The organism is Pandoraea anhela, from assembly GCF_902459655.1.
In the GTDB taxonomy this organism is placed as follows: domain Bacteria; phylum Pseudomonadota; class Gammaproteobacteria; order Burkholderiales; family Burkholderiaceae; genus Pandoraea; species Pandoraea anhela.
In genome coordinates, this window is record NZ_CABPSB010000019.1 from 57,498 (window position 1) to 109,555 (window position 52,058).

Here is a 52,058-nt window from a genome sequence, read left to right on the forward strand (position 1 = left end):
CCGCTGTCGCCCGCACCGCGCCCTGGCGGCGCGGCCCGTGTGCACTGGCTGCGTCCCACGCAGGTCGCCGAAGTCCGCTTCGCCGAGTGGACGCGCGACGCCCACGTGCGGCACGCAGCGTTCATCGCCATGCGAGCCGATAAGCCGGCGAAGGACGTTCGCCGGGAAACCCGCCGCGACGGATCCGTCGACACGACTAAGGAGATATGTGCCATGCCGAAAACCGCGCAACGGACCGCCCCGGGTTTGCCCGCAACACCCACCACGCCCACCATGCCCATAAAAATTACCCACGGCGAGCGAGTGACGGACACGCATTCGGGCGTGACCAAGCGCGAGCTTGCCGAGTACTACAACGCCGTGAGCCCTTGGATGCTGCCGCATCTCGCCGATCGCCCGGTGGCGGTCTTGCGCGCACCGGAAGGCATTGGCGGTGAGATGTTCTTCCAGAAGCATGCGGCGAAGACGATCACCGGTGTGCGTATCCTGCCCCCGTCGCTCGATCCGGATCATGCGCCGTTGATGCAGATCGACGACGCCAAGGCACTCGTCGGCGCGACACAAATGGGGACGGTGGAATTCCATACGTGGAATGCGCGCAGCGATCTGATCGAGCGGCCGGACCGCGTGATCTTCGATCTGGACCCGGGCAATGGCGTGACGTTCGCGCAGGTCGTGGAAGGCGCATTGCTGATTCGTGAATTGCTCGATGCGCTCGGCCTGGCGGCGTTCGTGAAGACCAGCGGCGGTAAGGGATTGCACGTGGTGACGCCGTTGGCACGACGCCACGCATGGGAGATGGCGAAGGGTTTCGCGCAAGCCGTGGCGACCCACATGGCGCGCGTGTTCCCGGACCGATTCACCGCGACCATGGGGCCAAAGCACCGCGTGGGCAAATGCTTCATCGACTATCTGCGCAATTACCGGGGCGCAACGACTGTTTGCGCCTATTCCGCCCGCGCGCGCGAAGGCATGGCCGTTTCGATGCCATTGCGATGGGAGGAATTGTCCGATTTGCCGGGCGCCGACGCATGGAACGTGCGCAACGCCATCGATCGCCTCAAAGGGCTCGGAGCGCTCGGAGCGCTTGAACAAGACCCGTGGGCAGACTATGAAAAGGCCTCCCAACAGCGGGTGACAAAGGCGATGCTGGAACGATTGGGCGACGCCGCGCGCCATTCATAAGCCCGGTGCGGCCCGGGAACCCGCACATCGATACCACGCGCTACGCCCTCGTCACCCCCGCGTCTCCCTCCTGTCGCCACCGCCGTTTATCCCGCAAAGGCGCCTCGCCGAAGACACGGGCGTATTCCCTGCTGAATTGCGATGCGCTCTCGTAACCCACCGCCTGCGCCGCTGCTGCGACCGCGATATCCGCGACGAAAATCAGGCGGCGTGCTTCCTGCAATCGCAACTGCTTCTGATACTGCAACGGGCTCATCGCCGTCACCAGTTTGAAGTGGTGATGCAGCGACGACACGCTCATATGCACTTCCTGCGCCAACGATTCCACCCGTAACGGCTGGGCATAGTGATCGCGCAGCCAACGCACCGCATGCGCGATACGGTTCATCTGGCTGTCCTGCAACGCCATCTGGCGTAACAACACGCCTTGCCCGTTCATCAGCAGTCGATAAATGATCTCGCGCTTGATCATCGGCGCGAGAATCGGAATGTCACGTGGCGTCTCCAGCAATCGCAACAGGCGCAGCACCGCGTCGAGCAACGCCGCATCCAGTCGGTTGACGTACAGCCCCCGGCCACATGGCGCCGGGGCAGGTGGCGGCAGATGCTCGTCGCCAATCAGCGAGGTTATGTCGTCCGCCACCAGATTGAGTCGCATGCCGAGATACGGCGAGTGTTCGCTCGCGCCCGACACCTGCGCCACCACCGGCAAATGCACCGACGACACGAGATAGTGCATCGGATCGTAGGCGTAATGCGCCTCGCCGATCTGCAAGCGCTTGCCGCCCTGCGCAATCACCGCGAACGCGGGCTGCTGCAACGCCGGATGCGGGCCGCCAGGATGCAACACGCGATGCACGAGCAAGCCCTCGACCGCCGTGGGCGATGTGCCCTCCAGACCGTGCGTGGCCCGTTCGAGCAGTTGCACCAGTTCGGCGCGCGCCGCAGGCGACGGGTCATCCGAGAACACATGGGGTGGCGGCGCCTCACGCGGCGATGTTTTGACGAGATGCATGACGGTATCCTCGATCCGAACCGGGTTCCGACGCCGCGTCGCGGCATCCCCGGTCTCCGTGTACGACAGCATACGCCCGCCACAAAGCATTGCCTGATTCTCCGACATCGGATTGACAGGATCAGGCAGGAAATGTGCAGGAACAGGTACTGCTTGCCTGATGCTGCGCGACGCATAATGCCTCCCATCCCGTGCATGCCGTCGCCTCCCCCTGACGGCCCCATGCGACGGGCGGCAATTTCTACGGAGCAACGCCATGCGACAACGCAAACTTGGCAATACCGGCCTCTTCGTCTCGGAACTGTGTCTCGGCACGATGACCTTCGGCGGACAGGGCGACATGTGGAGCAAGATCGGCCAATTGCAGCAGAACGATGTCGACACACTCGTCGGCCGCGCGCTCGACGCGGGGATCAACTTCATCGACACCGCAGACGTCTATTCGGAAGGTCAGTCGGAGATGCTCACCGGTCAGGCGCTGCGCAACCTCAAGGTGCCGCGCGACAGCGTGGTGGTCGCAACGAAGGTCTTCGGCGTCACCGGCGCGCAGTCCAGCAACTCGCGCGGCCTGTCGCGCTATCACATCATGGACGGCGTCAAAGCCAGCCTCAAACGCCTGCAACTCGATCACATCGATCTGTATCAGGTGCACGGCTTCGACCCGGTCACGCCGATCGAAGAGACGCTCGGCGCACTCGACACGCTGGTGCGCCAGGGCCATGTGCGATATGTCGGCGTCTCGAACTGGGCGGCGTGGCAAATCGCCAAGGCACAGGGCATTGCGGCGCGCCTGAATCTCGCCGGCTTCGCCTCGCTTCAGGCGTACTACACCGTTGCGGGACGCGATCTCGAACGCGAGATCGTGCCGATGCTGCGCAGCGAGAACATCGGTCTGATGGTGTGGAGCCCGCTCGCGGGCGGCCTGCTCTCCGGCAAGTATACGCGTGAAGGTCAGGCCGAAGCGGGCGCGCGCCGTCAGCGCTTCGACTTCCCGCCGGTCAATGTGGAGCGCGCCTATGACGTGATCGACGTGATGCGCGGCATCGCGGCAGAAAAGGGCGTGTCCGTGGCGCAGATCGCGCTCGCCTGGTTGCTGGCGCAGCCGGTCGTCTCGACGGTCATCATCGGGGCCAAGCGCGCCGACCAGCTCGACGACAACATCGCGGCAACGCGTGTCACGCTGAGCGAGCGGGAATTGACGACGATCGATGCCGTCAGCGCGCTGCCGAGCGAGTATCCGGGCTGGATGCTCTCGCGTCAGGGCGACCCGCGTCGCGCACAACTCGCCGAAGCGGGTCTGCTGTAACCCACGTCATCGATTCAACGCAAGACGGCGCACCGACACCAAGGTGCGCTGTCTTCGTTGGCGCGGGTCGATGCGCGCCATGACGTAAGACGCCGCCAGTACGCGATACGGACTCGTGCGGTCCATCGCGAAGCCGATCGGCCGCCGACTGCGTGAGATTCAGTTCCTCTGCCGTGACGGTCGTGCTGCACGTGCGCAGCGGCGATTCGAACACGAGCAACAGATTCAGATCGAGCGAGCGTAAGTTCATCCCCAGCCGTGCAGTTCTGCCAAATGCGTCCCGCATTTTAGGCAACGACCTGCGGCGCGCGCGGTGCGGGAAACCCCGCCCATGCGCTGCGCCGCGTTCATGCTATGTGCGTGCGCACGTCCGGGCGCGCCGCCGCATGCAGACACGCGATCACTTCCAGAACCTCGGGCCGCTTCTCGCGCCTGGCCGTCACGACGTGGTATTGCAGCGGGCACGGGACTTCGACGTCCGACAATCGCACCAGACGACTGCGCGCGATCCAGTCGCGCGCGAGCGGCGACCGGGCCAGCGCAATGCCCAGCCCTGCCTCGGCGGCCCCGAGCACCACCGTGTAATCTTCGAAGCGCCGATCGCGCGCTCGCGGTCGCAGCGACACGCCCTGCGCGCCGCACCATGCACGCCAGCCCGTCAGATCGGAGTCGTGCAACAAGGGCATCGCCAGCATCTCCGACACGCTTGCGCCCGAGTCCTTGCCCTTGCTCGCGTGCCTGAGTTGCTGCGCGATCTCCGGCGACGCGACGGGGTAGAGCGTCTCGCCCAGCAGCGGCTCCGAATCGACGCTTGCCCAGCCACCGCGACCGTAGCGCAGCGCAATGTCGACCTCGCCCGCACTCACGTCGGCGTTGCGATGCTCGGTCGTCACCTGAATGTCGATGAACGGCTGCCCCGCCTCCAGCGATTGCAGCCGCTCCAGCAACCACAGTTTGGCGAAGGACGGCACGACGCTCAGCCGCACCGCCGGCGCTTTGCGCGCCTGATGCCACTGGTCGGCTGCGGCGTCGATCACGTCGAAGGCATGCTCGATGCGTCCGAGAAATCGCTGACCGTCGCAGGTCAGCCTGACGCCTCGTCCGTGGCGCTCGAAAAGCGCGCAACCGAGCCAGTTCTCGACCGCACCGACCCGCCGGCTGATGGCGCCGTGCGTGAGACCGGTGGCTTCGGCCGCGGCGGTAAACGAGCCGTGACGCGCCACGACACAGACGGTTTCCAGATTCGCCAGCGGGGGGCGGGCGCGGGGTTCTGACGTCATAGGGCGAGGGACATCGATGAAAAAAGATGGAAAAAGACAGGAAAAATAGGGGCGGAAGGCGGTAACGCGACGGCGCGTGAGGTGTGAGCAAAGATCACATCTTGCCATCGATTTGTGCAGTAGCTTATCACCGCGCGTGTGCGGCAAGATAGCCATCTGCGCGTGATTTCGCACCCGCATTTTCCCTACAGGAGTCCATCGTGTCAGCCGCCGCCCCCGCATCGTTCACGCTCTACGTCGACGCACAGTTCACCAGCCCTTACGCACTGTCGGTCTTCGTCACGCTGCGTGAGAAAGGTATTCCGTTCGCGCTGCGCACCGTCGATCTCGATCAGGGCGCCCATCACGAAAGCGGCTTCGCCGAGATGTCGATCACGCGCCGCGTGCCCACGCTCGTGCACGGCGATTTCACGTTATCCGAATCGTCGGCCATCGATGAGTATCTGGAGGCGATTTCGCCTGACGTTCCGGTGTATCCGTCGGAGGTTCGCGACCGGGCGCGCGCCCGTCAGGTGCAGGCATGGCTGCGCAGCGATCTGGGGGCTTTGCGCGAGGATCGTTCGACGCAGGTGATCTTCTACGGTCCGTCAGACCGGCCGCTGAGCGACGCCGGTTACGCTGCCGCGAGCAAGCTGATCGCCATCGCCCAAAGTCTGCTGCCGGATGGCCGCCTGTCGCTCTTCGACACCTGGTGCATTGCCGACGTCGACCTCGCCGTCATGATCAATCGTCTGGTGTACAACGACGATGTGGTGCCGCAAGCGCTCGCCGAATATGCCCGCCGTCAGTTTCTGCGCCCGGCGGTGCAGGAATGGATGGCGATGCCGCGTCCGCCCTTTGCCACGCAAGCGCTACCGCCGCAGCATGACGGCGCGCAGGCGGCGCAGGGCAACGTCGCCTGAGCGGCGCGCCGCCGCTTGCGCCCGCTGCCCTCAGACCGCGACCATCGTCAATTGCTGGCGATGGATGCGGATGTGGAGCAGGACCAGCAGCCGGTTGGGGCAATCGTCGCGCACGGCGACTTTGCCCCGTCGGCGGGAATCGCGTGAGCCGCGTGTATCGTTTGCGTCGTTCGTATCACTTGCGTCGGGCGTGGCGTGGAGCGTCGCATGCCGGCTGGCGAGCGCCGCCTCATAGGCGGCCGACGCCACCGAGCGCGCCGCGAGCACCAGCAACAGCAATGACCCCGCCATGGCGATCCGGAAGTCCCCGGAGGTGAAGATACGCTCCGGCACGTCGAACACGAGCATGGCGATCACCACGCACGCATCGATGCACACCGCGCCCAGCGAGGCCACAAGCAGGTAGGCGCGCAACATCCGAATCGTCGTCGATTTCATCCGTCTCCTCTCCCTTTGCTCCGAACGGTCGGCACGCGGCGCAAGCGTGAGCACCGGCGTCTTTCGGTCCGCCATGGCGGCGTCGCCGGCCGCGTTCCCGGCATCATCCGCTCCCGATGTTAAATGTCGAGTGCCGCAGTTCTGTGACCGGAAATGTTTTTTTACACTCTTTTTCGTCTCGTCCGCCGCCCGCCGGGACAGGGTCTCGACAGACGCCCGGCGCCGCAAATCCCGTCCAACCGCGCACATTTCTTGCGAAGATCGGCCAAATTCCAACAATTTTCGGCGTGATTAGGGGGAAAAGGCTGCCGTGACGGGAGACGCGGTGAATTCAGTCGACAGGCAGGCCCCGAAAGGAGGAAAATATCGCCACCTTGCCGTTTACGTTAACGGCACTGACGACTGAAGCCACCTCTGCCGAGACACTGAAGAAACATGAGCGCTGACAACCAATTGCGTTTTGTCGTGGAGCCGCACGCCAACCCGACCCCTGCCGACCAGATCACCGCCGCGCTGGCGAATCCGGTATTCGGCCGCGTATTCACGGATCACATGGTCACGATCCGCTGGACCGAAGGCAAGGGCTGGCACGACGCGAAGGTCGAAGCCCGGCGTCCGTTCCAGATCGACCCGGCATGTGCCGTGCTGCACTACGCGCAGGAAATCTTCGAAGGCATGAAGGCCTATCGCAGCGAAGATGGCAAGATCTCGTTGTTCCGCCCGCAAGCCAATGCCAGGCGTTTCCGTGAATCGGCACAGCGCATGTCGATGGCCGACCTGCCGGAGGCCGTGTTCCTCGAAGCCGTGGAAAAGCTGGTCGACATCGACCGCGCCTGGATCCCCGGCTCGGAAGGCAGCAGCCTCTACATCCGCCCGTTCATGTTCGCCTCGGAGAGCTTCCTTGGCGTGCGTGCCGCGCATGAATACATCTTCTGCGTGATCGCCTGCCCGGTCGGTCCGTACTTCAAGGCCGGCAAGTCGGCCGTGACGGTGTGGGTCTCGGATCAGTACACGCGCGCGGCGCCCGGCGGCACGGGTGCGGCCAAGTGCGGCGGCAATTACGCCGCCAGCCTGATCGCGCAAACGGAAGCGAGCGCCAAGGGCTGCGATCAGGTCGTGTTCCTCGACGCGGCGCAGCACCGCTGGATCGAAGAACTCGGCGGCATGAACGTTTTCTTCGTGATGGACGACGGCTCGCTCCAGACGCCGCCGCTCTCGGGCACGATCCTGCCGGGCATCACCCGCGCCTCGATCATCGAACTGGCCCGTCGCGAAGGCCTCACGGTCAATGAAACGCCGTACGAATTCGCCCAGTGGCAGGCCGATGCAGCCAGCGGCCGCGTGAAGGAAACGTTCGCATGCGGCACCGCGGCGGTCGTCACGGCCATCGGTCAGGTGCGCCATGCGAACGGCGAATTCAATATCGCCGATGGCGGCGAAGGCCCCGTCACCAAGCGCATTCGCGATCAACTCACGGGCATTCAGCGTGGCAAGGTCGCCGATCCGTTCGGCTGGGTGCACCATGTCGCGTAATGCGGGGTAGTGCAGCGCAATTGCACGTGATGGATGTAGTACCGACATAACAAGCTGTGAAGCTGCGCGTCGCCCGAGACAGCGACGCGGGAAATCACCGGCGGCGCGTCGCGACATGAGGAGAGTCGGGCGCGCCGTCTTGTCGTTCCTGACTGACAGATCATGAAACACGAAACGGGTACCGTATCCGGTGCCATCGCGGCAACCGACACAATCGGGGTTCCGCATTCCGTGCCCGAAGACATCTATGCGATGGTCATCGGCATGGCATTCGTGGTGGTCGGCCTGGTGCTGCTCAAGGCGGCCGGGCTGGTCACCGGCGGCGTGGCAGGCATCGCACTGCTCGCCTCGTACATCTTTCCGCTACCGGTAGGCACCATCTTCACGCTGGTGAACATACCGTTCTTCCTGTTCGCGTATTTCACGATGGGGGCGCGTTTCGCGCTCAAGTCGACGATCGCGAGCTTCGGCATCACCTTCGCGCTCGCGGCCATGCCGCAGACGTTCGACATCGCCTTCATCAACCCGCTGTTCGCGGCGTTCGTGGGCGGTACGCTGTGCGGCATGGGCATTCTGGCGCTCGCACGTCATGGCGCGGGTGTCGGCGGTACGGGCATCTTCACGCTGTGGCTGCAACGCCGGCGCGGCATCAACGCCGGTATCACGCAGGTGTGCATCGACACGATGCTTCTGCTCGCATCGCTCAGCACGATCCCGGTGGGACGCGTCGCGTGGTCCGCCGTGTCCGCCATCGCCATGAGCGCGATGGTCGTGGCCTGGCACAAGCCGGGACGCTACACGGGCCGGTAGGCGCGCCGGGCAACGGTATCGACGGGTGGACCGCGCCGATCTACCGTTTCACTGCCCCGCCTCGCCACGTCAGGCGTTCGGGCCTTCGGCCGGTCGAAAGTCTGGCCGGTCGTCTGGCCGGTCGTCTGGCCGGTCGTCTGGCCGGTCGTCTGGCCGATGGTCAGGGCGATAGTCGGGTCGATAGGCTTTCGCCTGATCCAGCAGCCACTCGCGAAACACACTGAGGGGCCGACCGTGGGTCAACTCCGTCGGGTAGACGAGGTAATAAGCCGACTCGGCCACGCTTTTCACGTCGAACGGGATCGTGAGGCCCAGCGTCGCCAACTGGCCTTCGACGAAGAACTTCGGCACCAGCGCAATGCCCAGCCCCGCCGCCGCGCCGGCGATCAGCATCGTGTGCAGTTCGTAGCGCACCCCCTGCAACGACCGGTGGTCTTCGATGTGCTGCTCGGCAAACCATTGCGTCCAGGCGCTCGGACGCGTCGTCGAGTGCAGCAACGGATACGTCAGCAAATCGGCCGCCGCGCGCACCGGCCCTTTCAGGATCGACGGCCGGCACACCGGCACCACCTCTTCCCCGAACAGATAATCCGACGATGTGCCCGGCCAAGTGGGCTGGCCGAAGTGGATGGCGGCCTCGAAGTGCGTCTCCTCGAACGTGAAGAGGTCGGTATGCACGCCCATGTTGACCCGAACGTCCGGATGCCGGTCGTCGAAGTCTTTCATTCTGGGAATCAACCATTCCGACGCGAAAGTCGGCAACACCGCCAATTCCAGTGAGCCGCCCCCGCTGCCGTGCGCCATGATGGCGAGCGTGTCGCGATCCAGTTGTTCGAGCGTGCGCCGCACCTGCGTGCCGTAGAGACGCCCGGCGCGCGTGAGGACCACCCGCTGCTTGGCCCGCACGAACAGACGCACGCCCAGTTGTGTCTCCAACGTAGCGATCTGGCGCGACACCGCGCTCTCGGTCAGAAACAGCTCGCGTGCCGCATGCGTGAAGCTTTCATGCCGGGCAGCGGCTTCGAAGGCCAGAAGCGCCGACGTGCCGGGGGTCTTGAACTTTCGCATGTTGATTCCGAAAACGCATCAAGTGGCAATATTATCTCGCTTTACGCGCGACGCATCCGTTTCAATAATGCAGTCATTGCAAGACGGCATGGCGCAAGGTGCTCCGTGCCACGCCCTGACACCCTGCGGCGCCGCCCCAGATGCCGCTCCCTCTGCGAGAGATATGATGCGCAATGCCAATGTAGAGTCGCTGCTGGTTTCCCTGATCGGGAAGACACGAACCGACGCACTTTTCGCCACCCTCAACACGCCGTCCATTCTGGCCGACTTCGAGCCCGGCCGTGTCACCCGCGCCGAACTGGCGCAGGCGATGAACATGGCCCTGTTCGAAGGGCTGCTCGAGCGTTCGCAGAACGGCCGCACCTACACCGAAGAGGCCATCGCCGCCGGTGGCGGCGTCTACTTCGATCACGGCGCACTGCGCACCGTGCGCTGGGACCAGAACGGCGCCCTGCCGCCGGGTGAAGCGGCGTTTACGCGCATTCTGCGTCCGCTGGGCTTCAAGCTCAACGGCCGTTACCCGCTCGACCGTCTCGGCATGACGGGCCGCGCCTACGCGCATGAAGATTGCCCCGACGAGATCTCGCAATTCTTCGTGAGCGAGCTGCATCCGGAGCGTTTCTCGGAGACGTTCCAGCAAACCGTGTCGCGCGTGGTCGGCACGTCCAAGGACCCGCTCACGCCGGCCGCCGTCGCTCAACTGTGGGAATTGGAGCGTGACGGTACACTACCGCTGGAGACCGCCCAGGCCTTGCTGCCGGTGATCGTGGGCGCATTCGCCTGTCAGCATGACGTACCGAGCGAAGCCGATTACGAACTGCTGCTGGCCGAATCGGCCGAAATGGCGTGGATCGCCACCGAAGGCAACGCCTTTAACCATGCAACGGACCGCGTGGAAGACGTCTTCGCGCTGTCGGACGCCGAGAAGGCCAAGGGCCGCCCGATGAAGCCCGAAGTCGAGCGCTCGCGCTCGGGCCGCGTGTTCCAGACGGCCTATCGCGCCGACACCGTGCGTCGCGAATTCCGCGGCAAGAACGGCGAGATCGTCACACGCGAAGTGCCGGGTTCGTTCTACGAATTCATCACGCGTTACCGCGAGTACGACACGGTCAAGCACTGCTGGAAGACCGATCTGCGTTTCGATGCCGGCAATGCGCAGGGCATTTTCAAGATGACGGCCAACGCCAAGTAACCAACACAGCATTCCATAAGGGTATCAACGTGAACGCAACTTCCATCCTCAACGAACTGGGCATTGCCAAACTGGCCGAGACGGGCGACATCGCCGTGCACTCGCCGATCAACGGCGAACTGATCGGCCGCGTGGCCAGCGCTTCGGTCGCCGACGCGCAAGCCGCGCTCGCCCGCGCGCAAACCGCCTTCACCGCATGGCGCAATGTGCCGGCCCCGCGCCGCGGCGAACTGGTTCGTCTGCTCGGTGAAAAGCTGCGCGAGCGCAAGCAGGCGCTCGGTGCGCTGGTCACGCTCGAAGCCGGCAAGATCCTCCAGGAAGGTCTGGGCGAAGTGCAGGAAATGATCGACATTTGCGACTTCGCCGTCGGCCTGTCGCGTCAGTTGTACGGTCTGACGATCGCGTCGGAGCGCCCGGGCCACCGCATGGCCGAGACGTGGCACCCGATGGGCGTTTGCACCGTCATCTCCGCGTTCAACTTCCCGGTCGCCGTGTGGTCGTGGAACGCCGCGCTGGCCCTCGTGTGCGGCAATGCCGTGGTGTGGAAGCCGTCGGAAAAGACGCCGCTGACCGCACTGGCCGTGAACAAGCTGATGGAAGAAGTCATCGCCGAATTCGGCGACGCACCGGAAGGCCTGACGGCGCTGGTCATCGGCGGGCGCGACGTGGGTGAGGCGCTCGTCGCCGATCCGCGCTCGGCCATCGTGAGCGCCACGGGCAGCACGGAAATGGGCCGCAAGGTCGGCGTGGAAGTCGCGCGTCGCTTCGGCCGCTCGATTCTCGAGCTCGGCGGCAACAACGCCGGTATCGTGACCGATAGCGCCAACCCGGAACTCGCCCTGCGCGGCATTCTGTTCTCGGCAGTCGGCACCGCCGGTCAGCGCTGCACCACGCTGCGCCGCCTGTTCGTGCACGAGAGCGTGTACGACAAGACCGTCGAGCGTCTCAAGACGCTGTACGGCAAGGTCGCCATCGGCAATCCGCTGGAGCGCGGCACGCTCATGGGCCCGCTGATCGACGAAGGTGCGTTCAAGCGCATGCAGGAAGCGCTCGAACAAGCGCGTGCGCAAGGCGGCAAGGTAACGGGCGGCGAGCGTCACATCGTGGCGGGCAGCGAAGGCGGTTTCTACGTGAAGCCTGCCATCGTCGAAATGCCGTCGCAGACGGAAGTCGTGCTGACGGAAACGTTCGCGCCGATTCTCTACGTGCTCAAGTACAGCGACTTCGCACAAGCCATCGACGCCAACAATGCGTCGTCGCACGGTCTGTCGTCGTGCGTGTTCACGAACGACCTGCGCGAAGCCGAGCGCTTCACGTCGTCGGCCGGTAGCGACTGCGGTATCGCCAACGTCAACATCGGCCCGAGCGGCGCGGAAATCGGCGGCGCGTTCGGTGGCGAGAAGGAAACCGGCGGTGGCCGCGAGTCGGGCTCCGACGCATGGAAGGGCTACATGCGCCGCGCGACCAACACCGTGAACTACTCCTCCGCCCTGCCGCTCGCGCAAGGCATCGACTTCTCGATCGAGTAAGTCGCGCTGACAGCGCTGCGGCGTCGGACATTGCGGTCACTGCGAACCTCGCGGCTACCGACCATGCACGACGCCCGGCGCTTGTCACATGTCACCGCGTCTGCCCGTGCCGGACACAGCAAGTGTCCGGCACCACCGCTTCCCCGATCGCATCCTCACGTCACGCGTTGAACAGCGAGGCCCTCATGTACGCATTCACTTCTCCGTTCGCCAATCCGGCCGGTTCACCGATTCGCGAACTGTTCAAATACCTGTCCGAGCCGGGCATGATTTCGTTCGCGGGCGGGTATCCGGCAAGCGACCTGTTCGACGTCGACGGGCTCGCCGCCGCGCAGGCGCGCGCCTTCGCGCTGCCCACGCGCTGCCTCCAATACGGTCCGACCGACGGGCTCGCAGAACTCAAGGCGCAACTCATCGCGCTGATGGCGCAACGCGGTTCGCCGAGCGCCTCGGAAGAACTCCTGGTGACGACCGGGTCGCAGCAAGGGCTCGACCTGCTGCTGCGCGTGATGGTCGCGCCGGGCGACGTCGTGGTGACGGAGCAACCCGCCTATCCCGCCACGTTACAGGCACTGCGTCTGCAACAGGCGAAGATCGTTACGGTGCCCGTCGATGCGAACGGCCTGAACGTCGACCATCTGAGCGCACTGCTTCGAGACGGCAAGATTGCGGTGCCCAAGCTGCTGTACACCGTGCCGACGTTCGCCAACCCGACGGGCGCGACGCTCTCGCGCGAGCGGCGCATTGCGCTGCTGAAGCTGGCCGTCGAGTATCGCTTCGTGATCGTCGAAGACGACCCGTACGGCGATCTGCGTTTCGCGGGCGACACCGTGCCGACCATGCTCGGTCTGACGGCCGAGGTGCCGGGATCGCGCGAATGGCTGGTGCACTTCTCGAGCCTGTCGAAGATCGTCGCCCCCGGGCTGCGTGTGGGCTGGACGGTTGCGCCGCCGGAGATCGCGCGACGCTGCGTCGTCGCCAAGCAGACCGTCGATCTGTGCAGCGCCCCGTGGACGCAGGCCATCGCTGCGGAGTATCTGGCCGAAGGCTCGCTCACGCGCCACCTGCCGAAGATCACCGAGGCTTACCGTCTCAAGTGCGAAGCGATGTGCGGTGCGCTCAGCGCCAGACTCGGCGATGCGATTCAGTTTCACGCACCGCAGGGCGGCATGTTCGTGTGGGCGCGTCTGGCCGCCGTGAAGACCAGCGAATTGCTGCCGAATGCGATTGCCGAGAAGGTGCTGTTCGTGCCGGGCACGGCGTTCTTTGCAGAGCACGCGGACGAAGCGTCGCTGCGCCTGTCGTTCGCCGCGCCCGCCGTGACGGCGATCGAGGAAGGCGTGGCGCGTCTGGCTCGTGCGATGGAAGCCACGGCCAAATAAGACCGACGACAGGATGCGCGGCGCGAAAGCGCCGCCCCCATGCGATGCGTGCGGCTGACGTCCAAGGTCCACACGGTGGCCGCCAGGCCGTGCGGCTTGCCCGTGTCCGCGATTCGCGGAAGAACGGCTGGGGAACGAGAAGACCGGCATCGCAGACGATGGCGGCCAGTTCGCTCAATGGGAAGCGCGTAACCGTGCGCTCCACGAGGTGTTGATCCGGGCCTGCCCGTCGCGCTGGCTGCATCGCCGGCGCGCTGAACACCGCACAAACTCAGCGCGGCAGACTCTCGCGCACGATCTGAGCGAAGTAACGCGCGCCGAGCGGCAGAATCGCGTCGTTGAAGTCGTAGCAGGCGTTGTGCAGCGGGATCGCGCCGGGCTCGTCGCCACTGCCGTTGCCGATGAACGCGAAGTTGCCCGGCACGTGCTGCAAGAAGACGCCGAAGTCCTCGGACGCCATCATCGGCGCGACATCCGCATCGACCATCGCGTCGCCCGCCACCGCCTTCGCGGCGCGCACGGCAAGTGCGGTGTTGTCTGCCCAATTCATCGTCGGTGCGAATTCATGCGTGTATTCGAACTCGCAATGCGCGCCGTGCATCGCGCACGCGCCCATGCAGATCTCGCGCATGCGCGTCTCGAGCAACTGCTGGACGTCCGGCGTATCGCTGCGCGTGTCGCCCTTGATGACGACGTTCGTCGGAATCGCATTGCGAATGCCGTCGGTGATGAACTCCGTGCACGAGACCACCGCCGACAGTCCCGGATCGACGTTGCGCGCCACCACCGTCTGAAGCGCCAGGACGATCTGCGCGCCGATCACCAGCGGATCGACGCCCATATGCGGGCGCGCGGCATGCGTGCCCTTGCCGCGAATGCGAATGACGAAATTGTCCTCGCTCGCCATGATGCCGCCGGTGCGCGTGGCAATGCGTCCCGCCGGTATCCCCGGCATGTTGTGCACGCCGTAGATCGCGTCGATGGGAAAGCGCGTGAGCAGTCCGTCGGCGATCATCGCTTTCGCGCCCCGTCCGTGTTCTTCCGCCGGTTGGAAGATGAAGCGCACCGTACCGTTGAAGTCGCGCGACTCGGCCAGTAACGTCGCCGCGCCGAGCACCATCGACATGTGGCCGTCGTGTCCGCACGCATGCATCTTGCCGGGCGATTGCGACGCGTGATCGCGCCCCGGCGCCTGCTCGGTGATCGACAGTGCGTCCATATCGGCGCGAATGCCAATGGCGCCGCTGCCCGTGCCCACGCGAAGATTCGCCACAACGCCCGTGCCGCCGATATGGCGGTGCACGTCCAGCCCGAGGTGCTCTAGCATCGTCGCGACCGTCTGCGACGTGGCGACTTCCTCGAACCCCGTTTCCGGCAGGCGATGAAAGGCATGCCGCCATCGCGTCAATGCCTTGGCGAAATAGGTGTCCTGCGCGATATCCTGACTCATGGCTGATGGCCCTCTTCCGGACGATGCGGATGATGCGGATGATGCCGATAATGCCGGCAAACTCGACATTGCCGACATTGCCGCAACCTGGCTCAGCGTGCGAGCCACGCCTGCTGACGCGCTTCGACGGACGCCGCCGGCTCGCCCACGAGTGTGGCATACACGCGCGGCGCGGTCGCGCCTTCGGTGTTGACGAGCAGCACGCGTGAGTCGGGGCACAGCCCGAGTGCTGCGGCCATCGCCGGCGTCGTCGCAGCCAGCATCAGGCCGGCCAGCCCGGCAACCCCGGACTCTCCCGCAACGAACGGCACGTCGTTGTCGCTGCCGCGAGCAAGACGCTGCATGGCCTCGACCGCCTGCGCATCGGTCACGGTCATGAATGCGTCGACCGACGGTTGCAAGAAACGCCACGCGAGCGGCGACGGCTCGCCACACGCCAGTCCAGCCATCACCGAATCGACGGATCCCGACGCCGACACCGCTTTGCCCGCAATCGCACTCTGATACAGGCAGTCGGCCTGTTCCGGTTCGACAACCACGAACGCCGGACGCCGCTCACCCCAGCGCTCCCAGAGATAGCTCACGATCCCTGCGGCCAGCCCGCCCACACCGCCTTGCAAGAAGACGTGTGTCACGGGGCTGGCCGCGTCCGTGCGCGACGCATCGCCCGCCAGCGCCTCAGCGACTTCCGCCGCCACGGTGCCGTACCCCTGCATCACGTCGCGCGGAATGACTTCGTATCCGTCGTAGGACGTATCGGAAACCACATGCCACCCATGACGCGCTGCCAGCGCCGCAGCTTCCTCGACCGACGCGTCGTAGTTGCCCGCGATGCGCACGATCTCGGCGTCGTACGCCGCAATCGCCTGCTCGCGCTCGTCGCTCACCTGGGCATGCAGCACGATCACGCAACGACAGCCGATACGCTGCGCCGCGGCGGCCAGCGCGCGCCCGTGATTGCCGTCCGTGGCGCTGACGACGGTGAAGCCGCTGAGCGCCTTGCGCTGCTCGCCGCGAAACAGCGACCGCGCCGTGAATCCGTCCAGCGTCTTCCCCCCGAACTCACGCAGCAACAGGCGTACCAGCGCGATCGGCGCACCGAGCGCCTTGAAGCTGCCCAGCGCGGAACGCTGCGCTTCGTCCTTCACGAGCACGCCGCGCACACCGAGCGACGCGGCCAGATCGGGCAGCGAACGCAGCGGCGTGCTGTCGGGCGTGAGCCCGTCCCAATGCGCCAGCCACTCGCGGCTTTGCTGCGCCTGCGCGATGCTCATGATGCCCTGCAGGTCTGCCGGGTAGGGCGCTCGCGTTGCACGAGGATTGACGTAAAGCATGGGGGGCTCCGGTGTTGCGGGATGATCGGAAAACGATGGGGTCAATCGGGTGTGCCGGACGTGACGTCACGACTGCACCACGCCGAGACGATGCGCGACCACATCGAGCAACACTTCGGCGCCGCGCACGAGCTGATCGTCCTCGGTATGCTCGCGCGGGTTATGGCTGATGCCGCCCCGGCTGGGCACGAAGATCATCGCGGCCGGGGCGATGCGCGCGATCATCTGCGCGTCGTGCCCTGCGCCCGACGTCATGCGCTTGTACGACAGCCCCATGCGCCTGACGCTGGCTTCGATGGCGTGCGTCAGTTCGGCGTCGAAGACCACTGGCGGGAAGCGCGCCAGACGTTCCGTCGATACGCGCACCCCCTCTTCGGCGGCCGTCTTCATCAGGAAGTCGGCCAGACGCGCTTCACTCTCGCACAAACGCTGCTCGTCGGGATCGCGCATGTCGACGGTGAACACGGCACGGCGCGCAATCACGTTGATGACACCTGGCTCGAACCGCATCGTGCCGACGGTGGCGAGCGTGGTGCCCGACTCGACAGCGATGCGACGCAGCTCGGCCACCGTGGCGGCGGCGACGTAACCGGCATCGTGACGCAAACGCGTCGGCGTCGTCCCCGCGTGGTTGGCATTGCCCTGCACGGTAATCTGCTGCCACGAGATGCCCTGCAAATTCTCGACGACGCCGATTTCCAACCCTTCCGCTTCGAGGATCGGCCCTTGCTCGATATGCAGTTCGAGGTATTCGTGCGGCACGAGCGTGCCCGGCGTCATGTCGCCGGCGTAGCCGATACGCACAAGTTCGTCACCAAGACGAGCGCCGTCCGTGCCGATGGCGTCGAGCGCTTCCTCCAGCGGCAGACCGCCCGCGTGGACCAGCGAGCCCATCATGTCGGGGTGAAAACGTGCCCCTTCCTCGTTGGTGAACGCCGCCACGGTGATCGGGCGCGACGGCTCGATGCCGGCGTCGCGAAACGCACGAATGACGGCCAGACCGCCGAGCACGCCGTAGCAACCGTCCAGCGCACCGGCATTGACCACGGTATCGATGTGCGAGCCCATCATCAGCGGGCGCGGCATCTGACCCGTTGTGCCCTTCGCGCACGGCAGCGTGCCGAAAATGTTGCCGATGCGATCGATCTGCACGTCGAGATCGAGGTCGCGCATCCACGCGACGACCTGATCGCGGCCGGCTTTTTCGTCGTCCGAGAGGGCGACCCGGGTCCGTCCGCCCGCAACGGGATCGGCGCCGATGTCACCGAGTTCGCGCAGTTGTTGGAGCAGGACGGCGCCGTGCAGACGGAGCGGGGAAGTTTTCGTGTCGGACATGAGGCGATCGGTCGTTCTTGTAGGCATCGGCAGGCATGACGCGCATTGCGCCGGGATGACACCGCGCGGCTGTTGCCCGCACCGGGCTTCGGAAGGTTGCCGCTAGCGGAGTATCATCGATGAGACCGAATAATATTCCGGCGCGCGCGTACGATTTACGCGTTTTCGGCGTCTCAAACGAACTTTTATTGCGCACCATGAGCCTCGACAGCTACGACATCGCCTTGCTCGCGGCGATTCAACAAGATGCGACGACACCCCAGCACGCGCTGGGCGCGCAGATCAGTCTCTCGTCCGCTGCGGTGAACCGGCGACTGAAGAAGCTCGCCGACGAAGGCGTGACGCGCAAGACGGTGTCGCTGGTCGACCCCGAGCGCGTGGGCTATGCGCTCACGATCATCACGGAGGTCGAGGTCGAGAACGAACGGCTCGACCTGCTCGACGCCATGAAGCGCAGCTTCCTCGCCTGCCCGCAGGTACAGCAGTGTTACTACGTCGCGGGCGAATGCGACTTCGTGGTGATCATGGTGGTGCAGAACATGGCGCAGTACACGGCGCTCACGCGCACCCTCTTCTTCGAGAGCAATAACGTCAAGCGCTTCAAGACGCTCGTCTCGATGAGCAACGTCAAAGTCGGGCTGGAAGTACCGCTGGACGCCGTCGCGGACTGAACGCTGCAACGGCGTTGCCGAAGACGGCAGGTTTGCCTCAGCGTGCCGGGGAGATTTCCTCGCGCAGCAGTTCGACGTAAGCGCGCATCGCCGCCACGCGTTGCTCGCCGATACGCCGGGCCGTGGCGGTCATGAGGCCGTCGTTCAGATGCAGCAGCTTCGTCTCGAAGTGATCGAGTGCGAAACGGCGGTCGTCCAGCTCACGGTGAGCGGCGAACGGATCGGCGGGGTCGTAAAGCCGCGATCCGTTGCGGCCCGCGACATAGAACGTGCGGGCGATGCCGATGGCGCCGATGGCGTCGAGACGGTCGGCGTCGCGCAGCACGAAAGCCTCGCGCGAGCGCGGCGCGATACCGGCCGAAAAGCTGTGGGCTTCGATAACGTGGGCGGTGGCCTCGACCCGCGCCGGATCCCAGCACATCGCTCGCAGCACTTCGCTGGCCTTGTCGGCAGACAGACGCGACGCCTGCGAGCGGCGCGGATCCGTCTTCTCCACGGGCACGCAGTCGTGCAGCAATGTGGCGACCGCCAGCATCTCCCGATCGAGCGCGGGCTCGTCTGCGGCAATTTCCTTCACGAGTTTCCAGACGCGAATCAGATGCGACCAGTCATGCGAGCCATCGTCGCTGTCTTGCCCGCCAGCGCGTACCCCCATCGTATCGAGTACGGCGGCAATGGTGTCGCTATACGGAAAGAAGGCTTGCAGCAGCGGATTGACGGAGTGAGTCATGAGCATCGGATTTCCATTACGAATACGTATGACTGACGGATTTTAGCCATTAAATCGAAATGCGGCGCATAAGACGTTGCCGTACATCGCCCCCTTTCGTTTTGCACAGGGAAACCCCCGCTTATCCTGGGGATCGCCGATTCCGATGCGATGCCATCGGTTCGCATCTGGCGAGAATCTCAACAGATTGATCTGATAAAAAAAGATCCCGTTGAGCATCTTCTATGAGGCATCCAAATGACGAATCCTTTTCGCACCGGTAGTCATTTCCCCGTTCCATCGAGTCATCAGGCCCCTTCGCTTCACTCCTCACAGCAACAGGTCTCTCAGCCCCCGCAAGGCACACCGACCGCACTGGCGACGCCGGCCGGCCTTCAGGGACTGTCGGCGCTGAATGCCGCGGCCCCTGGTGGCGCGCACGCAAATCCGCCAGGGCGACGCGTGCAGATCTCGTCGATCCCGAATCACCAGATCGGCCAGGCAACCCACCACCTTCAATCGCACATGAATTGGTTTGCCCAGTCAGCCAACGGCAAGAGGCTGCCTCGCCAGCTGCGGCAATCGGCGGAGTACGAGGAATGGGGGACCCGGCACGAGGCAGCGAAAGAAGTGTTCGACATGATCCGGCAGCAGGTCCAGGACGGATCGCTCATGCCGGGCGATGCCGTACAGGTCAGTTCGGAAGGTCATATGACGGGCGTCATGACCGTGAGCGTCTCCCCGAGAGAGGAAGATATGAGGGACACGTTCTGGATCGACAACATCATCACGCACCCCGGCGCGTCGGGGGCGGGCGAGTTGCTGGTCGAGAAGGCCGTTTCCATGTCGATGAACAAAGGCTTCGGCGGCACCGTCAGACTGATGGCCCTTTCGGGTCAGGACTTCTATCAATCGGTCGGGTTCCGGGATCTCGGCGGCGGCATGATGGAGCTTCGCCCCAGCCAGAGCAACAAGTGGTCGAACGTCAACGGTACATGGCTGTTGAGCCGCCGCATGCACAAATCGGGCCTCGTTCAGGACATCCCCCGTACCGTGCCTCAGCCGGAAGCGCAGGTGATGGCACAACTGCGACAGGCCACGCCTCAGCAGCGCATCGCCTTCGCCCTGCGCCCGAACGAGAAGCCGGAGATGATCCCGTTTGCCAATCAAATCATGCAAAGCCTTCAGCAAGCCGTCGCGGCCAACCGTCATGAGCATCCGCTCGACGTTTGCGATCGCACGCTGCGGCAATTGTGGCTCGCCAACGAGGAGCAACGACCGCTCTTCAACAAGTTGATCCGAGCGTTTGCCGTGCGCTGAGACCGCACGCGACGCGGCATAACCCTTTTACGCTTTGACGCTTTGACGCTTTGACGCTTTGACGCTTTGACGCTTTTGTGCTCGACCGGGAAGCCGCCATCGCTTCGCGCTGTGTTCGTTCGAGGTGTCTGCGCAGCCGGCGCACGGCCGTTTTCGTGCCGCCTGCCGCGCAGGCACGATGGACGGCGATCCGTTGGTCCGTGCAGCGCTGATGATCGCTCACGAACGTTGACACTCGACAGTGAAACGATTGCCCCCGCGTTGCCGAGCGAGAGAAGCGCGTCAATAGCGGCATGAATGACCTGGCGATTACACAATCGCCATATTCCGTATACTTTCCTACGTCGACGCGCGCTCGACTCGATTCCCGCTTGCCCGCGCGACACAAAAACTTCGGACTCCACTCAATCGCAGTCACCAACATCGACGCGGCTGCCGAAAGGTCGGCAGCGTCAGGAGGCAGCATGATCTCTTCGTTGCAATCGGCACTCGACACCTTCCCCACCGTTTCGCTGATGAGCCAGCCTACGCCCATCGTGCGTCTCACGCGGCTCGAACAGGCATGCGGCGCCCGGGCGCGAGGCATTCGCATCTTCGTCAAGCGCGACGATCTCGGCGAGACCGGCGGTGGCGGCAACAAGCTGCGCAAGCTCGCTTTCTTGCTGGGCGAAGCCCTCGCCACGAACGTCGACACCGTCGTCGCGATGGGCGGCTTGCAGTCCAATCATGCGCGCCTGAGCGCAGCGGCATGCGCCCGACTGGGATTGTCGTGCGAACTCCTGCTCGTCGACACGGTGCCGAAGCACGAGGTCGACTATCGCGAAAACGGGAATGTGCTGCTCGACCGGATTTTCGGCGCAACCATAACGTTTCTCCCTGCGCACAGCGACGCGATGAGCGTCGCGCAGGCACGCGCGGCGGAATTGTCGAGCGTGGGACGTAAGGCGATGGTCATCCCGACCGGCGGATCGTCGCCGCTCGGCGCTCTCGGATATGCCGGTTGCGCTCAGGAGATTCTCGACTACGAAGCGGCAAACGGCATTGAGTTCGGCCACATCGTCGTACCGAATGGCAGTAGCGCCACGCACGCCGGTCTGACGGCCGGACTCCAGATCGCCGCGCGACGCGGCAAGATCGTGCGCGCGTACTCGGTCCTCCACGACCAGCCGACGACCTATGCCAAGACCGTGCAACTGATTGAAGGCGCGCTCGCCCTGCTCGGCGCAAGCGATACCCCCTTCGACGCCGCCTCGGATGTGACCGTCGACGGCAGCTATCGCGGCGACGGCTACGGCTTGCCGACCAGCGCCATGATCGATGCCGTGCAGCTGCTCGCGCGCACCGAAGGCCTGCTGCTCGACCCGGTGTATTCGGGCAAGGCGTTCTCCGGATTGCTCAGCGACATCGAAACCGGACGCCTGGGGACCGATACCGACGTGCTGTTCGTGATGACCGGCGGCACGCCCGGGCTGTTCGCCTATCGAAACACCTTCGCCCCCGACATCGCACGTTGAACGCCCGCATCGCGGCGAAGCCCGTCGGTTGAGGATTTCAGCCTCGTTCACTACCACGCTTCGCCGCGCCAATGACGCGCATCGATTGTTCCGTCCATGCAACTTTGAATTTCCCCGACGCGTATTTTTTGCGCCGCAGCGTGCCGATAAGATGAGCGCCACCTGTGGCAGCGCAAGCAGGAACGAGCCAGTACGGATTGCCGACACCGTCGTCGGATGACATTTGCTTTTGGATGAGAACAATCGCCATGCATCGTTTCAATATTCAGTGGGTTGCGCGGGTGCTGATGTCGGCCCTTTTCCTGATCGGAGGCATTCGCAAAATTCTGGCCTTCAAGGCAACCGTCGGCTACTTCTCGGCCATCGGCCTGCCGTTCGCCGAAGTCGTCACCGCGCTGGTCATTCTGATCGAAGCCGGCGGCGCCATTGCGTTGATTCTGGGCTGGCGTCTCAAGCCGCTGGCGCTCGGTCTGGCCATCTACACCGTGGCGACCGCCTTCATCGGTCACCGCTTCTGGGTTGCCGATCCGGCGCAGTTCAGCGGCCAGTTGAACCATTTCTTCAAGAACATCGCCATCGCCGGCGGCTTCCTGCTGCTGGCCGCGCCATCGAACGCGTCTGACGCGAAGGCATAAGCCTCATTACGGTATTGCTTGGTCGCGTCGCGGCCGCAACGCCACCGAAACCCCGACTGGCCGGCGGCCATCGGGGTTTCGTTTTTTTAAGGGAGTGCTTAAAAAAATCGGGCGGGCGTTTTCGTGGAGAATTGTCGAGTTTTGTCGACTCGCCATACCGGCGTACACGAAGCCGTTACACTCCCGACATCCCGTGAAAGTCTCTCAATGTCAGCCAGAATTCTCCTCGTCGAAGACGACGCCCGTCTTTCCGCACTGATTTGCGGTTATCTCCAGAAGCACGGCTATCAGGTCGAGTGCGTGCTCGACGGCGCACGTGCCGTGCAAACCATTCTGCGACGGCGTCCCGACCTGGTCATTCTCGACGTCAACCTGCCGGGCAAGGACGGTTTCGAAATCTGCCGCGAGGCCCGTGCGCATTACCTTGGCATCGTCATCATGGTGACGGCGCGCGACGAAGAATTCGACGAAGTCCTCGGCCTCGAACTCGGTGCCGACGACTACGTGCACAAACCCGTCGAGCCACGTGTGCTGCTCGCGCGTATCAAGGCCCAACTGCGGCGCAACGAGCACCTCGCGCCGAGTCTCAATCAACCCGAGAGCATCACGATGGGCAAATGCCGTATCGATCGCAGTACGCGCTCGGTCACGTTGCCAAACGGCAAGCAACCCGAGCTGACATCGGCCGAGTTCGACCTGCTCTGGGCGCTAGCCTGTTGCGCGGGGGAAGTCGTGACGCGCGACGCGCTGGTGAGGCAGTTGCGCGGGGTCGAGTTCGACGGGATCGACCGGTCCGTCGACGGGGGGATCTACAAGCTGCGTCGCAAGCTCAACGACGATCCCGGCGCACCGCAATGCATCCTCACGGTGCGCGGCAAGGGCTACCAACTCAACAAATCGTGCTGGGACTGACCCGACGCGACCTCACTCAAGACCGGCATCGCCGGCGCCGACGATGCACACCAACAAACGCCACCCCTATCGCTACTGCCGGCTGCGATGTTTGCGGTTCCGGCGGTCCTGGACGGACACGCGCGCCGACCGGCGCCCGAGTTGGTCGCGACTGTACGTGCGCACCTACTCGAAGTTGCTTCAACTCTGCCTGATGGTGCTTGCCGTGCCTGCGCTGTTGCTGGCGATCGCCTTGCCGGCCAGCGCCTGGGAAGGCGCGTTGAACGTCACGCACTTTCTCGTGCCGTGCGTGCTCAGCACCTTGCTGTTGCCGGCGATCGTCGCCTATCGCTGGATGCGCCCGGTCTGGCTCGATCTCGTGATGGTTCGCGAGCGCGCAATCGACTTCAGCGGCGGGCGCTTTCACACACGCGCCAAGGAGTCGTACAGCGTCATCATCGGTCCGCTTGCCCGCACGCTCAATGCGCTGGCCGAACGCATGGAGAAGCTGATCGCGACGCAACGCGATCTGACCAACGGCATCTCCCACGAGTTGCGCACCCCGCTCGCGCGCCTGCGCTTCGCACTGGAAATCCTGCGCGATCCGACGTCGGGGCCGCAGGCTTGCGAACAGGCGCTGGCAGGCATCGATCAGGATGTCACCGAACTCGACGAACTCATCGACATGAGCCTCACTTTCGCCCGGCTCGAATACAGTTCGCTTCAGTCGAATCTCGAGGCCACCTCCGTCGCCCACTGGTTCGCCAATCAGGTACGCGACGCAACGCTGCTTTATGCCGAGCGTCAGATTACGCTGGAGTGCAATCTCGACACGTCGTGCCAGGTCGTCATGGACAAGCGGCTGATGTCGTACGCGATGCGCAATTTGCTGCGCAACGCGAGTCGCTATGCGCGATCGCGCATCGTCGTCGGGATGGCGTTGCGGCATGGAAACATCGAAGTTTACGTCGAAGACGACGGCCCCGGGATTGCGCCGGCGGACCGCACGAAAATTTTCGACGCCTTCGTGCGACTCGACCGCCGCACGGGCGGTTACGGACTCGGGCTGGCCATCACCGAGCAGGTCATGCGCGCGCACCTTGGCAACGTCGCGGCGACCGATCCCGTGAGCCTCGGCGGTGCGCGCTTCGAAATCCGTTGGCCGGCGATCTCACCTGCGATAGTGGCGTCGCTCCCCGAGGCATCCTGACGGCGGCGGATCGTGCGCGCCGATGCGCCGGTTCGTCGCGATCCCGCCCCCACCTCAGTACGTTCGGCCCAACTGGAAGTAGAGGTTGTTGCGTCCGCCCGGCGCCATTGCAAACCCGACATAGATCGGACCGAACGAAGTGGTCAGGGCGGTGAAGAACGTAACGCTTCGTTTGAGCGTGCCGCTGCCGAAGGCGTCGTCTGCCGACCAGACATTGCCGGCTTCGAGACTCACCCCGACGAACAACCGGCGAACCGGCGATGCGGTAAACGACGCAATGCGGTTCATGTATGTAATGTTGCCGTACATCATGGCGTTGCCGGCCAGCTGGTCCGCGCCATATGCCGACAAATGCTGGAAGCCCCCCAACGTGAAGCCGAACGGGTTCGTTACGTTTACGCCACCGAAGTTGTTGCCCGCTTCGAGCGTCGCGCTCACGCTGTGCCGCCCGTAGCTCGTCGCGACGATGCCCTTGCCATAAACCTCCGTATAGCTGTTGGTGCCGGCGAATAGCGAGCGCTCCGCCCGTAATTCGGTGAAGTAGCCGCGACGCGCGAATTGCGGGTCGTCCAACTGATCGATCACGAGGCGGGCGCGGGCGCTGAGTTGTCGTCCGGAGATATCGGGGAACAGAAGCTCTCGGGACGCGCCCGGTTCGTCGTCTTCGTCGTTGCCGATGGGCAGGTTGTATTGCGGCACGGCCGTGCCATGCGTGTAAGCGACACCGATACGGAAGTCGCCCAGGGTCGAGACCGGAAAGCCGATGTCGACGCCGGCGCGCTCAGTCGTGAGCCGGTAGCGGGTGAGCTTGACGTCGCCCGAGTCGTTGTAAATATTCGCGTGTCGCCGCTGAATGTCGACATAGGGCGCGATGTACGCGCCCCACGGATTGCCGAACGGCTGGCGCAACTCCGCATGAAGCTCCGCGACGTCGCTGCCGAGCGTCGTATCCACCCGCGCTTCGAGCCCGCTGCTCGTGAGCCACGGTCGACGATAGCCGAGATGCAAACGGAAGCTGCCCTCCTCTTTCGACGTCGCCGACAGGCCCAGACCGAATAGCAGAAAGTTCGGGCCCCAGCGTTTTTCCTGCGCCGTAATCACGAGCGTGTTCTGACCGCTCTCTTCGACGAACTGTTGCGTGACGCTCTCGAAGTCGTCTTCGTTGACGAGCGCGAGGAGGTCCTTGTTGACCACGGCCGGATCGTAGATGTCGCCCTCCTTCACATGCAGCGCCGCGCGAATCTTCTGTGCCGGGACCACGCCGCGCGAGTTGATCTCGATCTTCGCGATGCGCACCGCCGGGGCACGCGAGGTCGAATGCGCCGCGCGCCAGACCGCGTATTGCGACGGGCTCAACGCGAGCGGCTCAAGCTTGGGCAGCGCCGCCAGCGCAGCGGCTTCGCCTGCGGCGATCGCTTGCGAGGCGTTCTCGAAATCGGTGAAGGTCAGGCGCCCCAGATCGGGCTGAATCAGCACATCGCTTGCGCGCAGTTGGTCGCGCTGTCGCGCGACGTTCTGGCGAATCAGAATGCCGACCATCTGCTGGAAGACGTCCGCCGGAGACGACAGCGCATCGAGCGGGCGCAGCGGCGAGCCGATATCCACCGCGATCACGATGCCCGCGCCCATCGAACGCGCGGTTTCCACCGGCAGATTACTAACGATGCCGCCGTCGACCAGCGTGCGGCCACCGACATCCACCGGCGAAAAAAGACCGGGCAACGCCATGCTCGCGCGAATGGCCTGCGGCAACGAACCATGATCGAGCACGATCATTTGTCCCGTCTGCAAGTCGGCTGCGATCGCGCGAAACGGCACCGGTAGCTTGTCGAACGATACCGAACCGCCGACGGCCGGCGTCCACTCCTGCAACAACGCCTGAAGCCTGTTGCCATGCACCAGTCCCGACGGAAGCTGGAAACCGTTGCGTCCGAATCCGAGAGAAAAACTGTCGACGTAGTAGCGCTCGTCTTCCCGCTGCGACTGCGGCAGATCGCTGCGATCGGTGACGTCGAACGCGATGTCGGCGAGGTTCACATGCTCCAGACGCGCGCGCATGTCCTGTGCGCTCAGACCGCTGGCGTACAGACCGCCGACCACCGCTCCCATGCTGGTCGCGGCAACGCAGTCCACCGGGATACGATGCGCCTCCAGCACCTTGAGCACGCCGAGATGGGCATAACCCCGCGCACCGCCGCCCGAGAGCACCAGCCCGACCGACGCGCGCCCGGGCTCACCGCCTGCGACGCGGCAGGCAGCGCCGGTGGCGGGAGCGTCCGCCGGAATGGGGGCCATCGGCGCTGTCGACGTGGCCAATGTCGTCCATGCCGACGATGGAGCCAATGGAGCCGATGGAGCCGAGGCAGCGGCGGGAGCGGTCCGGGCGGCCGCCTTTGCGGCTTGCCCCGAAGCAGCCCACGGCGCCGCGCAGACGAGCGGTGCACCGAGCGCCCACAGCAGGGCGACCGTCAGCCAGCGCGTACCGAGCCAGCGAAAACCGTCCCGGTGGCGCTTTTGGAGGTTCGGGAAACGGCTCATGGCTTACGGGGGGCTGGGAAAAGACGCAAGAATACCCGCTTTCCGTTTCGCTCAATGGACCGAGAAGGTGGCAGATTCCCCCGCGAATGGGCAGGGGAAGGAATTCCTGAACAGCCACGCGAGTGCACACGCAGGTGAAAACGCAAGTGAGCACGCCAGTGAGCACACGAATTGCGTTAGGGAATTTTCCCAGCAACGTCTAGCTGACAAGACACTTGAACAGAAGGCGCGCGGCACCGACATCCGGGGCAACCGCCAGACGGGGCAGCAGGAACGGATCGTCGTGCGCGCCGGCACGCCCGCGTTGCGTGGTGGTGGCGTTCCGGTAGCCGGCACGCTCGACGATGTCGCGCACGCTGCGGGTGACGTTGCCGTAGGGATAGCAGAACGCTTCGATGTTGGTCCCGCAGGTCGTCTCCAGACGATGCTTGGCACCGATGATTTCGTCGACGGCATCCTCCGGTGGGATATCGGGCAACGACACGTGATTGAGCGTGTGCGCGCCGACCTCGTGCCCGCAACGCATCCATGTCAGAAGTTTGTCGCGGCACATCAGCGGTTCGGGCCGCCGGCAGAGGTGCGCGTCCCAGTCGTTGCACCCGCCCAGGCGTCCCGCCACGAAGTAGCAGGTCGCGGTGAAGCCGAGCGAATCGAGCACCGGCATCGCGTTGTCGAAAACGCTCACGAAGCCGTCGTCGAACGTGATGCCGAACACTCTCGCCCGCCCGGGCGCGCGAAGGTACGCCTGAAGCTCGCGCATGCTCAGGCCCTGATAGCCGAGGCGCTTGAGCCACGACATCTGTGCCGCGAAGGTATCCGGGGCAACGCATAGCCCGCGCAACGGATCGTCGTGCGTGGGCACCGCGCGGATCTGGTGGTACATCAGAATCGGAAACGCCATGCCGTCGATCTCAGGCGATTTGATTGTCGGCACGACGCTCGCTTGAGTGCGAACGCTGCACGCTGCGGCGAACCGGCACCGTCGGCGCCGACGATGCGCGCGAACTGCGCGACGACACGGCATCGACATACACGGCATGCGTCGCCGCGACGAAATCGTCGAAATCGAATTCGTGCTGCCCTTTGCGCCGGGCCATGTGTCCCATATGACGCAGGCGTTCCGGCTTATCGGCGATGTACATCAAAACATGGGCGATCGATTGCGGGTCGCGCGGCGGCACGATCCAGCCGTCGACCCACGGTGTGACGTTTTCCGGCAAGCCGCCGACATTCGTCACGAGGCTGGCGCAGCCGGCGGCCATGGCCTCGCGGCAGGCGTAGGACAGGCTTTCGTGATACGAGAGCACGAACGCGACATCGGTCACAGCCAGCAAGTGATGCACGTGGTTGATCGATCCCGTGAAGAGGATCTGGGCGTCGAGACCGCATTGCTCGACCATCGCGCGTTGCGCCATGCTCGGATCGGTTCCGGCGAGCCAGACGCGAAAACGCCGGCGCGTAGGCTCCGGGAGCAACGTGAGCGCCATCACCAGATCGGCCCAGCCTTTCGCTGCCCCGGTGCCCGCCGCGCTGCCGAGCACGATGCTGTCGTCGCCCCTCGCGCCGAGCAGCGCGGCACGGCGGCGCAGGCGTTCGTCTTCGCCGAGCGGTTCGGTGCGTGGGGCATGCACGCCGTGTTTGACAACGACGATGTTCGGATACGACGACTCGCGCTCCAGCATCGACCGGACAAAATCGCTCACGGCAATCGTGCGGGACGTGCCGAAGCGCGCACGCAACCGGTTGCCGAGCGAGTTCGCGCGATAGGTGTTGTGCTTGGTGAAAACGATCTCGGGCCGCCTGGCCAGCCCCGCGACGGCGAGCATGACCTGACGATGATCGGGGGAGCCATTGACATGCACGACGTCGAAGTGGCTTTCGCGGATCAGGCGACGCAGGCGCAACGTCTCACGCAAGAAGCTGTGCCAGCGCGGCTTGAAATCGATCTCGACTGCCGTGACGCCGGGCAACCGCCGGACCTGCTCACCGAGCCAGCTACCGGGGGGTGTCGCGACGGTGATCTGATGCTCGCAGCTCATGGCCCGTGCGAGTTCCCGAACGTAAGTGTCTTGCCCGCCGCCGCAGCCGACGTGAAAGTTGGTGTAAAGAATCTTCATTCGTGACGATCCGATGCGGATCCGAGGGGTGTCTGCACGAATGGTAGGAAGATCGGCGCCGACCCGGTGTCGAGTCTCGATGAGATTTGTTTCGTTTTGTCGCCTGGCGATGGCGGATATGTCGGCGTAAAAAGAACCGGGGCGTCGTCGATGATCGCCCCGGCCGGGGGAAAACTGCCGCGAGACAGGCCGGGCACTGTGACGGTATGTCGCCATATGTCGCGACGTACCGCTGCGTGCGCTCCATGTCGGTCTGCGCGGTCCTGCGCACTAAGCGCTAACGGCCAAGGACTGAAGAGGCTAAGAAGCGTTACGGCAACAAGACCTTGTCGACGACATGAATCACGCCGTTCGACTGCATGACGTTGCTGATCGAGATATGGGCGACCCCGCCTTTGTCGTCCGTCACGCTAAGACGTCCGCCGTCCTTCTTCACGGTGAGCGAATCGCCTTCCACGGTCTTCAGCGATGCCATGCCACGGCCGTCGTCGACGGCCTTCATCAAATCCTGAGCGGAGAGTTTTCCCGGCACGACGTGGTACGTCAGCACCTTGACCAGCGCAGGTTTGTTCTCCGGCTTCAACAGGGTGTCGACGGTGCCTGCCGGAAGCGCCGCAAACGCCTCGTTGGTCGGCGCAAAGACGGTGAACGGTCCGGGGCCGGAGAGGGTATCGACGAGTCCGCCCGCTTTCACGGCGGCGACCAGTGTCGTGTGATCCTTTGAATTCACCGCGTTCTCGACGATGGTCTTCGAGGGGTACATGGCGGCCCCGCCGACCATGACGGTCTTCTCGCCGTCCATCGGCGCCGCACTCGCCTGTATCGCCCCGCCGAGCGCACAGCACGTTGCCACAAGCACCGGCAGAAATCCGGTGGCATAACGAGTCTCCATTTCATCACCTGTATGAGGGCGCTTCGCCAAGCGGAAGCCTTCTTTATTACGAACGGCAACGATTCGCGGATGCATGTCCGGCAAAAGAATTCATGTAGGTGACGACGTCTTCCAACACAGGTGCAGCGCTTCGGAATGGCACGCTTACCGCACCGATAAGCATCGCGTGCCCGACCGGGTAATGCCGCACTTCCACAGCGTTGCCGGCCGCTTGCAGACGCTGAGCGAAGCGCAGGGTATTGCCGGGATCCACGACACCGTCGGCATCGGCAACGCCCAAAAACATCGGCGGCTCATCTCCCGTCACGAAATGAATCGGCTGACTCGCCGGTCGTATCGACGCCGGGAAAATCCGGCGCAGCACGTCGCTTTTCAGCGGCAGAAAATCATAGGGTCCGGCGAGACCGATCACCCCGGCGATGTCGCATCGACGCAAGCCATTGGCGCGCAGATAGGTGGCGTCGGTGGCAAGCAACGCCACGATCTGGGCGCCTGCCGAGTGTCCCATCAGAAACAACTGCGCCGGATCGGCGCCATACTCGCTCGCATGACGCCGCGCCCAGCGGACTGCCAGCGCCGCATCGTCGACGAACGCCGGGAACGTCACTTCGGGATAGGTGCGATAGTCGGGGACGATCACCATGAATCCGCGCGACGCAAGCGCTTCACCGACGAAGCGATAGTCGGCACGGTCGCCGTTTTGCCAACTGCCGCCGTAAATGAACACCACCACAGGCATCGTGCCGACATGCGTGGCACCTTGCGGTAAAGGCAGATAGACGTCGAGCCGCTGCCGTTCGGACGCGCCATAGGCAACGTCCCTGATATCGCGATACGTCTCGCGCGGGGTGAGCGCGTCGACGAGCGCCACCGGTGTGCATGCACTGAGTAAGATGCCGACGAACAAGGCGGCCAGAATGCGGCCGAACGAGACGTTCACCATTGACGCTCCTTCTGAAGACTGGCGACCGGACGTGGAAACGCTTTTGGGAAGGCGCAGCGCAGCGGGCGGATCGAGGCAAAAAGCGCGCGCCCCATGCCTGGGTGAGTACGTATGCGGCGGGCAAACGGATGCGCAACGCGCCATCTGGATGAAAAATATTTTCGATTTCGCTGCATCCACACCGGCGTGGCGTCCGTATCCTGCCTAAGAAGACGTCGTATTCATGACCTGAGGGAGGGTTCGCATGCTGCCTGCTGCCGTCATTGCTTCCGACATAACGACATGGGTATCGCGCCGAAACCGGCGATTGGCGCAGCGCGCGCAACAATGCGTCGTACGCATTATCGGTGCGGCGTTGACAGGCCTGGCGCTCTCGGCATGCTCCGGATCGCCGCCCAACCCCAATCCCCGTGCGGATGTCCCGCTTCAGTCGGTGCCGGTGGATTTACCGAAGTACATGGGGCGCTGGTACGTGATCGCCAACATTCCGTATTTCGCCGAACGCGATTTCGTCGGCAGCCGCGCCGAGTGGGTGTTGCGCGAAGACGGCAAGATCGACGATCACTTTTATGGCCGCAAGGATGGTTTCGACCAGCCGGAGCGCCACTATCAATTCGTCGACAGCGTGGTGCCCGGCAGCGGTGGCGGACACTGGCGGGTCCGACTCTTCTGGCCCATCTATGTCTCGCAACTCACGGTGTACGTCGACCCCGACTATCGCTACACCCTGCTCGGCTACCCGGACAAGTCGCTCGGCTGGGTCTTTTCAAGGGAGCCGCAGATGGACGACGCGACTTACCGCGCCCTGCTCGCCCGTTTCGACGCCCTGGGCTACGACACGTCGCGCTTCCGACGTGTGCCGCAGACCCCGGAGCAAATCGGACAGGCAGGCTTCGCGTCGCCGGGGCAGAAGGATTGACATGACGGGACGGCGGGCACGCCGTGACTTGTCGACGAGCGCATTGTGTTGAGGAGCGCATGGTTTTGACGAGCACATAAGCGGGAGACAACAAAAAACCCCGCAGACCAGCGGTCTCCGGGGTTTCCGGGCGGGATGCCGTCAATGCGCATCCCGCCGATCCTTCACGTCTCGATGCCGATGCGTCAGAAGCCGATGCCCAGGACAACGTGCTCCGGTGTCGCCGAGACCAGCGTCGAGCTTTGGTCGGCCACATCGTCGTACGAGAAGCCGTAGGCCTTGCGATCGATGCTGTGATCGTGCCAGAACTTCGCGTAGGCGTTGTACGGCCCCTTGGCATACCAGGCCGACGACGGGGCTGCCCACTGCGTGTCGTCTTCCATGATATGGCGGTTCAGTGCTGCGGCCACCTGGGCTTCGATCGCCAGCTCCGTCGCATTGCCGGAGGCCAGCGGACCCTTCGCTTCGAGCATGTCCTGCGTGTTCGGATGGTTCACGTAGTACTTGCCGCCCACAAAGGCGCCATTGCCCTGATCGATTTCGGTGAACACAAGCTGGTCGCCGACCGTCTGGCCAACAAACTTGCGTGCATTACCCCACATCAACAGCGTCAGCGTGTGCGTACGGTAGTACTCCCACATGCTGTCGATGTAAGCATCGAAGTACTTGCCGTTCGGTTGTCCCGCGTCGAATCCGCCCTTGCTCGGCGCCATGATGCGATACGGCGACGGGTTGGTCGGCAGGAACTCCGGCGGCACTTCCTTCTGGTAGGCCGCGAAGATCGATGCGCGCGACTCGGTGATACCCGAGCGAACGTGCGTCGTGCGGTTGCTGCCGTACACGTCTTCGGTCAGCGGGAAGCCGAACTGATCGACTTGCGTGTTGTTCAGCCACAGGCCGTTATCGCCATAGGTGAATTCATACCAGTCGAAGTAGACGTCGATGTTGGGATCCGTCGGGTTGCGGACATCCGGGCCGGCGAAGCCGATCTGGTTGGCCGCATCCTTCAGGGTGCGGATATACAACGGCGAGCCCAATGCCACGAAGGCACGCGCGCCGAAGAGCTTCGGGAACTTCAACTGCTTCGCCTGCGCCAGCGTGAAGAAGTAGTTGCTGTAGTTCTTGCCGCCCTTCGTCAGATGGCCCGGTGCGTCGTTATCGGTGTCCGACATCAGCACCGTCGTGCCGTCCGGCTTGAGATAGACGAACTGGCCATTCTTCGCCGGATCGTGCGCGATAACCGCAACGTAAATCTGATCGTCGCGGTAGGCGCCGTTCGTGTTGTTACGCAGCTCGACACCGATCTGATTCGGATAAATCGGATAGTCCGGGATCGTGCCGTCGTCCGTCGCAGCCGGCGCGTTAGCGCCGCCAGCCCCGCCTTTCGGCGGGACAGCGCTATTGCCACTACCACCCCCGACCGTCACCGGCGTGACCGTCAACTTGGCCGGCGTGCTGGTGACGTTCGAGTTGCCGTCGTCGGCCACCACGCCGTACTGCGCGCCGTTGTCGTCCAACGTCGTGGCCGGCGTGTCGTACGACGGGTTGGCCGTCACGGCAACCTGCTGGCCGTTGCGGAACCACGTGTACGACAGGTTAGGCGCACCGATCACCGACACCGAGAAGTGCGCCGACTGGCCCACTTGCACGGTTTGCGGTTGCGGCTGCTGATCGAAACTCAGCTTCGGACCATAGATTTCGAACTCGAACAGCGAGTAGCCGTACTGCGTTGCCCGCTTGACACCCTGCATGCGCACATAGCGTGCAGCGACCGTCTGGAACGACAGATTTTCGGTCGCCCCACGCCCCGTGTTCTGGGTGTAGACCGTCTTCCAATCGCCATCCTTGCCGGTGTCGGACACCTGAATCAGATACTGCTTGCCATACGCAAATTCCCACTTAAGGCGAACCAGGTTGACCGCCTGCGACTTGCCGAGGTCGATCGTGATGCTGGCCTTGTCGGCGTCCGGATTGTCCAGGAACAGCGATGCCCACCGCGTCTTGATGTCGCCATCGTTGACGTTGGTCGCCGCGCTGAAACCCTCGTACTCCACCGGCGTCGACGTCACCGTCTTGTTCAGCGCGAGGTTCGTGTCGTTGGACGGCACGCCATCCACGACATTGAGCGTTGCACCGTCGCTCAGCTTGCTTGCACCGCCGGCGCTGACGAGCACGGTGAACTGCGCACCGTTGTCCTCCAGCTTGACGGCCGGCGTGGTGTAGCTCTGGGCCACGGCGCCGTCGATCTGCACGCCGTCGCGATACCACTGATAGGACAGCGCACCGGTGCCGGTCGCACTGACCGTAAACGTTGCCGTCTTGCCAATGGACGCCGACTGGCTGATCGGCGGGGTGACGATCACGGGCGGCGGGACTTGCGGGTTGTTGTTACCCGGATCCGGCTGAGCCTCCGTCACCGTGAGCTTGAACTTCTGGCTCGTCACGCTTGCCGACGCGTTGCTCGCCACCACGTAATACTGCGAGCCGTTGTCCTCGAGCTTGAGCGGCGGGGTGTCGTAGACTGGCGCCAGCGACGTGTACACCGGTGCGTCGTTGGTCTCCCCTGCCTTCGCCACGCGGTACCACTTGAACGTGATCGGCGCCGAACCGTCGATGCCGACAGCGAAATGCGCCGACTTGCCGACCGTGCCCGTCACGTCCTCGGGCTGCACCGTCAACTTGGGCGGCGTCACCTGCGGCGTGCCGGACACACACAGCACCCAACCCGGCGCGTTGTCGATGAGGCCTTTACGCTCCTCGCCGGCTTGCGTGATCAGGAAGGCCTGCGTCTTGTCCTCCGGCACGATGGTCGAGGTCCACGTCGTCCACTTTTCCGGGAACGCGCATGCGGCGGTGTTGTTGCCGGCAATCGAAAGCGCTTCGTCATGCGTCGGCAGACGCTTGCCCTGCGCTTCGCACCACGCCTTTGCGGCAAGCTGCGTGAACTGCGCACCGGCCTGCGTGAGCGTGTATTGCTTGCGATTCCACACCAGCGTGCTGCTGTTGTCTCTGACCGTCGCGGGATCGAGCACCGAATAGCGTTCGTGGGTGTAAAGACTTCCGTCGTTACAGTTCGGAACGTCATAGACCTCGATTTCGTACAGCGAGTAGCCATAGGCCGTGGCGCGCTTCTGCCCCACCATGCGCACATAGCGCGCAGTGATCGTGGGGAAGGTGAAGTCGTCCACGCCACCGGCGAAGCCCGCCGGCGATTCGTATGCCTTGACGAAGTCGACGTTGTTGTTCGACACCTCGATGCGATACGAACTGGCGTAAGCCGCTTCCCAACGCAGAATCATGCGGTTGATCGGCACCGGCGCCCCGAGATCGACCGTGATCGACGCGTTGTCGCCGTCCTTCTGGTTCGAACCCCAGCGTGAACTGACATTACCGTCGGTCACGTTGCTCGCCGGCAGCCCCTGCGGATCCTGGTTGCTCGCGGAGAAAGCCCGCTTGCCACGCGCAAGGTTCACGCCCGGCGCCGCCTGACTCAGCGTTGCCGGATCGCTCACGACCGTCTTGCCCGAGGCGTTCGTGACCGCCACCGTGTACTTGCCGAGGTCCTTCGGCGCGACCGCGTCGATGGTGAGCGTCGGCGAATCGCCGCCCACCACACCCGACGGGCCGGTCCAGAGGTAATGCAACGGCTTCGAACCTTCGGCTTCCACGGTAAACGTCGCGCTCTGGTTGAGCGCCGCGATGGTATCGCCCGGACCGCGCGTGATCGTCGGCGCGGTTGCGGCACCGACCTTGAGCACCACCGGCGAGGACGTCACCTGCGCGAGGGGGTTCTTGACGAACACCTTGAACAACGCGCCGTCGTCCGCTGCCGTCACCACGGGCGTCGTGTAGGTCGCCGACTTCGCGCCGTCGATCGCGACGTCGTTACGGAACCACTGGTACTCGATCACGGGGGAACCCGTCACCGCGACGGTAAACGTCGCCGTCTGACCGATCACGACCGTTTGCGCAACGGGTGGCGTGTCGATCGTCACCGCACGCGCCGGGATGACCGACAGTACCGCGTCGCCCGACGTCACGACGCCTGCGGCATTGCGCACGCGCACGCCGTAGACATGGCCGTTGTCGGCGCTGGTCGCGGCCGCCGTATCGAGACTGCTGCCGGTGGCACCCGGAATGTCCTGGTGATCGCGCTGCCATTGGAACTGCATGGGCGCGGCCCCGGAGACCGACACGTCGAAGTGTGCGGGCTGACCGACGCTGACCTGCTGGCTGGCCGGCGGCACCACGATCTGCGGCGCCGACGTCGCAGCTTGAATCGGCACGACGACCGGCGCCTTGACGTCATACGACACCGTGCCTGCGCCCAGCCCCGGCGAGGTGGCGCTCACCGTCACGTGGCCCGTCTGGAACGTGCTGCGAATCGCGATACGCGTCAGCCCCCCTTCGGCGGCGAGTTCGTGATCGCCCGGCGAGTGATAGCTCGCGGGCTTGTCCATCGTCACGATGTGATCCCAGCCGCCACGGTAGTTGGCCACCGCCTTGTTATCGACGTCGAACGTGATGAGGTTCGAGGCGTCCGGTACGACAACGCCGTTGACATCGACCACCTGCGCGGTCACGAATGCGGCGTCCGATCCGTTGGCCGTGATCTGGAAGGTCTGACCATCCGGACGAACGACGTTCGGCACCATCGAAAGCACAATGTGATGCGGTGCACCGGCCGTGACCTGTTCGTCGATCACCGGCTTGCCGTCGTAAGTGACTTGCGCGCCGAAGCCGTCGACGCAAAGCGCCTGCACCTTGCCGGGCGCCCAGGGCACGTCGTCCCAGTGCACTTGTCCGACCAGGCCGGTGGTGTCGCCCTTGTCGTTGTCGGTCGCCGTCGCCAGCGTATTGGGCTTCTGATCGCCGCCTTGCTGCACGCCGTTGACCATGAGACGCACCGCCGGGCAGTTACTGAACGCATTCACACGCACCGGCCCCTTGCGGTTCCAGGTGTTGGCGAGATGGACCACCGGCTTGATGTTGTAGGGCGTCCAGGCTGCCTGATACGCGTAGTACATCAGACGCGGGAAGCGGTTGCCGTCGGTCATCGACTCGCCCAGCGAGCGCACGAACGGGCCCGTGGGGTTCTGGATGGCATCGTAAGTCTTGCCGCTCCAGTAGAACCCGTCTTCCCCGGGTTCGTCGGCCAGATACCAGTGAGCGATACCGAAGGCGTTGGCGAGCACGCCTTTGCGCCAGTTGTTGAGGAACGGACCGACGAGATCCATCTCCTTGTCGTAGTTCTCGCGGAAGTCCCCACGCCCCCAATACTCGGCAGACCATGCGGGCTTGTTCGGGAACTGGTGCTTCACGCCGACTTCGCATCCTTCGAGCGTGCAGCTCAGGATGTCGCCGTTGTCGCCGTTGGGCGTGCGATCCGCTTGCGCGCGCGTGTTGATCGGATCCCATGTACGGCCGATGACGGCGAGCTTCTTCGCGAAGTCCGTCTGCATGATGCCGTTGTTCGCTTCCCAGGCCAGCACCGACGGGTTATTGCGGTCGCGCACGATCATTTCGCGATGCAGCTCCTGCTTGAGCAGGTACTTGTCGATCTTGTTCTGCGGGCAGTCCTTCGTCGGCGCCGACAACTGGTAGCAGTCGTTGAAGCCGTTTTCACCGTCTCCGCTGGGCTGCACGACGAAAATGCCCAGCGCGTCGGCGGCCTGAAGGAACTCCGGACTCGACGACGAGTGGCCCGGACGATACAGATTGCCGCCCGCGTTTGCCAACAGCTGAAGATCGCGCCACTGCTGCTCTTCCGGCACGGCGGTGCCGAGGGCCGGATAGTCGTAGCGTCCCGACCCGCCCCAGAGATGCGTGGCAAATCCGTTGACGCTCGGGAAATTGGTGTCCCAGGTAATCGTGCGGATCCCCAGCGGGCTTTCCGTCGAATCGACCACTACGCCGCCCACGCTGACGAGGTGGAACACGCGATACAGGTACGGTTTGCCGCGAGGCACGTTGTTCGGATACCAGAGCGTCGGATTGTCGACCGTCAGGTTCTGGGTCACGAGGGTCGGGTGCAGTCCCGGACCGGCGTTGGGCGGCAGAATCACGTCGCTCTTGGACTGCGCGACGACCTTGCCCTTCGCGTCGACGATCTGCGTAGTGACCTGTGCGGTCTGCGCAATGCCGGACTCGTTCAGGACGTTCGTGCCGATCTGAATGTTCGCAGAGGCCGCCGTACCCGAGCCGTCCGTGGCCGGGCTGTCGATGCTCACGGTCGAGACGTGCGTCCCCCAGGTGTTCAGCACCGGGTAGACGTTCAGCGGGATGTGAACCGGGTCCGTCACGTACATGTAGACCGGACGGAAAATGCCGGTGTCGCCCTGACCGAAGCGGAAAGCACCGGAGAAGTCCGGATCCTGGAACCAGTCACCGTTCGATGCCACTCGCACGGCGATCACGTTGTCGGTCACGCCGTCGGCGGTAACCGCGTCGGAGATATCGACGGCAAACGGCAGGAAGCCGACCACGTGCGTGGCGTCGGGGTTGCGAACGCTTTGATTGCGGATCAGCTTGCCGTTGATGTAGACCTGAGCGCCCATGTGAGCGCCCTCGAATTCCACGATGATCTTGCGGCCGGCGTATGCCTTGTCGAGCTTGAAGTGCTTGCGATACCACCCCAGGCCGTTCGGTGCCTCACCGCCGCTTCGAATGTTCGAGAACATTTCGTTCTCGTTCATCGAATGCGGAATGCCGACCGACTTCCAGCCCGAATCGTCGAATCCCGGCTGCGAGACGCCATTGGGTTCGGCATTCCCCAGAAACTTCCACGGAGTCGCACCGAGATTGATCTTTACACGCGCCGAAGCGGGAACCGGTATCGGCGGCGATGTCCCATTGGTTTGTGGAGTGGCTGTGCCCGCCACCGCGAACATGCAAGCCAACGCGATGCTCGTGCATGTCCACGCGAATGAATGTCGTCTTCTCATTTTTTCATCGTGATACCAAATGATCCCGCCGACACTCGTTTCGCACAGCTCTGAGACAGTCCGAGATGTTCCTTAGCGACGCCGACGGTTAGATTGAACTCCGAATGAATGGCGGCACTCTGAGGTACCTCGGGCGCAATACTAAGTTGGCTTCACCTGACTGGATTTTCACGAACGCCTTCAACATCTTTCATCGAAAAGCCTTCGAAATGCTCAACTATTTCACGTATCAAAACAAAATAATCGTGCAGATCAAGCGCTGAAAAGGCGATCTCCGGTTGTCGCAGAGCAATTCTCAAGCACGCCTCGTAAGAAAAACCTCCCATCGTCCGGTAGCTTTTGATCGAAATTCGGATACCTAACTGAAGAATTGACATCAGATGCCGTTCCCTTCAACCCGACACTGAAAAATTCACCACTGCACCGTCTTACGCAGACCGACGACAATCCTGCATCGACGATGAAAAAACCCCGGTGAGCAGGGCACCGGGGTTTCACTGACCACGACCGTGAGGGTATGTCCCTTGCCTGCGAACCACCCGCCGGCATACGGCTCTAGGCGCCAGGGCCGCGAGCCACAAAGACGCATGCCGATCAGTTGCGCGCGGACACCAGCGGGCGTCGCCCCGACCAGGGCATGACCTGTTCGAGCACGGATGCAACTTGCAGCAACATGGCTTCATTGCCAATCTTCGCCGTGATCTGAACACCAATCGGCAGCCCCGCCTCGCTCATGCCCAGCGGTAGCGAGATCGCGGGTTGCCCTCCCACATTGAAGGGGAAGAGGAATGCGGTGTCCTTGAGAAACGCTTCGTTGTACGCCGCCCAATCGCCTGTCGACATATCGAAAGCCGACCCAATGGGGAACGGGAGTCGGCACGACACCGGAGAGACGAAGAGATCGAATGCGTCGAGTGAATTGGCGATCTCCATGCCGCCATGCCGCATCGCATCGATATCTGCCGCATGCGAGACCGCGTCGATGCTTTTCCCCATTTCGATCGCCGACCAGGTGTACGGTTCGAGTGTCTCTTGCGTCGGAGCGACGCCTAACGCTTTTGTCGAACCGGCGAACTGAAGCGCTGCCTGCACAGCGAGAATTCTCGTGTAAGCGCGCCAGCAACCCTGGATATCGAAGCTCAGATCGTGGGCGTCGACATGATGCCCCAGCGTGGCCAGTTGCACCGCGACGTCGTGCACCGTTTTTGCGATTTCCGGATCGACCGCCCCCCCTTGCGGCGACCGCACAGTGAATCCACAGCGCAAGCGCTCCGGTGCTTTCTCGGACAGCGACAGAAAAGAGCGATCCGGCTTGGGCAGCGCATAGGGCTCGCCCGGCGTGCCACCGGCAACGACATCGAGGAAGGCCGCCGTATCGCGCGTGGTACGAGACAGGCAAAGGAAGACCGCGCCCCCATGCCAGAAATCCGCCGCGGGCGCGATAGAGGCACGCCCACGCGATGGCTTGAGTCCGACCGTTCCGCACATGGCCGCCGGCATGCGAATCGAGCCTGCGCCGTCGCTCCCCTCCGCCAGCGGCACCATGCCCGAGGCGACCGCCGACGCCGCCCCTCCGCTCGAGCCCCCGGAGGTCAGCGCGGTGTTCCAGGGATTGCGGGTCGGCCCGTTGAGTTTCGGCTCCGTGGTCAACGCCCAGCCGTTCTCGGGAACGTTGGTAAACCCGAAAGGAATCAGTCCGGCGGCACGCATCCGCCGCACCGCCTCGTTGTCGGCGGCCGGCACATTGTTATGCAGCCGGTAATAACGGCTGCTGTTCGTCGATTGCAGACCGGTTGCGGTCGTTGCAAGATCCTTGAGCAAAAACGGAACGCCGGCGAATACGCCGTCGCCGGGCGGCAATCTCGCCCGCTTGCGGGCATCGTCGTAGCAGCGCTGGCTTACGGCGTTGAGCGTCGGATTGAGCTCGTCCGCGATCTGGATCGCCACCTCCATCAACTCCGTCGCGCTCACCTCACCGGCCTTCACCAACGCGGCGAGTCCCAGCGCGTCGTGTTGCAAATACACTTCTCTCATCGGGTTGTGCGTCGTCATGTTATCCACCTTCATTAAAAATTCGATAGGTCCGCCGTGGCGAACGGCGTACCTACCCCTTATCAATCAAGTCAACCGAGCGCGCGCGCCGTCACCCCATCCCGGGCACGTTCGCGGCGAAATCCAATCAGATGCACGAGCGCGGCAACCGCCGAGAGCGCCATCGGGTACAGCCAGAAGCTCTGCCAGCCGGCGAGATTGAGCGCGGTCGCGCCGGCCTGGAGGCTCGTGTTGTAGATGTGGCCGGCAACCTGTGCACCAACGAACATGCCCAACCCGTAGGTAAAGAACATGACGAGCCCTTGCGCCTGCCCTTTGGCTGCCGGCCCGGCGACCTTTTCGGTATAGACGAAAGCCGTCACGAACAGAAAGTCGTAGCAGATGCCGTGAATGGCAATACCGATGAACACCAGCGTGAGGCTCGGTGGCAGCGCGCCGGTGGAATAGAGCGCATAGCGTGCGACCCAGGCGCACATGGCGAGCAGAATCATCCATTTGTATCCGACGTGTCGGATCAGCAGCGGAATCAACGCAATCGCAACCAGGTCGCTCAGTTGGCCTGCCGTCATCACCGTGCCCACTCGCTGGAACCCCACCGCGTCGGCAAACGTCGCGGTATATGCGTAATAGAACGTGAGCGGAATCATGATGAGGAACATGCACCCCAGCAGCACGGCGAACTGACGGTGCTTGAGCAAAGCCAGTCCCTGAGCGAAGGTATTGGCAGACTGTGATCCCGGATTGTCCTGCGGCAAACGTCGGGGCAACGTCAGGCTCAGCCCCCCCAACACCAGCGATGCGACCGCCGCAATCGTGAACACCGACGTGGAATCCGACAGCCCTGCCTCGCCGATGAAAAACCCCGGCACGATCCATCCGACATTCGCGAACAATCTGAGGTAAGGGAAGTTTTCCGCCTGCCCGAGATGCGCAAACGCAATATTGTTCGTCAGCGATAGCGTCGGCATGAAACAGAGGTTATAGACGAACAGCGTCACGAGCAGGCCCGTGCTGTCGCCCCGCTCGATGAACGATGGCACGGCGAAGAGCAACAAGCCGCCAACGACGTGCAGCGCACCGAGCAGCCGCTCGGCGCTGAAGTATTTATCGATCAGATAGCCGGCAATGAAAGGGGTAATCATCGACGCCACCGGGCCAAGCGAGTACAGATTCCCGATGTGCGCGCCCAGACCGTGTTTGCTCAGGACGAGCCCTGCCGTCACGAACCATGCGCCCCAGACGAAGAAGTTCAGGAACATGACCGCCGCGATACGAATATAGATGCTCATGATGCGTCACCTCAGAACGTATGCTTCAGGCCGAGGCGAAACGCCGCCTGTGCCCGGGTGGACGATGCGCCGAAGCCGGTGATCTGAGCGACGCTCGCGCTTCCGGCAGCGCGCTGGTAGACGGCCATCAGGTAAATGTCGGTCCGTTTGGAAAGCAGATAGTCGGCCATGAAATTCACCTGGTGATATTTCGGCGAGGCGCCTGTCGAGTTGTCGTTGCCGAACGTGTACGTGTAGGCGCCGAGCAGATACCACTCAGGCCGGAGCTGATAGCCCAACGCCAGTTCGACGTTCTTGAAACTGGCGTTGTGACCGGAGGCGCCGCCCACGAATACCGTGTTGGTGAAGCTGCCCATCAGCTTGGCCTTGCCGAACGCATAACTGATCCCCGCGCCCGCAATGTTTTCGTACTCGGCGTTAGGCAAGTAACTGCCGTACACGGTGTTGGTGTATGTCGCCCTGTTCATGTAAAACCCATCGAGCCCCGTGCCCGGCGACGCCGCTCGCAGGAATGCCGCGCCGAAGCCGATCGGACCGTTTGCATAATTCACGCCGATGCTCCACACGCTGTTGCGATGGAAGTCGCCGACAACGTTGCCGAACGCATACAGACCGCCGAACGACAGCCCGTTGTAATCGATGCTCCGATACTTCACCGAATTGCTCACGATGAAACCGTTATCCGTGTTGTCCACGTCCTGCGGATGCGAAAAATACCAACCGGCATAGGCGCCATTAGACGTATAGGGCGCTACGAAATCGACAATCGAGTCGTATTGCCGGCCAAACGTCAGCGTGCCCGACGTCTTGCTCGACAGGCCCATCTTCGCCTGCCGGTTGAACGCCCTGCCCGACCCGTTCCCGGTAAATCCGTCGAAACCGTTCTCCAGTTGAAACACCGCCGAAATTCCCCCGCCCAGATCTTCACTGCCCCTGAACCCGTAGTTGCTTCCGACAGGAACGCCGCTCACCGCCTTCCACCCGCTCCTGCCGCCATCGTTGCTCACATATGTCAATCCACTGTCTATCAATCCATACAACGTCACGCTGCTCTGCGCTTCGGCGCCCGACGAACACAGCGCTCCCACTACCCCAACAACGGCCAATCGCTTCACGATCTTCTCCTGTCCTTGCGATGACGCCGGCACGTTTTCGGGATGTGCCGGTCGTTTGCTGCGCCGTGGGGTACGGTTGTAAATAAAATATGGACAACTAATTTTTTTCTACTTGTGTTTTCGACATTCGATATGCGCGATACGGGAACGTCGGCGGTGCCGCGCATGCCCGCAGACTTGCTACCATCTCCCCCGCCGGAGAACGTCAGTCAACCTTCGCTACATGCACCTCCGATTCAAGCGTATGCTTAAGAAATAATTTTTTCATTAGGTGTTACACTGACGAATATGAAAAAAAATGACCAAACACTACTGGAGCGTATGCGCAGCGCCATGCAGACGCTGAGTCCGGCCGAACGACGTGTCGCGATGACCTTGATCGCCGACTTCCCGATCACCGGACTGAAGACGGTCGTGGAAATCGCAGCGGCGTCCGGTGTGAGCCCGGCGACCGTGTCGCGATTTGCCGAAACGCTCGGCTATGGCAATTTCGCAGAGTTCCAGCGCGCGCTGCACGCCGACGTCGTGGCGCGCTTCGCTTCGCCGGGTGCGCTCTTCGAAACATTGCCCGACAAGCTCTCCGAAGGTGAGGGGGCAGACGCCGCGCTTACCCTGTTCAATCAGCTCGTGACGGACACGATGAGCGCAACGGACGCCAGTGAGGTCGAAGCGCTCATCGATCACCTGGCCGACCCCAAGCGCACGATCTACTTCCTTGGGGGGCGTCAGACCGGATCCCTGGCACTGTATTTCCGGCAGCTCACGCATAATTTGCGCGCGAAAACGGTGCATATCGGCGGCATCGACGGCACTGCCGTGGACCTGCTCGCCGAGCTCGATTCGCGTGCCACGCTCATCGCCTTCGACTTCCGACGCTATCAACAGGACACCGCGGACTTCGTCGCGGCAGCCGCTTCGCGCAAGGCGCAGATCGTGCTCGTGACGGACCCGTACATGTCGCCCGCCGTCAAGAACGCGCATCAAGTGTTCGTGTGCCACACGCGCAGCGGCGTGCCGTTCGATTCGTTCGTCAGTGTGCTGGCCTTCATCGACTTTGTGTGCCAGCAACTCTTCATTCGGCTGGGGCAAGACGCACATAACCGCATTACTCGACTGGAAAGTATTCGCGAAGCCGCAGGCGTGGAACACATGTTGAGAAAATAGACACACTCGCCCGACCCCCACGCTTTATCGGTCGAGTGCGTCAAACCATTGCCTCATGCACGTCGGACTATGTTGCTCATTTGCCGATGTGCCTGTGTGCTCACACCCCCGCGAGCGGATAGATTCGCCGGGCGTTCCCCACGGAAATCGCCTCCGCAATGCGTTCCGCATCTGCGGGGGTGCACGCGCCGTCGGCAATCCAGCTGTCCAGCACCCGGCCCAGCATGAGGCGGAACTGCGCCGCGCCGAGGTAATGCAGTTCGGGCAACCCGAACGCGTCCGAACTGAACAGCTGTTTGTAGAACGGCCCCATTTCCATCGCGTGACGCATCGCGCTCAATGCCGACGGCCCCAGAAAATTCAGGATGGCGCCGACGTCGTAGTACACGTGCTGGAAGATCTCTGCGAGCCAACCTGCTTCCCGGATGAACGGATAGTTGTGCAGCAGTGTGATGGGAACGCCCAGCGGCTCCGTGGCTTTAAGGAAATCGGTGAAGTGCGTCGGGTCGCACGCATGCATGTAGACATCGGGGTCGCCAAATCCGACATGCAGTTGCAGCGGGAATCGCTTCTCGCGACACACGTCGATCCCCATCCACAAGCCGAAGCGCAACAGCACCGTATCGCTCAGACGAGGGGCCTCGCCGCCTGACGTGTCGAGTGCGCGCAGCCAGCGCGACGCGGCCGCCTCCACTTCCTGCACGCTCGGGCGGGTCTGGTCGATCTTGAATGTCGACCGGTAAGCCACGACACTTTTCAGACCAACCGCGTCGACGCAACGCGCGCGAAGTTCCGCCTCGCAGCGCTGTGCGAACGTCGCGGCGTCACCGCCCTCTCGCGCGACCCCCTCGATCACGGATTCGATACGCACCACCTCACGTGCCGGGGCAGCGGCAAGCGCACTCACGCCCCCCACATCGGTCAGACGCGTCGAGCGGTGTCCGGTATCGACCAGGTAAATCCCGATCCCCGAGGCGCGCAGCAAACGGCGTCCCACTTCCTCCACACCCAGCGCCTGACGGCGCTCGACGTAGGCTTTCGGTGAAGCAAACGGCTCGAGATCGAGAACCGGCGCGCAGTGTCTGCGGATCAGCAGCCCCAGCGGCTTGTCGAACTGCGATGTGCCTTCCGGCGGCGGCATATAGCTCTCGGACAGAAGCGCTTCGAATCCGGTGCGATCGAGCGGCGCGCGAATGGTGCCGTGGCAATGGTGGTCGATCAATGGATGCTTGATGTCGATCATGATGTCGTATCGATGAGGTCAGTAAATATCGCGATAAATGTCGCAAACGGCCTCGGGCGTGCGCCCTTCCATCGCGGCGATTTCATCGCGCTTGATCCGGAGATAGGCGTCGAGCAGCGTGGGGGACAACCACTGCGCGACGGCCGCGTCGGCCTGAAGCGCATCCAGCGCCTCGCCCAACGTGGACGGCAACGGCGTGATGTCCAGCGACGCGCGCTCGGCATCGGTCATGTCGGCCGGATCACGATCGGCGAGCGGCGGCGTAGCAAGCTGGCGACGAATGCCGTCGAGACCGGCGTAAGCGAGCATGCCGATGAGCAGATAGGGATTGCTCAACGCATCGGGCGCCCGAAATTCGAGATTGATGGCCCGCGCGCGATCTTTTTCATTCTGTGCTGCCGGAGGGCACACACGCACCGCCGCCTCTCGGTTTTGCACGCCGAACGAGCTGTAGCCGCAACTCCAGTGATGCGGTCCGAGCCGCTGGTACGACACCGGCGCCGGTGCAGCAATGGCGCAGATGGCGTTGACGTGCGCCATGATCCCGGCCACAAACGCACCTGCTTTTTCCGAAATCAGCGACGGCGAACGCGCGTCGTACAGCACGGGTTGGCCGTCCGCATCGACGAAACTGAAATGCACGTGCTGACCGTTGCCCACGGCGTCCGGGGCGGGTTTTGGCGAGAACGTAAGCTTGAGGTTCTGCCGTCTTGCCACTTCGCGCAGCACTTCGCGAACGAGCAACGCGCGGTCGGCGCCGCTCACACCCGGCGCCGGGCCACACGCAATTTCGAGTTGCCCTTTGCCGAACTCCGGCTCGATGGTTTGTGGGTCCAGATTCGCGGCCCGCAATGCGGTGACTGCCGCATCGAAGAACTTGGCCGACGCGCGAAACGCGTCGACGGTGTAGACCGGACGCGCGGCGATCTCCGGCTCGCCCCAACGCGTGAACTCGAACTCGAACGCACTCAACATCGTCCAACCGGTCTCGGCGCGCAACGCCGAAAGCGCCGTCTCGCAGAACGCACGCGGGCAGCAATCCCAGGGCGTGCCGTCGCGCGTCATCGACTGCGTCAGCACCATATTGAACGAGGGCCACCCGTCGCTCGCCGGCAGATGTGCCCCGGCGCCCACGGGCACCTGACGCACTTCGTCCATCGGCCCCCATGGGTTGTCGGCCACAGTGCCGAACGGCAGGATCGCCTGACCGGCCGACGGCCAGCCCACGCCGTTGCGCTTGACCGCACTCAGATCGTCCTGCAAGACCGCCCTGCATCGGGCCAGACCGTTCAGGTCGCACCAGGTCAACATTGCCAAATCACTATTCATTTCGCTCTCCGTACTGCTTGTCGCGTGTCTGCCGGCGTCGTCTCTGCGCCGTGCGGCACGTCGTGTCTATTCAGATAGATCCGTGCGCTGCTGTTATCGTGTTCAGTCCGTCATATCGGGAACGGAAATGCATCGAGCGCGGGAATTTCGCGGCGGAACGTCAAGGTCTGCACCGGCACGCCTAGCTCACGCGCGAACCGATGCCCCGAATAGACGGCGGCCGCTATCGTGCCGGGCGCCAGCCCGTCACCGATCAGGTGAAGCGACGTCTTGCCGCCGTCATCCGACGCATTGCGACGCTCCGCCAGCGCGTCGTACAAACTGCGCTCAGGCGCCCGGGACGTGACCAGCAGCATCGATGCCGCCGCGATGTCGTGTGTCTTGCCGGTGTACTCGCAGGCGAGCGTGACGCTATCGTCGCCGACACCGGCGATCGAATGCGAGGCGACGATGGATACGCCAAGTTCCATCAGGCGCCGCTGAATACGCGTCTGTTCGAGTGTGTTGTGCGTCCAGTTGGCGACATCGACCGCCGGCGTCACGAAAACGACTTCGACGCCGCGTGCGCGCAACAGCTCGGCGAGCACGCTTCCCATGTAGTAGTGATCGTCGTCGAACAGCACCACCGGAGACGGCACCGGCGCACCGGCCATCACATCGTCCGGGGTCAGCACCGGCAATGCCGTTTGCGGCAGCGGCGAGCGCAACGCACGACCGAGGCCGTCACGCCGCCAATGGGAGCCGGTCGCCACGAACACATGCGCCGCGTCGAACTCCAGCACGTCCTGCGCGCTCACCGGACTGTCCTGATAGATCTCGACGTTGGGCATGCGGCGCAACGCTTCAAGGCGGTAGTCGATGACGCGAATCCAGGCCGAGAGTCCCGGCAGGCGCGCTTCGCGCGTGACCCGCCCGCCCAACTCGCGAGCGGCGTCCACCAGCGCCACCTCATACCCGCGCTCGGCAAGCACGCGGGCGCACTCCAGCCCCGCTGGTCCCCCACCGACGACAAGCGTTCTCGCCGGCTCGCTGGCGCGAGGCACCCGCTCCGGATGCCAGCCACGGCGCCATTCCTCGCCCATCGTGGGATTTTGCGTGCAGCGTACGGGCGTCATCGTGTGATCGCCGCTGACGCAGATGTTGCAACCGATGCATTCCCGGATCTCGTCGGTGCGACCGGCATCGATTTTCGCCGGCAGGAACGGATCGGCGATGGACGGGCGCGCGGCCCCGATCAGGTCCATCACGCCCCGCCGGATCTGCGCGACCATGGCGTCCGGCGACGTGAAACGCCCGACGCCGACGACCGGCTTCGTGGTCATCGCCTTCAGCCCTGACAGAAACTGCTCCTGAAATCCCTCTTCGGAGAATCGGGACGTCATGCTGTCGTTGGACCAGTCGGCGACATTGATATCCCAAAGGTCGGGCAGTTCGGCAAGCGTCGCGAAGATCTCGCCACCGTCGCCCTGACGCTCCAGCCCCTCGCGTCCCATGCGTTCGTCGACGGCCAGGCGAACCGCGACGGCACACCGGTCGCCCACGGCATCCTTGGTGTCTTCGATCAGTTCTCGCAGCAGGCGCAGACGATTCTCGACGCTGCCGCCGTAGGCGTCTTGTCGCCGATTGTTGCGCGGCGTCAGGAAGTGGAACGGCAACCCCAGATCGTGCCCGGCGTAGACATAGATGATGTCGAATCCGGCATCTCGAGCCCGCCGGGCCGCTGCCCGGTGCAACTGCCGCAAATGCCGGATGTCCTCCAACGTCATGGCGCGCGCCTGAATCGGATCGTAGCCGCGCACAGGGGTGTCCGACGGCGCCCACGGAATTTCCCGGCTGAATCGGTTCGGCGCGGAATAGCCGTTGAACGCCAGCTCGATGCCGGCCAGCGAGCCATGCGCATGGACCGCCTGCGCCATGCGGGCAAGTGCGGGCACATCGCGGTCGTCCCAGAGCCGGGCTTCGATGTAGGGAGAGAATTCGCTCAGTGGGCTGATCTCGCACTCTTCCGTGCAGACGACACCCCATCCGCCCTCGGCTTTCACCGCGCGCATGCCCGCCATGGCCGACGGATGGACGTGCCCCATGCCGTTGCAATGCGGCACCTGATAGAAGCGATTGCGTGTCCTGACAGGGCCGATCTGTACCGGCTCGAACAGGATGTCGAAGCGTGGATCACGAGCGGACATCTTCGCGTTCTCCTCTCGACAGTGTCGAAACCGTGCGCGTGAGCAGACTGGACATCGGCAACCCCTGCGTCGCGCATGGCGTCTCACGCTGCCAATGGCCTCGATGCTCCCGCTGGCATTGCACGAGTGCGTCGACGAACACGTCGGCCCAATGGATCGCCCCTTCCGGGTCGGCGATGAGATCCTGCCGAAACTCGACCTGAAGGTGCGCCAGCCCACGTCGCATCGCGTGCTCCGGCGTCGTGAAGTCGATGCCGATATCGAGCGTATACGGTTGGTTATCGCCCACGCACAGGTCCTCGCGCGCTTGCAGGCATTCGATGACCGGGCGCGCCACGCGCTCGTCTACCGACCAACTGATGCCAATGTCCCACGGACGATGCTGGCCCTGCCAGTGGGGTGTACACGAGTGCAGCGACAGAAACACCGGAGCGCCGCCCGCCGCGAGCACGCCTTCAAGCTCGGCAGCTACCGTGCGCTGATAAGGCACGAGAATCTCGTCGATCCGCTGCTCGCGATTGCGTGCCGAGAGTCCCCGGTTGCCCGGCACGGCAATGCCACCCGACGTTTCCGGAATGGACGCCGGATCTTCCGGATACCGGTTGCAATCGATCACCAGTCGCGAGAACCCGGCTTCAACGAGCGTTGCGCCCAGACGCGCGGCCACACGTCTGGCTACGGTGTGCATGCCGATGTCCCAGCCGATGTGAGACGCAAGCGCCGACGCCGTCAACCCCAACTGCGAGAGCTTTGCCGGCACGGCGTTCGAGGCATGGTCGGACACGATGAACCAGTGGGCGCTGGTCCCGCGAATTACCGTTGCCGGCGCAGGGTCCGACGCCTCCAGCAGCCCTGGAGACGGCCGTGCCGTCCGTTCAGCGAAGGCGCTCACGCTGCACCACCTTGCGCTTCGTTGCAGGACAGGAATGACTGAAAGATTATTTTCATAAAATACACAAACATCAAAAATGAAAAATCACAATCAAAGGTTAGCACTTTCGCACGGAAGATATATATATTTCTTTTCTAAGTGTTTACTCTCATTTGTATGAAATTTTTCATTCTGTAGTCTTGCCATCCAAACCGCATGGGGCGGTTCATCGTCGCCCTGTGGGGGGCCGACGGCTTCGAGGGGGAGATATGACTGTCGAGTCGTTTGGATATACGCAAGAGCTCAAGCGCGTACTGAGCTTTCGGGACCTGATCGTCTACGGGATGCTCTGGATGATCCCCGTCTCGCCATTCGGGATTTATGGGTTCGTCTCAGATGCTTCGCATGGGATGGTCGCCCTGGCCTATCTGGCGGGTGTCATCGCCATGGCGCTGACGGCCGTGAGCTATCAATCGATGTCGGCCGCCTTCCCGCTGGCGGGGTCCGTCTACACCTATGCCCAGCGCGGAATCGGACCGACGCTCGGGTTCATGGCGGGCTGGTTGATCCTGCTCGACTACCTCCTGATCCCTTCGCTGCTCTATATCGGCAGCGCAGCCGCCCTCGCCCCGATGTTTCCCGAGTTGCCTCGTTGGGGATGGATTCTGCTGTTCGCCGGTATCGGCGCAGGAATCAACCTTCTCGGCATGGAATTCACCGCGCGGGCCGGCAAGTGGCTGCTCGCATTGCAACTGCTGGTGCTGTCGGTGTTCTGCGTCACCGGCCTGTATGCGCTTTACTTCGGCCACGTCGGTGCGGGGCGACTGACGATGGCCCCTTGGTATCAGCCGGCCGCGTTCAGTCTGTCTGCCATGTTTTCTGCGGTAGCAATCGCAGCCGTGTCTTTCCTCGGTTTCGACGCCATTTCCACGATGTCGGAAGAGGTTCGGGCAGAGGGCAAAGGGCTTGTCGGACGCGCGACGTTGGCGTCGCTCTTTGTCGTCGGCGCGTTATTCATTCTTCAAACGTGGATCGCTGCCGATCTGGGTGCAGGACATCGGGCCAGTGCGCCGGAGACGGCGTTCTATGAAATTGCCGAGTTCTCCGGTGGCCATTGGCTTTACGTCCTGACATCCTGCACCACCGTGTTGGCATGGGGTGTCGCAAACTCTCTGGTATCGACCGCCTCCATTGCACGCATTCTGTTTTCGATGGCGCGCGACCGTCAGTTGCCTTCCGTGTTGGCGCGGATCTCTCCGGTCCGACGCGTTCCCTATGTGAGCATTCTGCTGGTGGCCGTTATCTCGCTCGTCGTTTCGCTCGCGTTCATGGAAAAGCTCGATCAGCTCACCCGTTTTGTGAACTTCGGCGCGCTCACCGGCTTTCTGATGTTGCATGTGGCAGTCGTCAACCATTTCGTGCGGCGCAACCGTTCGACGCAATGGCTACGGCATCTGGTCGTGCCGGTCGTCGGTTTTGTGGTGGTCGCCGCCGTGCTGTACGCGATGGGCCGCGATACCTGGGTGCTGGGTCTGGGTTGGCTCGCCGTAGGGGGAATCTATTACGCGATCCTCACACGCGTGCTGCGGCAACGGGTGCAGATAGAAGTCTGAGTGGCGCTGCCGTGTTCTTGTCGTATAGGAGATAGTGAAATGAAGGTGCTTGTGCCCGTCAAACGGGTAGTGGATTACAACGTAAAAGTTCGTGTGAAGAGCGACGGCACGGGCGTCGACATCGCGAACGTGAA

41 protein-coding genes and 1 pseudogene (1 of these 42 only partly in view) are annotated in these 52,058 nt (G+C 63.5%); 19 read left to right on the forward strand and 23 right to left on the reverse strand.

The genetic code is table 11. The features are described 5' to 3' along the window. Window positions 1–1,185: the 3' end of a DNA ligase D gene (gene ligD, locus PAN31108_RS21290; RefSeq protein ID WP_150670765.1), read on the forward strand. 1,461 nt of this gene lie to the left of the window's left edge; 1,185 of the gene's 2,646 nt are visible here — the last part of the coding sequence; the start codon falls outside the window, past its left edge; its stop codon occupies window positions 1,183–1,185. A gap of 40 nt (window positions 1,186–1,225) precedes the next feature. Here the strand turns inward: ligD and PAN31108_RS21295 are convergent, their stop codons facing one another. After that, window positions 1,226–2,200, reverse strand: a complete 975-nt coding sequence (locus PAN31108_RS21295; protein ID WP_150670766.1) for an AraC family transcriptional regulator — start codon at window positions 2,198–2,200, stop codon at window positions 1,226–1,228. A gap of 256 nt (window positions 2,201–2,456) precedes the next feature. Between PAN31108_RS21295 and PAN31108_RS21300 the strand changes: the two genes are divergently transcribed. Next, the gene (locus PAN31108_RS21300; RefSeq protein ID WP_150670767.1) at window positions 2,457–3,506 is read left to right on the forward strand and encodes an aldo/keto reductase; all 1,050 of its coding nucleotides are present in this window, start codon (window positions 2,457–2,459) and stop codon (window positions 3,504–3,506) included. Between the two features lie 347 nt (window positions 3,507–3,853). On the opposite strand, the gene PAN31108_RS21310 is transcribed toward PAN31108_RS21300, so the two are convergent. After that, the gene (locus PAN31108_RS21310; RefSeq protein WP_150670768.1) at window positions 3,854–4,786 is read right to left on the reverse strand and encodes a LysR substrate-binding domain-containing protein; all 933 of its coding nucleotides are present in this window, start codon (window positions 4,784–4,786) and stop codon (window positions 3,854–3,856) included. Window positions 4,787–4,986: 200 nt separating this feature from the next. Between PAN31108_RS21310 and yfcF the strand changes: the two genes are divergently transcribed. Next, window positions 4,987–5,688, forward strand: a complete 702-nt coding sequence (yfcF, locus tag PAN31108_RS21315) for a glutathione transferase (RefSeq protein ID WP_150670769.1) — start codon at window positions 4,987–4,989, stop codon at window positions 5,686–5,688. 30 nt (window positions 5,689–5,718) lie between these two features. Here yfcF and PAN31108_RS21320 read toward each other — a convergent pair whose 3' ends face one another. Continuing rightward, on the reverse strand, window positions 5,719–6,126 hold the full coding sequence (locus tag PAN31108_RS21320; RefSeq protein WP_150670770.1) for a hypothetical protein: 408 nt from the start codon (window positions 6,124–6,126) through the stop codon (window positions 5,719–5,721). Between the two features lie 435 nt (window positions 6,127–6,561). On the opposite strand from PAN31108_RS21320, the gene PAN31108_RS21325 reads away from it, so the two are divergent. Both PAN31108_RS21325 and PAN31108_RS21330 read left to right on the forward strand, forming a co-directional pair. After that, window positions 6,562–7,659 (forward strand): branched-chain amino acid aminotransferase, encoded by a 1,098-nt coding sequence (locus PAN31108_RS21325; RefSeq protein ID WP_150670771.1) that lies wholly within the window; start codon window positions 6,562–6,564, stop codon window positions 7,657–7,659. Between the two features lie 162 nt (window positions 7,660–7,821). Continuing rightward, the gene (locus tag PAN31108_RS21330) at window positions 7,822–8,469 is read left to right on the forward strand and encodes a YitT family protein (RefSeq protein WP_150670772.1); all 648 of its coding nucleotides are present in this window, start codon (window positions 7,822–7,824) and stop codon (window positions 8,467–8,469) included. 69 nt (window positions 8,470–8,538) lie between these two features. On the opposite strand, the gene PAN31108_RS21335 is transcribed toward PAN31108_RS21330, so the two are convergent. After that, window positions 8,539–9,537, reverse strand: a complete 999-nt coding sequence (locus PAN31108_RS21335; protein ID WP_246184073.1) for a LysR substrate-binding domain-containing protein — start codon at window positions 9,535–9,537, stop codon at window positions 8,539–8,541. A 166-nt stretch (window positions 9,538–9,703) separates the two neighbouring features. Here PAN31108_RS21335 and PAN31108_RS21340 point away from each other — a divergent pair, with 166 nt between their 5' ends. From PAN31108_RS21340 to PAN31108_RS21350, 3 genes are all read left to right on the forward strand, one after another. Further along, window positions 9,704–10,729, forward strand: a complete 1,026-nt coding sequence (locus PAN31108_RS21340) for a DUF1338 domain-containing protein (protein ID WP_150670807.1) — start codon at window positions 9,704–9,706, stop codon at window positions 10,727–10,729. A 29-nt stretch (window positions 10,730–10,758) separates the two neighbouring features. After that, window positions 10,759–12,258 carry an L-piperidine-6-carboxylate dehydrogenase gene (gene amaB / locus PAN31108_RS21345; protein ID WP_150670773.1) on the forward strand — a complete coding sequence of 500 codons (1,500 nt, stop codon included), beginning with the start codon at window positions 10,759–10,761 and terminating at the stop codon, window positions 12,256–12,258. A 185-nt stretch (window positions 12,259–12,443) separates the two neighbouring features. Then, window positions 12,444–13,640 (forward strand): aminotransferase-like domain-containing protein, encoded by a 1,197-nt coding sequence (locus PAN31108_RS21350; protein WP_150670774.1) that lies wholly within the window; start codon window positions 12,444–12,446, stop codon window positions 13,638–13,640. A gap of 271 nt (window positions 13,641–13,911) precedes the next feature. Here PAN31108_RS21350 and PAN31108_RS21355 read toward each other — a convergent pair whose 3' ends face one another. The 3 genes from PAN31108_RS21355 to PAN31108_RS21365 form a co-directional block, all read right to left on the reverse strand. Continuing rightward, complete coding sequence (locus PAN31108_RS21355; protein WP_150670775.1) at window positions 13,912–15,090, reverse strand: M20 aminoacylase family protein; 1,179 nt, start codon at window positions 15,088–15,090, stop codon at window positions 13,912–13,914. 92 nt (window positions 15,091–15,182) lie between these two features. Beyond that, complete coding sequence (locus tag PAN31108_RS21360) at window positions 15,183–16,424, reverse strand: diaminopropionate ammonia-lyase (RefSeq protein WP_150670776.1); 1,242 nt, start codon at window positions 16,422–16,424, stop codon at window positions 15,183–15,185. A gap of 66 nt (window positions 16,425–16,490) precedes the next feature. Then, the gene (locus PAN31108_RS21365) at window positions 16,491–17,759 is read right to left on the reverse strand and encodes a Zn-dependent hydrolase (protein ID WP_150670777.1); all 1,269 of its coding nucleotides are present in this window, start codon (window positions 17,757–17,759) and stop codon (window positions 16,491–16,493) included. A 197-nt stretch (window positions 17,760–17,956) separates the two neighbouring features. Between PAN31108_RS21365 and PAN31108_RS21370 the strand changes: the two genes are divergently transcribed. Further along, entirely contained in the window at window positions 17,957–18,430 is a 474-nt protein-coding gene (locus tag PAN31108_RS21370) for an Lrp/AsnC family transcriptional regulator (RefSeq protein ID WP_150670778.1), read from the forward strand. A gap of 37 nt (window positions 18,431–18,467) precedes the next feature. On the opposite strand, the gene PAN31108_RS21375 is transcribed toward PAN31108_RS21370, so the two are convergent. Further along, entirely contained in the window at window positions 18,468–19,160 is a 693-nt protein-coding gene (locus PAN31108_RS21375) for an HD domain-containing protein (RefSeq protein WP_150670779.1), read from the reverse strand. 237 nt (window positions 19,161–19,397) lie between these two features. Between PAN31108_RS21375 and PAN31108_RS21380 the strand changes: the two genes are divergently transcribed. Next, complete coding sequence (locus PAN31108_RS21380) at window positions 19,398–20,459, forward strand: GNAT family N-acetyltransferase (RefSeq protein ID WP_150670780.1); 1,062 nt, start codon at window positions 19,398–19,400, stop codon at window positions 20,457–20,459. Window positions 20,460–20,923: 464 nt separating this feature from the next. Continuing rightward, complete coding sequence (locus PAN31108_RS21385) at window positions 20,924–21,973, forward strand: D-cysteine desulfhydrase family protein (RefSeq protein ID WP_150670781.1); 1,050 nt, start codon at window positions 20,924–20,926, stop codon at window positions 21,971–21,973. A gap of 37 nt (window positions 21,974–22,010) precedes the next feature. Here PAN31108_RS21385 and PAN31108_RS21390 read toward each other — a convergent pair whose 3' ends face one another. Next, the gene (locus PAN31108_RS21390; RefSeq protein WP_150670782.1) at window positions 22,011–22,223 is read right to left on the reverse strand and encodes a hypothetical protein; all 213 of its coding nucleotides are present in this window, start codon (window positions 22,221–22,223) and stop codon (window positions 22,011–22,013) included. Between PAN31108_RS21390 and PAN31108_RS21395 the strand changes: the two genes are divergently transcribed. The 3 genes from PAN31108_RS21395 (at window position 22,222) to PAN31108_RS21405 (ending at window position 24,709) form a co-directional block, all read left to right on the forward strand. Continuing rightward, window positions 22,222–22,608, forward strand: coding sequence for a DoxX family protein (locus tag PAN31108_RS21395; protein WP_246184074.1), 387 nt, complete (start codon window positions 22,222–22,224; stop codon window positions 22,606–22,608). The two genes, PAN31108_RS21390 and PAN31108_RS21395, sit on opposite strands and share 2 nt — an antisense overlap. Before the next feature lie 207 nt (window positions 22,609–22,815). Then, window positions 22,816–23,520: a response regulator gene (locus PAN31108_RS21400; protein ID WP_150670784.1), complete on the forward strand. Its 705-nt coding sequence runs from the start codon at window positions 22,816–22,818 to the stop codon at window positions 23,518–23,520. Between the two features lie 43 nt (window positions 23,521–23,563). Beyond that, window positions 23,564–24,709, forward strand: coding sequence for an ATP-binding protein (locus tag PAN31108_RS21405; RefSeq protein ID WP_150670785.1), 1,146 nt, complete (start codon window positions 23,564–23,566; stop codon window positions 24,707–24,709). A gap of 54 nt (window positions 24,710–24,763) precedes the next feature. Here PAN31108_RS21405 and PAN31108_RS21410 read toward each other — a convergent pair whose 3' ends face one another. The 5 genes from PAN31108_RS21410 to PAN31108_RS21430 all read right to left on the reverse strand — a co-directional run bounded on the left by PAN31108_RS21410 (window position 24,764) and on the right by PAN31108_RS21430 (window position 31,199). Then, window positions 24,764–27,247 carry a patatin-like phospholipase family protein gene (locus tag PAN31108_RS21410; protein WP_150670786.1) on the reverse strand — a complete coding sequence of 828 codons (2,484 nt, stop codon included), beginning with the start codon at window positions 27,245–27,247 and terminating at the stop codon, window positions 24,764–24,766. A gap of 199 nt (window positions 27,248–27,446) precedes the next feature. After that, a complete protein-coding gene (locus PAN31108_RS21415; protein ID WP_150670808.1) occupies window positions 27,447–28,148 on the reverse strand; it encodes a polysaccharide deacetylase family protein in 702 nt (233 codons plus the stop codon). A gap of 10 nt (window positions 28,149–28,158) precedes the next feature. After that, window positions 28,159–29,364, reverse strand: coding sequence for a glycosyltransferase family 4 protein (locus tag PAN31108_RS21420; RefSeq protein ID WP_150670787.1), 1,206 nt, complete (start codon window positions 29,362–29,364; stop codon window positions 28,159–28,161). 310 nt (window positions 29,365–29,674) lie between these two features. Continuing rightward, window positions 29,675–30,256, reverse strand: a complete 582-nt coding sequence (locus tag PAN31108_RS21425; protein ID WP_150670788.1) for a fasciclin domain-containing protein — start codon at window positions 30,254–30,256, stop codon at window positions 29,675–29,677. 46 nt (window positions 30,257–30,302) lie between these two features. Beyond that, a complete protein-coding gene (locus PAN31108_RS21430) occupies window positions 30,303–31,199 on the reverse strand; it encodes an alpha/beta hydrolase (RefSeq protein WP_150670789.1) in 897 nt (298 codons plus the stop codon). Window positions 31,200–31,443: 244 nt separating this feature from the next. Here PAN31108_RS21430 and PAN31108_RS21435 point away from each other — a divergent pair, with 244 nt between their 5' ends. Then, on the forward strand, window positions 31,444–32,118 hold the full coding sequence (locus PAN31108_RS21435; RefSeq protein WP_150670790.1) for a lipocalin family protein: 675 nt from the start codon (window positions 31,444–31,446) through the stop codon (window positions 32,116–32,118). Between the two features lie 185 nt (window positions 32,119–32,303). On the opposite strand, the gene PAN31108_RS21440 is transcribed toward PAN31108_RS21435, so the two are convergent. Continuing rightward, window positions 32,304–38,798 carry a beta-1,3-glucanase family protein gene (locus PAN31108_RS21440; RefSeq protein ID WP_503124997.1) on the reverse strand — a complete coding sequence of 2,165 codons (6,495 nt, stop codon included), beginning with the start codon at window positions 38,796–38,798 and terminating at the stop codon, window positions 32,304–32,306. Between PAN31108_RS21440 and PAN31108_RS26865 the strand changes: the two genes are divergently transcribed. Next, the gene (locus tag PAN31108_RS26865) at window positions 38,785–39,075 is read left to right on the forward strand and encodes a hypothetical protein (RefSeq protein ID WP_246184080.1); all 291 of its coding nucleotides are present in this window, start codon (window positions 38,785–38,787) and stop codon (window positions 39,073–39,075) included. The two genes, PAN31108_RS21440 and PAN31108_RS26865, sit on opposite strands and share 14 nt — an antisense overlap. A gap of 139 nt (window positions 39,076–39,214) precedes the next feature. Here the strand turns inward: PAN31108_RS26865 and PAN31108_RS21445 are convergent, their stop codons facing one another. The 4 genes from PAN31108_RS21445 to PAN31108_RS21460 all read right to left on the reverse strand — a co-directional run bounded on the left by PAN31108_RS21445 (window position 39,215) and on the right by PAN31108_RS21460 (window position 43,518). After that, window positions 39,215–39,439 (reverse strand): hypothetical protein, encoded by a 225-nt coding sequence (locus tag PAN31108_RS21445; RefSeq protein WP_150670792.1) that lies wholly within the window; start codon window positions 39,437–39,439, stop codon window positions 39,215–39,217. A 217-nt stretch (window positions 39,440–39,656) separates the two neighbouring features. Next, complete coding sequence (locus PAN31108_RS21450; protein ID WP_150670793.1) at window positions 39,657–41,114, reverse strand: amidase; 1,458 nt, start codon at window positions 41,112–41,114, stop codon at window positions 39,657–39,659. A 71-nt stretch (window positions 41,115–41,185) separates the two neighbouring features. Next, window positions 41,186–42,403 (reverse strand): MFS transporter, encoded by a 1,218-nt coding sequence (locus PAN31108_RS21455; RefSeq protein ID WP_150670794.1) that lies wholly within the window; start codon window positions 42,401–42,403, stop codon window positions 41,186–41,188. An 11-nt stretch (window positions 42,404–42,414) separates the two neighbouring features. Continuing rightward, entirely contained in the window at window positions 42,415–43,518 is a 1,104-nt protein-coding gene (locus PAN31108_RS21460; RefSeq protein ID WP_150670795.1) for a porin, read from the reverse strand. 288 nt (window positions 43,519–43,806) lie between these two features. On the opposite strand from PAN31108_RS21460, the gene PAN31108_RS21465 reads away from it, so the two are divergent. Further along, window positions 43,807–44,682: a MurR/RpiR family transcriptional regulator gene (locus tag PAN31108_RS21465; protein ID WP_150670796.1), complete on the forward strand. Its 876-nt coding sequence runs from the start codon at window positions 43,807–43,809 to the stop codon at window positions 44,680–44,682. A 100-nt stretch (window positions 44,683–44,782) separates the two neighbouring features. Here PAN31108_RS21465 and PAN31108_RS21470 read toward each other — a convergent pair whose 3' ends face one another. The 4 genes from PAN31108_RS21470 to PAN31108_RS21485 form a co-directional block, all read right to left on the reverse strand. After that, on the reverse strand, window positions 44,783–45,925 hold the full coding sequence (locus PAN31108_RS21470; protein WP_150670797.1) for an amidohydrolase family protein: 1,143 nt from the start codon (window positions 45,923–45,925) through the stop codon (window positions 44,783–44,785). An 18-nt stretch (window positions 45,926–45,943) separates the two neighbouring features. Beyond that, entirely contained in the window at window positions 45,944–47,254 is a 1,311-nt protein-coding gene (locus tag PAN31108_RS21475) for a type I glutamate--ammonia ligase (RefSeq protein ID WP_150670798.1), read from the reverse strand. Window positions 47,255–47,364: 110 nt separating this feature from the next. Next, entirely contained in the window at window positions 47,365–49,440 is a 2,076-nt protein-coding gene (locus tag PAN31108_RS21480; RefSeq protein WP_150670799.1) for an oxidoreductase, read from the reverse strand. Beyond that, window positions 49,427–50,332, reverse strand: a complete 906-nt coding sequence (locus PAN31108_RS21485) for an N-formylglutamate amidohydrolase (protein WP_174995089.1) — start codon at window positions 50,330–50,332, stop codon at window positions 49,427–49,429. The genes PAN31108_RS21480 and PAN31108_RS21485 overlap by 14 nt, the downstream gene beginning before the upstream one ends. A 248-nt stretch (window positions 50,333–50,580) precedes the next feature. Here PAN31108_RS21485 and PAN31108_RS21490 point away from each other — a divergent pair, with 248 nt between their 5' ends. After that, window positions 50,581–51,924, forward strand: coding sequence for an APC family permease (locus tag PAN31108_RS21490; protein ID WP_150670801.1), 1,344 nt, complete (start codon window positions 50,581–50,583; stop codon window positions 51,922–51,924). Between the two features lie 39 nt (window positions 51,925–51,963). Then, window positions 51,964–52,058, forward strand: a pseudogene (locus PAN31108_RS21495) (electron transfer flavoprotein subunit beta/FixA family protein); the annotation flags it as partial.

Coding starts and splice junctions, on each gene's coding strand:
- PAN31108_RS21450 (WP_150670793.1), bottom strand. CDS start 41,114: ATGACGACGCACAACCCGATGAGAGAAGTGTATTTGCAACACGACGCG.
- PAN31108_RS21350 (WP_150670774.1), top strand. CDS start 12,444: ATGTACGCATTCACTTCTCCGTTCGCCAATCCGGCCGGTTCACCGATT.
- PAN31108_RS21365 (WP_150670777.1), bottom strand. CDS start 17,759: ATGTCCGACACGAAAACTTCCCCGCTCCGTCTGCACGGCGCCGTCCTG.
- PAN31108_RS21435 (WP_150670790.1), top strand. CDS start 31,444: ATGCTGCCTGCTGCCGTCATTGCTTCCGACATAACGACATGGGTATCG.
- PAN31108_RS21340 (WP_150670807.1), top strand. CDS start 9,704: ATGCGCAATGCCAATGTAGAGTCGCTGCTGGTTTCCCTGATCGGGAAG.
- PAN31108_RS21420 (WP_150670787.1), bottom strand. CDS start 29,364: ATGAAGATTCTTTACACCAACTTTCACGTCGGCTGCGGCGGCGGGCAA.
- PAN31108_RS21465 (WP_150670796.1), top strand. CDS start 43,807: ATGAAAAAAAATGACCAAACACTACTGGAGCGTATGCGCAGCGCCATG.
- PAN31108_RS21405 (WP_150670785.1), top strand. CDS start 23,564: ATGCACACCAACAAACGCCACCCCTATCGCTACTGCCGGCTGCGATGT.
- PAN31108_RS21385 (WP_150670781.1), top strand. CDS start 20,924: ATGATCTCTTCGTTGCAATCGGCACTCGACACCTTCCCCACCGTTTCG.
- PAN31108_RS21295 (WP_150670766.1), bottom strand. CDS start 2,200: ATGCATCTCGTCAAAACATCGCCGCGTGAGGCGCCGCCACCCCATGTG.
- PAN31108_RS21410 (WP_150670786.1), bottom strand. CDS start 27,247: ATGAGCCGTTTCCCGAACCTCCAAAAGCGCCACCGGGACGGTTTTCGC.
- PAN31108_RS21310 (WP_150670768.1), bottom strand. CDS start 4,786: ATGACGTCAGAACCCCGCGCCCGCCCCCCGCTGGCGAATCTGGAAACC.
- PAN31108_RS21440 (WP_503124997.1), bottom strand. CDS start 38,798: ATGTTCTCGAACATTCGAAGCGGCGGTGAGGCACCGAACGGCCTGGGG.
- PAN31108_RS21425 (WP_150670788.1), bottom strand. CDS start 30,256: ATGGAGACTCGTTATGCCACCGGATTTCTGCCGGTGCTTGTGGCAACG.
- PAN31108_RS21360 (WP_150670776.1), bottom strand. CDS start 16,424: ATGCTTTACGTCAATCCTCGTGCAACGCGAGCGCCCTACCCGGCAGAC.
- PAN31108_RS21470 (WP_150670797.1), bottom strand. CDS start 45,925: ATGATCGACATCAAGCATCCATTGATCGACCACCATTGCCACGGCACC.
- PAN31108_RS21330 (WP_150670772.1), top strand. CDS start 7,822: ATGAAACACGAAACGGGTACCGTATCCGGTGCCATCGCGGCAACCGAC.
- PAN31108_RS21375 (WP_150670779.1), bottom strand. CDS start 19,160: ATGACTCACTCCGTCAATCCGCTGCTGCAAGCCTTCTTTCCGTATAGC.
- PAN31108_RS26865 (WP_246184080.1), top strand. CDS start 38,785: ATGTTCGAGAACATTTCGTTCTCGTTCATCGAATGCGGAATGCCGACC.
- PAN31108_RS21390 (WP_150670782.1), bottom strand. CDS start 22,223: ATGGCGATTGTTCTCATCCAAAAGCAAATGTCATCCGACGACGGTGTC.
- PAN31108_RS21395 (WP_246184074.1), top strand. CDS start 22,222: ATGCATCGTTTCAATATTCAGTGGGTTGCGCGGGTGCTGATGTCGGCC.
- PAN31108_RS21320 (WP_150670770.1), bottom strand. CDS start 6,126: ATGAAATCGACGACGATTCGGATGTTGCGCGCCTACCTGCTTGTGGCC.
- PAN31108_RS21430 (WP_150670789.1), bottom strand. CDS start 31,199: ATGGTGAACGTCTCGTTCGGCCGCATTCTGGCCGCCTTGTTCGTCGGC.
- PAN31108_RS21335 (WP_246184073.1), bottom strand. CDS start 9,537: ATGCGAAAGTTCAAGACCCCCGGCACGTCGGCGCTTCTGGCCTTCGAA.
- PAN31108_RS21370 (WP_150670778.1), top strand. CDS start 17,957: ATGAGCCTCGACAGCTACGACATCGCCTTGCTCGCGGCGATTCAACAA.
- PAN31108_RS21475 (WP_150670798.1), bottom strand. CDS start 47,254: ATGAATAGTGATTTGGCAATGTTGACCTGGTGCGACCTGAACGGTCTG.
- PAN31108_RS21325 (WP_150670771.1), top strand. CDS start 6,562: ATGAGCGCTGACAACCAATTGCGTTTTGTCGTGGAGCCGCACGCCAAC.
- PAN31108_RS21400 (WP_150670784.1), top strand. CDS start 22,816: ATGTCAGCCAGAATTCTCCTCGTCGAAGACGACGCCCGTCTTTCCGCA.
- PAN31108_RS21480 (WP_150670799.1), bottom strand. CDS start 49,440: ATGTCCGCTCGTGATCCACGCTTCGACATCCTGTTCGAGCCGGTACAG.
- PAN31108_RS21300 (WP_150670767.1), top strand. CDS start 2,457: ATGCGACAACGCAAACTTGGCAATACCGGCCTCTTCGTCTCGGAACTG.
- PAN31108_RS21445 (WP_150670792.1), bottom strand. CDS start 39,439: ATGTCAATTCTTCAGTTAGGTATCCGAATTTCGATCAAAAGCTACCGG.
- PAN31108_RS21355 (WP_150670775.1), bottom strand. CDS start 15,090: ATGAGTCAGGATATCGCGCAGGACACCTATTTCGCCAAGGCATTGACG.
- PAN31108_RS21490 (WP_150670801.1), top strand. CDS start 50,581: ATGACTGTCGAGTCGTTTGGATATACGCAAGAGCTCAAGCGCGTACTG.
- PAN31108_RS21380 (WP_150670780.1), top strand. CDS start 19,398: ATGACGAATCCTTTTCGCACCGGTAGTCATTTCCCCGTTCCATCGAGT.
- PAN31108_RS21455 (WP_150670794.1), bottom strand. CDS start 42,403: ATGAGCATCTATATTCGTATCGCGGCGGTCATGTTCCTGAACTTCTTC.
- PAN31108_RS21415 (WP_150670808.1), bottom strand. CDS start 28,148: ATGGCGTTTCCGATTCTGATGTACCACCAGATCCGCGCGGTGCCCACG.